The 57,036-nt window shown below is 63.3% G+C and carries 51 protein-coding genes and 1 pseudogene (1 of these 52 running past the window's edge); 22 read left to right on the forward strand and 30 right to left on the reverse strand.

Features of this window, described 5'->3' with window-relative positions; all coding sequences use genetic code 11:
* Window positions 1–574, reverse strand: partial view of a LysR family transcriptional regulator gene (locus LB524_RS14280; RefSeq protein ID WP_141906920.1) — the 5' portion only. It extends 335 nt beyond the left edge of the window; only the first 574 of its 909 coding nucleotides appear in the window; its start codon is at window positions 572–574; the stop codon falls past the left edge of the window.
* A 98-nt stretch (window positions 575–672) separates the two neighbouring features.
* On the opposite strand from LB524_RS14280, the gene LB524_RS14285 reads away from it, so the two are divergent.
* From LB524_RS14285 to LB524_RS14295, 3 genes are all read left to right on the forward strand, one after another.
* Window positions 673–1,896, forward strand: a complete 1,224-nt coding sequence (locus tag LB524_RS14285; RefSeq protein WP_224527362.1) for an MFS transporter — start codon at window positions 673–675, stop codon at window positions 1,894–1,896.
* 52 nt (window positions 1,897–1,948) lie between these two features.
* Window positions 1,949–2,641, forward strand: a complete 693-nt coding sequence (locus tag LB524_RS14290; RefSeq protein ID WP_140724925.1) for a DUF2270 domain-containing protein — start codon at window positions 1,949–1,951, stop codon at window positions 2,639–2,641.
* A 207-nt stretch (window positions 2,642–2,848) separates the two neighbouring features.
* Window positions 2,849–5,059 (forward strand): cation:proton antiporter, encoded by a 2,211-nt coding sequence (locus LB524_RS14295; RefSeq protein ID WP_411909915.1) that lies wholly within the window; start codon window positions 2,849–2,851, stop codon window positions 5,057–5,059.
* Between the two features lie 69 nt (window positions 5,060–5,128).
* Here LB524_RS14295 and LB524_RS14300 read toward each other — a convergent pair whose 3' ends face one another.
* The 3 genes from LB524_RS14300 to LB524_RS14310 all read right to left on the reverse strand — a co-directional run bounded on the left by LB524_RS14300 (window position 5,129) and on the right by LB524_RS14310 (window position 6,803).
* Complete coding sequence (locus LB524_RS14300) at window positions 5,129–5,272, reverse strand: hypothetical protein (protein ID WP_181177909.1); 144 nt, start codon at window positions 5,270–5,272, stop codon at window positions 5,129–5,131.
* Window positions 5,273–5,471: 199 nt separating this feature from the next.
* On the reverse strand, window positions 5,472–6,305 hold the full coding sequence (locus LB524_RS14305) for a methyltransferase domain-containing protein (protein WP_224527367.1): 834 nt from the start codon (window positions 6,303–6,305) through the stop codon (window positions 5,472–5,474).
* 84 nt (window positions 6,306–6,389) lie between these two features.
* On the reverse strand, window positions 6,390–6,803 hold the full coding sequence (locus LB524_RS14310) for a DOPA 4,5-dioxygenase family protein (protein ID WP_224527369.1): 414 nt from the start codon (window positions 6,801–6,803) through the stop codon (window positions 6,390–6,392).
* Between the two features lie 201 nt (window positions 6,804–7,004).
* On the opposite strand from LB524_RS14310, the gene LB524_RS14315 reads away from it, so the two are divergent.
* The 3 genes from LB524_RS14315 to LB524_RS14325 all read left to right on the forward strand — a co-directional run bounded on the left by LB524_RS14315 (window position 7,005) and on the right by LB524_RS14325 (window position 10,407).
* Entirely contained in the window at window positions 7,005–7,964 is a 960-nt protein-coding gene (locus LB524_RS14315; protein ID WP_224527373.1) for an ornithine cyclodeaminase family protein, read from the forward strand.
* 279 nt (window positions 7,965–8,243) lie between these two features.
* On the forward strand, window positions 8,244–8,510 hold the full coding sequence (locus tag LB524_RS14320) for a hypothetical protein (RefSeq protein ID WP_224527376.1): 267 nt from the start codon (window positions 8,244–8,246) through the stop codon (window positions 8,508–8,510).
* A 130-nt stretch (window positions 8,511–8,640) separates the two neighbouring features.
* Window positions 8,641–10,407: a retron Ec67 family RNA-directed DNA polymerase/endonuclease gene (locus LB524_RS14325; protein ID WP_224527379.1), complete on the forward strand. Its 1,767-nt coding sequence runs from the start codon at window positions 8,641–8,643 to the stop codon at window positions 10,405–10,407.
* Between the two features lie 188 nt (window positions 10,408–10,595).
* Here the strand turns inward: LB524_RS14325 and LB524_RS14330 are convergent, their stop codons facing one another.
* Genes LB524_RS14330 through LB524_RS14345 form a run of 4 tightly spaced genes read right to left on the reverse strand, consistent with a single transcriptional unit; the run spans window position 10,596 to window position 14,458 of the window.
* Complete coding sequence (locus LB524_RS14330; protein WP_224527382.1) at window positions 10,596–10,841, reverse strand: MoaD/ThiS family protein; 246 nt, start codon at window positions 10,839–10,841, stop codon at window positions 10,596–10,598.
* Between the two features lie 14 nt (window positions 10,842–10,855).
* The gene (locus LB524_RS14335) at window positions 10,856–13,120 is read right to left on the reverse strand and encodes a xanthine dehydrogenase family protein molybdopterin-binding subunit (protein WP_224527385.1); all 2,265 of its coding nucleotides are present in this window, start codon (window positions 13,118–13,120) and stop codon (window positions 10,856–10,858) included.
* 1 nt (window position 13,121) lies between these two features.
* Window positions 13,122–13,598 (reverse strand): (2Fe-2S)-binding protein, encoded by a 477-nt coding sequence (locus tag LB524_RS14340; protein ID WP_015316741.1) that lies wholly within the window; start codon window positions 13,596–13,598, stop codon window positions 13,122–13,124.
* A complete protein-coding gene (locus LB524_RS14345; RefSeq protein ID WP_224527386.1) occupies window positions 13,598–14,458 on the reverse strand; it encodes an FAD binding domain-containing protein in 861 nt (286 codons plus the stop codon). Before LB524_RS14345 ends, LB524_RS14340 begins: the two co-directional genes overlap by 1 nt.
* A gap of 215 nt (window positions 14,459–14,673) precedes the next feature.
* Between LB524_RS14345 and LB524_RS14350 the strand changes: the two genes are divergently transcribed.
* The 3 genes from LB524_RS14350 to LB524_RS14360 all read left to right on the forward strand — a co-directional run bounded on the left by LB524_RS14350 (window position 14,674) and on the right by LB524_RS14360 (window position 17,123).
* A complete protein-coding gene (locus LB524_RS14350) occupies window positions 14,674–15,129 on the forward strand; it encodes a hypothetical protein (protein WP_140824308.1) in 456 nt (151 codons plus the stop codon).
* Between the two features lie 97 nt (window positions 15,130–15,226).
* Entirely contained in the window at window positions 15,227–16,375 is a 1,149-nt protein-coding gene (locus LB524_RS14355; RefSeq protein ID WP_224527389.1) for an amidohydrolase, read from the forward strand.
* A 127-nt stretch (window positions 16,376–16,502) separates the two neighbouring features.
* Window positions 16,503–17,123 carry an FMN-binding negative transcriptional regulator gene (locus tag LB524_RS14360; protein ID WP_224527391.1) on the forward strand — a complete coding sequence of 207 codons (621 nt, stop codon included), beginning with the start codon at window positions 16,503–16,505 and terminating at the stop codon, window positions 17,121–17,123.
* Between the two features lie 12 nt (window positions 17,124–17,135).
* Here LB524_RS14360 and LB524_RS14365 read toward each other — a convergent pair whose 3' ends face one another.
* The gene (locus LB524_RS14365; protein ID WP_224527393.1) at window positions 17,136–18,032 is read right to left on the reverse strand and encodes a sigma-70 family RNA polymerase sigma factor; all 897 of its coding nucleotides are present in this window, start codon (window positions 18,030–18,032) and stop codon (window positions 17,136–17,138) included.
* Window positions 18,029–18,787: an SDR family NAD(P)-dependent oxidoreductase gene (locus LB524_RS14370; RefSeq protein WP_140876555.1), complete on the reverse strand. Its 759-nt coding sequence runs from the start codon at window positions 18,785–18,787 to the stop codon at window positions 18,029–18,031. The genes LB524_RS14365 and LB524_RS14370 overlap by 4 nt, the downstream gene beginning before the upstream one ends.
* Window positions 18,788–19,029: 242 nt before the next feature.
* On the opposite strand from LB524_RS14370, the gene LB524_RS14375 reads away from it, so the two are divergent.
* Window positions 19,030–20,052 (forward strand): aminopeptidase, encoded by a 1,023-nt coding sequence (locus LB524_RS14375; protein WP_224527546.1) that lies wholly within the window; start codon window positions 19,030–19,032, stop codon window positions 20,050–20,052.
* 39 nt (window positions 20,053–20,091) lie between these two features.
* Here the strand turns inward: LB524_RS14375 and LB524_RS14380 are convergent, their stop codons facing one another.
* Together LB524_RS14380 and LB524_RS14385 are read right to left on the reverse strand one after the other, a co-directional pair.
* Window positions 20,092–20,643 carry a GNAT family N-acetyltransferase gene (locus LB524_RS14380; RefSeq protein WP_224527398.1) on the reverse strand — a complete coding sequence of 184 codons (552 nt, stop codon included), beginning with the start codon at window positions 20,641–20,643 and terminating at the stop codon, window positions 20,092–20,094.
* 398 nt (window positions 20,644–21,041) lie between these two features.
* Window positions 21,042–22,100 (reverse strand): alpha-hydroxy acid oxidase, encoded by a 1,059-nt coding sequence (locus tag LB524_RS14385; RefSeq protein ID WP_140665969.1) that lies wholly within the window; start codon window positions 22,098–22,100, stop codon window positions 21,042–21,044.
* A gap of 896 nt (window positions 22,101–22,996) precedes the next feature.
* Here LB524_RS14385 and LB524_RS14390 point away from each other — a divergent pair.
* Window positions 22,997–25,111, forward strand: a complete 2,115-nt coding sequence (locus tag LB524_RS14390) for an alpha/beta fold hydrolase (RefSeq protein ID WP_224527400.1) — start codon at window positions 22,997–22,999, stop codon at window positions 25,109–25,111.
* A 374-nt stretch (window positions 25,112–25,485) separates the two neighbouring features.
* The gene (locus LB524_RS14395; protein ID WP_411909912.1) at window positions 25,486–26,769 is read left to right on the forward strand and encodes an alpha-D-ribose 1-methylphosphonate 5-triphosphate diphosphatase; all 1,284 of its coding nucleotides are present in this window, start codon (window positions 25,486–25,488) and stop codon (window positions 26,767–26,769) included.
* A 61-nt stretch (window positions 26,770–26,830) separates the two neighbouring features.
* Here the strand turns inward: LB524_RS14395 and LB524_RS14400 are convergent, their stop codons facing one another.
* Window positions 26,831–27,031: a hypothetical protein gene (locus LB524_RS14400; RefSeq protein ID WP_224527403.1), complete on the reverse strand. Its 201-nt coding sequence runs from the start codon at window positions 27,029–27,031 to the stop codon at window positions 26,831–26,833.
* Window positions 27,032–27,109: 78 nt separating this feature from the next.
* Window positions 27,110–27,340 (reverse strand): hypothetical protein, encoded by a 231-nt coding sequence (locus LB524_RS14405; RefSeq protein ID WP_140727120.1) that lies wholly within the window; start codon window positions 27,338–27,340, stop codon window positions 27,110–27,112.
* Between the two features lie 158 nt (window positions 27,341–27,498).
* Here LB524_RS14405 and LB524_RS14410 point away from each other — a divergent pair, with 158 nt between their 5' ends.
* Both LB524_RS14410 and LB524_RS14415 read left to right on the forward strand, forming a co-directional pair.
* On the forward strand, window positions 27,499–29,526 hold the full coding sequence (locus tag LB524_RS14410) for an amidase (RefSeq protein ID WP_224527406.1): 2,028 nt from the start codon (window positions 27,499–27,501) through the stop codon (window positions 29,524–29,526).
* A gap of 58 nt (window positions 29,527–29,584) precedes the next feature.
* Entirely contained in the window at window positions 29,585–30,004 is a 420-nt protein-coding gene (locus tag LB524_RS14415) for a VOC family protein (RefSeq protein WP_224527409.1), read from the forward strand.
* A 1-nt stretch (window position 30,005) separates the two neighbouring features.
* On the opposite strand, the gene LB524_RS14420 is transcribed toward LB524_RS14415, so the two are convergent.
* The gene (locus tag LB524_RS14420) at window positions 30,006–30,653 is read right to left on the reverse strand and encodes a ThuA domain-containing protein (RefSeq protein ID WP_140793207.1); all 648 of its coding nucleotides are present in this window, start codon (window positions 30,651–30,653) and stop codon (window positions 30,006–30,008) included.
* A 49-nt stretch (window positions 30,654–30,702) separates the two neighbouring features.
* On the reverse strand, window positions 30,703–31,725 hold the full coding sequence (locus tag LB524_RS14425) for an LLM class flavin-dependent oxidoreductase (RefSeq protein WP_140713849.1): 1,023 nt from the start codon (window positions 31,723–31,725) through the stop codon (window positions 30,703–30,705).
* Between the two features lie 105 nt (window positions 31,726–31,830).
* On the opposite strand from LB524_RS14425, the gene LB524_RS14430 reads away from it, so the two are divergent.
* The gene (locus LB524_RS14430) at window positions 31,831–32,913 is read left to right on the forward strand and encodes a CaiB/BaiF CoA transferase family protein (protein ID WP_224527411.1); all 1,083 of its coding nucleotides are present in this window, start codon (window positions 31,831–31,833) and stop codon (window positions 32,911–32,913) included.
* Window positions 32,914–32,923: 10 nt separating this feature from the next.
* Window positions 32,924–33,424, forward strand: a complete 501-nt coding sequence (locus LB524_RS14435; RefSeq protein ID WP_140727103.1) for a peptide deformylase — start codon at window positions 32,924–32,926, stop codon at window positions 33,422–33,424.
* Window positions 33,425–33,529: 105 nt separating this feature from the next.
* Here the strand turns inward: LB524_RS14435 and LB524_RS14440 are convergent, their stop codons facing one another.
* The 10 genes from LB524_RS14440 to LB524_RS14485 all read right to left on the reverse strand — a co-directional run bounded on the left by LB524_RS14440 (window position 33,530) and on the right by LB524_RS14485 (window position 44,174).
* The gene (locus LB524_RS14440; RefSeq protein ID WP_015316720.1) at window positions 33,530–33,805 is read right to left on the reverse strand and encodes a hypothetical protein; all 276 of its coding nucleotides are present in this window, start codon (window positions 33,803–33,805) and stop codon (window positions 33,530–33,532) included.
* Window positions 33,806–33,955: 150 nt separating this feature from the next.
* Complete coding sequence (locus LB524_RS14445; RefSeq protein ID WP_224527414.1) at window positions 33,956–35,452, reverse strand: aldehyde dehydrogenase family protein; 1,497 nt, start codon at window positions 35,450–35,452, stop codon at window positions 33,956–33,958.
* A gap of 156 nt (window positions 35,453–35,608) precedes the next feature.
* Entirely contained in the window at window positions 35,609–37,024 is a 1,416-nt protein-coding gene (locus LB524_RS14450; protein ID WP_140665936.1) for an NAD(P)/FAD-dependent oxidoreductase, read from the reverse strand.
* Window position 37,025: 1 nt separating this feature from the next.
* Window positions 37,026–37,892, reverse strand: coding sequence for a PfkB family carbohydrate kinase (locus LB524_RS14455; protein WP_224527417.1), 867 nt, complete (start codon window positions 37,890–37,892; stop codon window positions 37,026–37,028).
* Window positions 37,889–38,743: a sugar phosphate isomerase/epimerase family protein gene (locus tag LB524_RS14460; RefSeq protein ID WP_224527422.1), complete on the reverse strand. Its 855-nt coding sequence runs from the start codon at window positions 38,741–38,743 to the stop codon at window positions 37,889–37,891. The genes LB524_RS14455 and LB524_RS14460 overlap by 4 nt, the downstream gene beginning before the upstream one ends.
* A 19-nt stretch (window positions 38,744–38,762) precedes the next feature.
* Window positions 38,763–39,614, reverse strand: a complete 852-nt coding sequence (locus LB524_RS14465) for a carbohydrate ABC transporter permease (RefSeq protein ID WP_041163763.1) — start codon at window positions 39,612–39,614, stop codon at window positions 38,763–38,765.
* 5 nt (window positions 39,615–39,619) lie between these two features.
* Window positions 39,620–40,579, reverse strand: a complete 960-nt coding sequence (locus tag LB524_RS14470) for a carbohydrate ABC transporter permease (RefSeq protein WP_224527425.1) — start codon at window positions 40,577–40,579, stop codon at window positions 39,620–39,622.
* Between the two features lie 4 nt (window positions 40,580–40,583).
* Complete coding sequence (locus tag LB524_RS14475; protein ID WP_140665927.1) at window positions 40,584–41,906, reverse strand: ABC transporter substrate-binding protein; 1,323 nt, start codon at window positions 41,904–41,906, stop codon at window positions 40,584–40,586.
* Between the two features lie 37 nt (window positions 41,907–41,943).
* Entirely contained in the window at window positions 41,944–42,957 is a 1,014-nt protein-coding gene (locus tag LB524_RS14480; protein WP_140617818.1) for an SIS domain-containing protein, read from the reverse strand.
* Between the two features lie 188 nt (window positions 42,958–43,145).
* Window positions 43,146–44,174, reverse strand: coding sequence for a LacI family DNA-binding transcriptional regulator (locus tag LB524_RS14485; RefSeq protein WP_140617817.1), 1,029 nt, complete (start codon window positions 44,172–44,174; stop codon window positions 43,146–43,148).
* Between the two features lie 411 nt (window positions 44,175–44,585).
* Here LB524_RS14485 and LB524_RS14490 point away from each other — a divergent pair.
* Together LB524_RS14490 and LB524_RS14495 are read left to right on the forward strand one after the other, a co-directional pair.
* Window positions 44,586–44,839: pseudogene (locus LB524_RS14490) on the forward strand (IS481 family transposase); the annotation flags it as partial.
* 1,474 nt (window positions 44,840–46,313) lie between these two features.
* Entirely contained in the window at window positions 46,314–46,658 is a 345-nt protein-coding gene (locus tag LB524_RS14495; protein WP_224527426.1) for a hypothetical protein, read from the forward strand.
* Window positions 46,659–46,732: 74 nt separating this feature from the next.
* Here LB524_RS14495 and LB524_RS14500 read toward each other — a convergent pair whose 3' ends face one another.
* Window positions 46,733–49,108 (reverse strand): putative bifunctional diguanylate cyclase/phosphodiesterase, encoded by a 2,376-nt coding sequence (locus tag LB524_RS14500; RefSeq protein ID WP_411909913.1) that lies wholly within the window; start codon window positions 49,106–49,108, stop codon window positions 46,733–46,735.
* A 106-nt stretch (window positions 49,109–49,214) separates the two neighbouring features.
* Between LB524_RS14500 and ligD the strand changes: the two genes are divergently transcribed.
* Window positions 49,215–50,987 carry a DNA ligase D gene (gene ligD / locus LB524_RS14505; protein WP_224527429.1) on the forward strand — a complete coding sequence of 591 codons (1,773 nt, stop codon included), beginning with the start codon at window positions 49,215–49,217 and terminating at the stop codon, window positions 50,985–50,987.
* A 360-nt stretch (window positions 50,988–51,347) separates the two neighbouring features.
* On the opposite strand, the gene LB524_RS14510 is transcribed toward ligD, so the two are convergent.
* Together LB524_RS14510 and LB524_RS14515 are read right to left on the reverse strand one after the other, a co-directional pair.
* The gene (locus LB524_RS14510) at window positions 51,348–51,665 is read right to left on the reverse strand and encodes a YMGG-like glycine zipper-containing protein (RefSeq protein ID WP_015316698.1); all 318 of its coding nucleotides are present in this window, start codon (window positions 51,663–51,665) and stop codon (window positions 51,348–51,350) included.
* A 147-nt stretch (window positions 51,666–51,812) separates the two neighbouring features.
* On the reverse strand, window positions 51,813–52,154 hold the full coding sequence (locus LB524_RS14515) for a hypothetical protein (protein WP_224527432.1): 342 nt from the start codon (window positions 52,152–52,154) through the stop codon (window positions 51,813–51,815).
* Between the two features lie 415 nt (window positions 52,155–52,569).
* Between LB524_RS14515 and LB524_RS14520 the strand changes: the two genes are divergently transcribed.
* Complete coding sequence (locus tag LB524_RS14520) at window positions 52,570–52,779, forward strand: hypothetical protein (RefSeq protein WP_224527435.1); 210 nt, start codon at window positions 52,570–52,572, stop codon at window positions 52,777–52,779.
* 154 nt (window positions 52,780–52,933) lie between these two features.
* Here LB524_RS14520 and LB524_RS14525 read toward each other — a convergent pair whose 3' ends face one another.
* A complete protein-coding gene (locus tag LB524_RS14525) occupies window positions 52,934–53,755 on the reverse strand; it encodes a Ku protein (RefSeq protein ID WP_224527438.1) in 822 nt (273 codons plus the stop codon).
* 295 nt (window positions 53,756–54,050) lie between these two features.
* Here LB524_RS14525 and LB524_RS14530 point away from each other — a divergent pair, with 295 nt between their 5' ends.
* Together LB524_RS14530 and LB524_RS14535 are read left to right on the forward strand one after the other, a co-directional pair.
* Window positions 54,051–54,353 (forward strand): hypothetical protein, encoded by a 303-nt coding sequence (locus tag LB524_RS14530; RefSeq protein WP_224527441.1) that lies wholly within the window; start codon window positions 54,051–54,053, stop codon window positions 54,351–54,353.
* Between the two features lie 1,070 nt (window positions 54,354–55,423).
* A complete protein-coding gene (locus LB524_RS14535) occupies window positions 55,424–56,287 on the forward strand; it encodes a YihY/virulence factor BrkB family protein (RefSeq protein WP_141907340.1) in 864 nt (287 codons plus the stop codon).
* The last annotated feature ends 749 nt before the right edge of the window (window positions 56,288–57,036 follow it).

Consider the following 57,036-nt stretch of genomic DNA (forward strand, 5'->3'; position numbering starts at 1 on the left):
CCCAGGCAAAGCGCGATAGATCGGCAAGCTTCGCCTGCTTCGGCACGCCAAGGCCGGGAGACGCGACCAGCAGCACCGATTGTACGCCGAGATCGTCGCAGACCAGTTCGTCCGGTGGCGCCAGGCCTTCGGCGAGGCACACCGCCACCGCGTCGACCTCGCTGCGCGCCACCTGCTCGACCAGCCTTGGCGACCAGCCCGACGTGATGCGCAGCGTCAATTGCGGGAAGGCGGCGCGCAGGCCATCGAGCGGCAGCGCCAGCGCCGCATCCGAGAGATAGGGCATGATGCCCAGGCGGAATTCGCCCCTGACCTCGCCTTGCGGCGACACGCCTGCCTTCAGGTCCTCCAGCGAACGCAGCACGCGCCGGCCATGCTCATAAGCTTCGCGTCCCGAGGCGGTCGGCTTCAGCGGCTTCGACTGGCGGTCGAGCAATGCTGTCGCCAACCCATCCTCGAGGTTCTGGATGCGGCGCGTGACCCCCGGCTGGGTGAGATTGAGCCTGGCCGAGGCGCCGACGATCGAGCCAGTTTCCACCACGGCGACGAAAGCTTCGAGATCGTGGATGTTCATGCATATCTCGCATAATCATTATCAATTTGATTGAATTGTAGCATGATAAAACTTCGGCATAAAGTCCTCACGGGATATGCAACTTCATTGAGGATTTCATGCTCGATACCAATGATGGCCAATTGGCCGGACGGCTGCCGGCTCGAACCATCACCGGCCCGCAGACGCTGCTTTTTGCAGCCTCTACCGGCATTATCGTCACCAATCTGTTCGCGCCGCAGATACTGGTCGGCCTGATCGGCCCGTCGCTCGGCGCCGGCACAGCGAGCGTCGGTCTGGTCGCCATGGCGACGCTGCTCGGCTATGCCGCCGGCCTGTTCTTCTTGGTGCCGATGGCCGATCTCGGCGAAAACCGCACCCTGATCCTGCGCATGCTGGGCGCGGCGGCTCTTGCGGCCGGCATCGCCGCGCTGGCGCCCACCATCGCCTCGCTGCTGATCGTCCTGTTCGTGCTCGGCGCCGCCTGTTCGGCGATCCAGATACTGGTGCCAATCGCCGCCTCGATGGCGCCGCCCGGCGAGGCCGGCCGCGTCATCGGCGATGTGATGAGCGGACTGATGATCGGCATCCTGCTCGCACGGCCGCTGGCCAGCCTCATCGCCGATGCCTGGGGCTGGCGCGCCTTCTATGGCCTCAGCGCCGCCGCCCTGACGCTGCTCGCCATCGTGCTCGCCTTCACCCTGCCGCGACGGCGGCCGGAGGTGAAATCGTCCTATGGCGCGCTGATTGCTTCACTGTTCCATCTGCTGCGCCAAGAGCCGGTGCTGCGGCGCCGCGCCTTGACCGCGGCGCTGGTGATGGCGGCGTTCAGTCTGTTCTGGACGGCGGTGGCCCTGCGCCTGGCGCAGGCGCCTTTCGGCCTCGGGCAACGGGGCATCGCGCTTTTCGCGCTCGTCGGCGCCGGCGGTGCCGTGGTTACGCCGCTGTTCGGTCGCGCCGGCGACCGTGGCTGGACGCGGGCGGCGACGATCTTCTGCCATCTCCTGCTGATCGGCGCGCTGGTACTCGCGGCCTGGGCCGGCTCCTTTCAGTCCGGCGCGTCATGGACACCGCTCGCGCTGATGGGCGTCAGCGCCGTGCTGCTCGACATCGGCGTCACCGGCGACCAGACGCTCGGCCGCCGCGCCATCAACCTGCTGCGTCCCGAGGCGCGCGGCCGCCTCAACGGCCTGTTCGTCGGCATCTTCTTCATCGGCGGCGCAATCGGCTCCTTGCTGGCCGGCATCGGCTGGACCCTGGGCGGCTGGCCCTGTCTCAGCGCCATCGGCGCCGCCTTTGGTCTCGCTGCCCTGCTGGTCGACTGGACCGGCGGGCCCGAATGACCGCTGGCCGGAACGACATTGCCTCATAAGCGTTGTCGGCGGGGAGGAAGTCATGAACGATGCGCCGGCAACGCCCGTCGGCAGGCCGCTTTCGCCTGGCGAGCTGGTCACCGTGATGTCCCATTTCCATCGCGCCGAGATCGCCCGCATGGCGGGCTGGCGCGACCGCCTCGACCGCACCAGCAATTGGGCGATCACCGTTGTCGCGGCGATGCTGTCGGTGTCGCTGTCGACGGCCAGTGCCCATCACGGCGTGCTGCTGTTCGCCATGCTGCTGGTGCTGCTCTTGTTGTGGATCGAGGCGCGCCGCTACCGCTTCTTCGATGTCTATCGCGCCCGCGTGCGCCAGTTCGAGCGCCATTATTTCGCGCAGATCTTCTCGCCGCAGCCCGACTTTGCCTCCGACTGGCTGCTGATCCTCGGCGAGAGCCTGCGCACGCCAAAATTCCTGGTCTCGCAGCGCGTGGCGCTGGCGCGCCGCTTGCGCCGCAACTACCTGCACATGATGCTGATCCTGCTGCTCGCCTGGATCCTCAAACTGTCGACCCCGAGCCTGATTGACCAAGGCGTGCCGGTCGGCTTTGTCGGCACGATGCGCGAAGCTGTCGGCGCCGCGGCGCTCGGTCCCATTCCGGGCGTAGTCATCGTCGCCGTGGTTGCCCTCCTCTATGCCGTCCTGCTGGCAGCCGCCTTCCTGACACCGGGCGACGACGGCGAACTCTCCTTCGGCGACGTCCACGTCTGAGTTCGATACCTCGTGATGGATGGCTGCAACGCAAACCCCGGCCGCGCGTTGTGATGGTCAGTCCGCGGCGGCGTCTTGAAGGGACCCATGATCCACCCACTGGCAACAAGGTCGCACGGCACCGCGGCCGCCCTTTCGCTGGCCATCGTCGCCCTCGCCCCGGCAAGCCAGGCGCTGGCCGCGCAGCCGGCCGGCCACGCCTCGGGCATGGGCGGCTCGGCCGAAGGGCTGTTCGTCGCCGAGATCGTGCTTCTGCTTCTGGTCGGCCGTGGCCTTGGCGAAATCTTCCAGCGCTGCCGGCAGCCGGCGATCATGGGCCAGCTGATCGGCGGCATCCTGCTCGGGCCGTCGCTGTTCGGCTGGCTCTGGCCCGGCGCCCAGCATCTGATCTTCTCCACCGATCCGGCGCAGAAAAGCATGATCGATGCCGTCTCGCAGCTCGGCATCCTGCTGCTCCTGCTGCTGACCGGCATGGAGACGGATTTGCGGCTCGTGCGGCGGGTGGGTGCGGCCTGTTTTTCGATCTCGATCACCGGCGTCGTCCTGCCCTTTGCCTGCGGTTTCGCGCTGGCGCAGGTCTTGCCGGATTCGCTTCTGCCCGAGCCAAGCGAGCGCATCGTCGCCGGGCTGTTCCTCGGCACGGCGCTGTCGATCTCCTCGGTGAAAATCGTCGCCATGGTGGTGCGCGAGATGAATTTCATGCGCCGCAATCTCGGCCAGATCATCGTCTCCTCGGCAATCATCGAGGACACGATCGGCTGGCTGATCATCGCCGTCACTTTCGGCATCGCCACCAATGGCAGCCTGCAGGTGCTGCCACTGGTCCTGACGGTCGCCGAAGTGGCGCTGTTCATGGTGTTCTCCTTCACCATCGGCCGCCGCCTGGTGTTCACCCTGATCCGCTGGAGCAACGACTCCTTCCGCAGCGAATACGCCGTCATCACCGTTATCCTCATCATCATGGGCGTGATGGCGCTGATCACCAACCTGATCGGCGTCCACACGGTGCTCGGCGCCTTCGTCGCCGGCATACTGGTCGGGGAATCGCCGATCCTGTCGGACCACATCGAGGGCCAGCTGCGCGGCGTCATCACGGCGCTGTTCATGCCGGTGTTCTTCGGCATGGCCGGCCTGTCCGCGGACCTCACCGTGCTTGCCGACCCGATGCTGGCGCTGCTGACGCTGGCGCTGGTGGCGATCGCCAGCATCGGCAAATTCTCGGGCGCCTTCCTCGGCGGCCGCCTGGCCGGCATGTCCCTGAAGGAGTCCACCGCCGTCGGCAGCGCCATGAACGCGCGCGGCTCGACCGAGGTCATCGTCGCCTCGATCGGCCTGTCGATGAACATCCTTTCCCACAATCTGTTCACCATGATCGTCACCATGGCCGTCATCACCACGCTGGCCATGCCGCCGATGTTGCGCTGGGCGCTCGGCCGGCTGCCGGTCGGCGACACCGAAAGGCAGCGCGTCGACCGCGAACTGCTCGACGAGCGCGGCTTCGTCTCCAAGCTGGAGCGGCTGCTGCTGCTCGTCGATGACAGCTCGGTCGGCAAGTTCACCGCCTACCTCGCCGGTCTCGTCGGCGGTGGCAGCGGCATGCCGACCACGCTGCTCCACCTCGAGGACGGCAAACTGCCCGGCCCTGTCCGCGACAAAGGTCCCGAGCGGGCCTCCAAGCAGGTCAAGAGGGGTGCGGCCAGAAGCGCCAAGGCTGTCAGGAAGGCCGAGGATACGCCCGTCGACAAGGTCCACCTGACGGCCCGCACCGAGCTTGAAGCCACCACCGAGACGATCGCCGCGGAAGCCCGCAAGGGCTACGGCCTGCTGCTGGTCGGGCTGGACAACGCGCTGGCCGAAGGCACCTTCAGCGGCACGCTGAACGCCATCACCAGCGGCTTCGACGGCCCGCTCTGCCTGGTGCTGAATGGCGCCAAGGCCGATGGCAAGATGCCGATGCTGCGCGCCGGCGCGACCATCCTGGTTCCCGTCAACGGCACCGAGGTGGCGCGGCGCGCGGCCGATTTCGCGCTCGCCTTGGCGCGGCCGCACCGGGCGCGCGTGAAAGTCCTTTATGTCTCGCAGGCCCGCAAGGGCAGCCGGCCGAGCTCGGTTTCGCACCGCCGCGAGGAGGCCGTGCTCAAGGATGTCGCCGATCTCGCCGACCGCTATGGCGTCGCCGTCGAAACCGCGATCAGGACGCGCGCCACGCCCGACAGGGCGATCGCCAGGGAAGCAGCCAAGGGCGCCGCCATGGTGGTGATGGGCGTCACGCAGCGGCCAGGCGACGAGCTGTTCTTCGGCGACACGGCGAGCGCGGTTCTGGCCGCCGCCGCCTGCCCGGTCGTGCTTCTGGCCAGCGACCGCGTGCGCCGAACCGAAGCCGCCGCCGAGGAGGCGGCAGCCGAGACCGGCGCTTGATGCCTGTCGGCCTTGCCAGAGGACGCAAATCCCCAGGGGAAGCGCTACGCATTTTTCCTGGAATTGCTGCTACAGGCCGAGGAATTGCCGCCCGATCACGTAGCCCAGCGCCGCCGCGACGAGCGGAAACAGCGCCGGCGCGACCTTGCCGAACAAGGAGACGCTTGTGTCCTTGGGCGGCACATAGCGTCCATTGCCAAGATTCTTGGTCATTGCGTACCCCACGCCACCGGATAATTAGCAGATGCTTATTGACGCATGGCCGCATTAACGGGTTGCAAAGAAATTCGATCGAAAGCCGGCCATTCGACTGGATGACTGGCGAATGCGGCTTGGCTTGGCCTGGATCTCGGAAGCGGGTATGCCCCGGCCTCGCGCAGCCGCCGGGGCACCGGTTTGTCGCGGCCGAGCGCTAGGTCCGGCAGACCGCCACGACGAAGAACTCGCGGTAGCAGAAATCGGGATCGTCGAGCAGGCGATCCGGCCGCTGCTTGAGCTCCCGCCAATAGGCCTGGTCGGCGTCAGGCAGGGCGTAGCCCGGCGCGACGCTGGCAAAATAGGCCAGCAGGTCGCGAACATAGTCGCGCGTGAAGCGAGGCGCCGGCGCCCAGCGCTCGACCAGCCAGCCCTTGCGGCTGACGACCTCCAGGCCCGCCTGCCGCAGGCGCGCCGGAAGCGTCGAACCGCAATCGGTGCCGAGCACGCCCCGGTCGCGGAACCCCTGCAGCCTGGCGACCATGAAGCGCGCCAGCAAGGCGCGGTCCATGGGCAGGATCTGCAGGATGGTCGAATCGAAATCCTTGACCGCGAGGATGCCGCCCGGCTTCAGCACGCGCCTGGCCTCGCCGACGGCAAGCACGAACTCGGCCGGCGTCAGATACTGCATGACATTGCCGGACCAGACGCAATCGAACGATGCGTCGGCGAATGGCAGCGACAGGATGCTGCCGACATGCGTGGCGATTTCCGGCGGCTCGGGCAGCGTGCCCGCGAGCGCCTCGACCCGGCCGATGTTTTCGGGCGCGAGGTCGAGCGCGGCGATGAAGCCGGAGGGGCCGACGGCGCTCGCGATGAGCGGCAGGAAGCCGCCGCTGCCGCAACCGGCGTCGAGCACGCTCCAGCCCGGGCGGATGCCGGCGTCGAGCAAGGCCGCCTCGTATTCGGGCCGCGACGATTCGAAATGAAGATCGAGCCAGCCGGCCTCGCTCGCTTCGTGACCGGTGGACGTTTGGTTCCTGCCAGACAAATGATGACCCCCATGGCGCGGCAGGGATAGAAGCGCACCCAACGGCATCGCGCAATGCCCGCGCGGCGTGGAACCGACGCCGGTCTACGTCGGCAGGGATGGCTCGGTGTTGGGTTCCAGCGCCTCTTCCGCCTCATGGTCGTCCGGAAGCACGTCGCCATGCACCGCCAGCGGCCGGCCGATCCAGATGGGATCGACCAGATGGTCGCGCTTGGGATTGCTCGTGTTCGGGTGGACGAGGATGCTCAGCCCGCCATGGTTCAGCATCAGCCACGGAACCAGCGCGCCGAAGATCCCGGTCGCGAAGGAGACCTGGTACATGGCCTTGTCATGCGGCCCGACTTGCCTGTCGTGCCAATTGCCCAGGCGCACGCGGAAACGCTCGCCGATGCGAAGACGCAGCCATTCGGCATGCTGCCGCTCGGCCTGCCCGTCGAAATAGACATGCGCGTGATAGCTGGCGATCTCGGCAAGTGGCCGTGGACTGTCTTGGCTCATCTCGATGCCCTCCTCCTCCCGCCATTCAGCCCGAGAGCGCGGTCTTAAGCAAGGTCACCGACTGCCGCTCCACCCGCCGGGAAGATCGGCACCCGCTGGACGCGGTTCCCGCCTCCCAGGCATGCCGTCAGGCCGCCGGCCGCGAGGCTTTCGGCCCCGCGCACATCGTGTAGTCTGATCGTCCCCTTGGAAAGTGACAAGATGAACACCGCCGAAACCTTGCCCTATCTGTCATCCCAGCTGCTCGACCGCCTGTCGATCTCGACAGTCGACATGGTCGACGAGATCGAACGCCAGATCGTCGGCCAGCGGCGCGGCGAGGTCTGGTGCGCGCCGAAGGCGGTCGTGCTGCCGGGCGACGACCGCTACATCATGGCGACGCTGGGCGTCGCCTCCACGCCGCCCGTGCTGGCGACGAAATCGCTGGTCGTCAATCCGCGCAACGCCGGGCGCGGGCTGCCGACGCTCAATTCGCTGATCACGCTGCTCGACGCCGAAACCGGCCTGCCGCTTGCCCTGGTCGACGGCAATTGGGTGACGGAGAAACGCACCGCCGCCTTGAGCGCCGTCGCCGCCAGGCGCATGGCGCGCGGCGATGCGTCATCCCTGGCCTTCATCGGCTGCGGGGTGCAAGCGCGTGGCCACCTCGAAGCCTTCGCCGACCTCTTCCCCTTGCGCGAAATCCGCGCCTTCGGCCGCGGCACCGCCAACCGCGACGCGCTGTGCCAAATGGCCCGCTCGCGCGGACTGGAGGCCGTGCCCTGCGACACCGCAAGGGCCGCGATCGAAGGCGCCGACATGGTGGTGACGACGGTGACCCTGGTGCCCAAACCCGCGCCCTTCCTCGACGCCAACTGGCTGAAGCCGGGAAGCTTCGCCGTGATGACCGACCAGGCCCTGCCCTGGCTGCGAGAGACCATGCCCCGCTTCGACCGCATCATCGTGGATGATCTGGAGCAGGAGAGAAACATGGCCAAGCCGATGGTCGACCCGGCGCTGGTTGTCGGCGACCTGACGGGGCTGGTTTGTGGGGACTTTGCGGGGCGGGAGAGCGCGGGCGAGACGACGGCGTTTGTTTTTCGAGGGCTGGCCGTGGGGGATTTGGCGGTGGCGGGGCTGGTGTATATGCGCGCGCAGGCGGCTGGAGCGGTTGGGGCGTAGGGTAAGGGCGACGCCCGCCCCTCCCACTGTCGCGCCGTCGAACGCAATCATAGGTCGAATTGCCAATGCTGGAGGCGTTGTTATCAGCGCGTAGTCAACCGCGACCCGGAAGGCGGCCCTTCAACGACCAGCCAGCGCCTAACACTGAGTTGCACACCTATCAGGAGCAGCACGCGGCCGCTGTCATACATACCGTCACCGACGAGACCGAATTGGCCCTGATAGGCCCCAACCGCCACCTAGAATCGGCCCTATAAGCCCGAGACCAGAGCTGCGGTCATGCGCCAACTCGGTGGCATGTCGCCAGAAGCTATGGCGCTCGCCCGTGATACCGTCAGACTGACCGTCAAGATCGAAGATAACGACGACTATCTGACCGACGTGAAGACGGTCATCCGCGCTCTGGAGTTTGTGGAACATAGTGACCGGCTTGCGGCCCAAAACCGACACGCCGCAGTGATGCACGGCCGTAGTACCCAGGTTTTACTTACTGACCGCTTGAAGAATCAGATTCGTTCCTGTCTACAGGGCGCGGCTTGCGGATAGATTTTTCTGTGGGGGATCTTCACAGGTGAAAGCAAGACGGCCTCAGTGCTACCTGCAGAGTGCCGACAGTAACATGACGATATGGGCGATACTACGCTGAATCGCTTAGGAGTATCCGCAAGCCACCCCCATGACAGTCGTATCGCTTAAATTGGAGCTGTATCGGAAAGCGGAGGACATCACCGACCTTGCAAAGATTCTTGGTCTGAAGCCAGCCCACATCTCCTATGCGCTTTACCATCTGCCACTGGGCGACAGATACGAAGAATTCACGGTCCCTAAAAAGACAGGTGGTGTCCGGACGATCAAAGCACCCCATAGAACGCTGAAAGCGATCCAGAAGCGGCTCGCGAAGGACTTGCTAGAAATCGAACAGGCTCTGGAACAGTCGCGCGTGAAGAAGACAAATTGCATTCTCGCGCACGGCTTTAAGAAGAAGCTCTCCATCATGACAAATGGGGAGAACCATCGTAAACGACGCTATGTGTTCAATGTGGACCTGAAGGACTTTTTCCCTACCATCAATTTTGGTCGGGTGCGCGGTTTCTTTATGAAGCATAACGACTTCGAGCTGAAGCCCGCTGTCGCAACTGTGCTTGCGCAAATCGCCTGCCATGACAACGAGTTACCCCAAGGAAGTCCATGCTCGCCGGTCATTTCTAACCTCATAGCTAGCGTTATGGATATCCGGCTTAACGAATTGGCGCATCGGCATAATTGCACTTACACCCGGTACGCAGACGACATCACATTCTCGTCCAGCGAAAAGATTTTTGCGCCAGCAATTGGACGGCGGAACGTGAGCAGCATCAACTTGTGGGAAGCTGGAATCAGCCTCTCTAGGGTAATAAAAAAGGCTGGGTTCAAGGTTAATGCAGCCAAGACCCGTATGCAATTGGATTACTCTCGGCAGGAAGTAACCGGTGTCGTCGTCAATCAAAAGGTGAACGTTCCGGCGAACTACTACGCAGAAGCCGCTGCCATGTGCCATCACCTTTTTATGGATGGGGAGTGCTTCGTTAAAATCGCAGGTGTCAAGCAGCCGCTGCCGCGCCGGAAACTGCGCGGGCGGCTCGCCTATATTTACCAGGTTCGCGGTAGAGGCCCGCTCATCAAAGCGGCGCCTGAGGATCAAGAGGAAAGGCCGAAAGGTGGCAAGCTCTGGGCGAGTTCTAAACTCTTCGAGAGGTTCGTGGACTACGTCGACCTCTATGGCATCGAACGGCCGGTCGTCCTCTGCGAGGGAGTCACGGACAACATCTACATCAAATCTGCCATCCAAGCCCTTGCACCCATCTACCCCACGCTCACGAACCCAGCCGGCGAACTGAAAATCAAGTTGTTTAAGTATACGAAAACATCGGCGGCACTGCAGCAATTGAGCGGCGGGGCCGGTGAGCTGGGAAAGCTGGCTAACACATACCCAAGCCGCATCAGGAAGTTCAAAAGTGGCGGGCAACACCCACTAATTATAATCGGTGACTCCGATGACGGGTCGAAAAAGCTCTTCGCTGCTGTCGAATCCAAGACCGGGAAAAAGGTGGACGGTTCTCAGACCTGGTACCATATGGGGGCAAATCTCTACGTTGTGCCCATCCCTAAGATTGGAAATAAAGATACCGATATCGAGCGGCTTTTCGACGTTGCGCTTTTAAAGACGAACTACGACGGCAAGACGTTCGATAAGACCAATGCGGAGAAAGACGGCACCAAATTTTACGGGAAAAAGGTGTTCGCGACGAAGGTAGTCGCCGCGAATAAGGCAACTGTGAATTTTGATGGTTTCAAGCCGTTGCTCGCGACCATCGCGGAAGTCATCGATCACCATAAAACCACGGTCGTCTCGCCTACGGTCGCCGCTGTGTCGAGCTCAGCGGTGGCGGCTGGCGGACCTTAGTCGACTGAGAATAAGTAGCGCCTTGGTTATCGATATTTGGACCGACAATGAAAAGCAGCCCTAAGGCTGCTGCATGTGCTTTATGCGCGGGTGTTGGACTTCGAGCCGGTAAGTGATCCACGACCACTGACATATTGGTTGCATCGCATGCGGCGCAAAGCTGACACTTACACCTTGCGCCACTCCCCTCACCCCCCAGCCAACCGCGGCAGCAAAAAAATCTCCGCCCCCGGCGGCAGCTTCTTGCTCCACGTATCGCGATAGATCGTTCCGTCGATCGCCACGGCAATCCCCCGGTCGATCCATGGCTCCAGGCCGGGATACTGTTCAGCTAGCTTCCTGAACAGCTCCCTGATGTCCTTGGCCTCGACCTCGACCTTGCTCTGGCCTCCGGCGGTCGCAGCCAGCGCCCCCCAAAGCGTGACCTCCACCATCTCGCGCCGGGGTCCTACCCTTCCCGTTCCGCCTCGATCGCCGCCAGGATGCGCGGCGGCGACATCGGGATGTGGGTCATGCGCACGCCGGCCGCGTTCGACACCGCGTTGGCGATCGCCGCCAGCGGCGGCACGATCGAGGTTTCGCCGACGCCGCGCACGCCATAGGGGTGGTTGGGGTTGGGGATTTCCAGGATCTGCGTGTCGATCATCGGCAGGTCGGAACAGACAGGGATGCGGTAGTCGAGGAAGCCGGCGTTCTGCAGCCGGCCGTCCTTGCCGTAAATATACTCCTCGTTGAGCGCCCAGCCGATGCCTTGCGCCGCACCGCCCTGGTACTGGCCCTCGACATAGGTCGGGTGCACCGCCTTGCCGGCATCCTGCACCACCGTGTAGCGGATCACCTTGGTCGAACCCGTCTCGGGGTCGACCTCGACATCGCATATATGGGTGGCGAAGGAGACGCCGGCGCCGTCGGCGACGAGTTCGCTATGGCCGGCGATCGGCCCACCGGTGGTGCCCGATTTGGCCGCGATCTCCTTCAGCGACAGCTTGCCGAGATTGCCGTGCTTCTCGCCCTTGGCGACCGCATGGCCCTGTTCCCAGATCACGTCGTCGACCGAGATGTCCCACATCTGCGCGGCGCGCTCGCGCAGGATTTTTATCGCGTTGCGGGCGGCCGAGATGGTCGCCATCGAGGACGAGAAGGTGCCGCGGCTGCCGTCGGTCATGTCGTTGTAACCGAGGGAAGAGGTGTCGGCGACCACCGCCTTGAGCTGGGAATAGTCGATGCCGAGCTCCTCCGCCGCGACCAGCGACAGCGAGGCGCGGGAACCGCCGACGTCGACCGTGCCGACGGCCAGCGACACCGAGCCGTCCATGCCGATGTTCAAGTCCACGCAGGTCTGGCCGCCGAAATTGAACCAGAAGCCGCAGGCCATGCCCCTGCCCTGGTTCTCCTTCAGCGGCGCCTTCATGTGCGCATGGCTCTTCACCGCTTCCAGCGTCGGGCCGATGCCGATCGGGCCATAGACCGGGCCGTAGGAGGAGCGCGTGCCTTCCTGGGCGGCGTTCCTGATGCGGAATTCGACCGGATCCATGCCGAGTTCCTTGGCGAGCTCGTCGACGGCGCTTTCCACCGCGAAGGCAGCCATCGGCGCCGACGGCGCGCGATAGGCGGCGGTCTTCGGCCGGTTGACCAGCACTTCGTAGCCCACCGTCTTGACGTTATCGAGACGATAGCAGGCGAAGGCCGTCATGGCGCCGATCTCGGCCCAGGAGCCGGCATAGGGGCCGGCGCTGTAGCGCAGCGTCGCTTCCGCCGCCGTGATGGTGCCGTCCTTGCGGGCGCCGATCTTGACGTCGATCGAGGTGGCGCTGGTCGGACCCGAGGCGCGGAACACCTCGTCGCGGGTCATCACCAGCTTCACCGGGCGGCCGGCCTTGCGCGACAGAGCGAGCGCCACCGGCTCGGCCCAGACATGGGTCTTGCCGCCGAAACCGCCGCCGATCTCGGACGAGGTGACGCGCAGCTTCGAGGCTTCCATGCCAAGCAGCTGGGCGCAGTGCTGGCGATAGACGAAATGGCCCTGCGTGCAGACCCACAGGTCCGCCGTGCCGTCGGAACTGACATTGGCCACGCAGGCATGCGGCTCGATATAGCCCTGGTGGGTCTGCTCGGTCTTGAACGAGCGCTCGACGATGAAGTCGGCCTGCCCAAAACCCTGATGGACGTCGCCATGGCCGAACTGCGAGCGCTTGGTGACGTTGGAAGCCTTGACCGGTTTTTCCTCCAGCCCTTCGGTGAAGATCGTGTCGTTGATCAGCGGCGCGTGGTGCGCCATCGCCTCGTCGACATCGGTGACATGCGGCAGCACCTCGTAGTCGACCTCGATCAGCTTCAGCGCCTGCCTGGCCGTGCGCGCATCGATCGCGGCGACGGCGGCCACCGCATGGCCGTCATAGAGCGCCTTGGTGCGCGCCATGCAATTGTCGAGGATGTCGTACATGGCGGCATCGCCGTCGGTGAGGTCGGGCAGGTCGGCGGCGGTGATCACCGCCTTGACGCCCGCAAGCGCTTCCGCCTTCGAAGTGTCGATCTTGCGGATCCTGGCATGCGCGTGCGGGCTGCGCAGCACGCGGCCGACCAGCTGGCCGGCCATGTTGAAATCGGCGCCGTAGCGGGCGCGGCCGGTCACCTTGTCGACACCGTCGGGGCGGATCGGGCGCGTGCCGACGGATGCGAATTTACGCCCCGAAAAACGCGGATCGAAATTCATCTCAGGCTCCCTTCATAACGATGGCCGCGTCCTGGACGGCGCGCACGATCTTGTCGTAGCCGGTGCAGCGGCAGAGATTGCCGGCCAGGCCAAAGCGGATTTCCTCCTCGGTCGGGTCGGGGTTCTTGGCCAGGAGATCCTTGGCCGCGATCAGGAAACCTGGCGTGCAGATGCCGCATTGCAGTGCGGCGTGCTCCAGGAATTTCTGCTGCAGCGGATGCAGCCTGTCGCCATGCGCCATGCCCTCGACGGTCTCGATGCGGCGGCCTTCGGCTTCCGCGCCAAGCACCAGGCAAGAACAGACCAGCCGGTCGTCGACGATGACGCTGCAGGCGCCGCAATCGCCCGTGCCGCAGCCTTCCTTCGCGCCGGTCAGCCCCAGCCGGTCACGCAGCACGTCGAGCAGCGTCTCGTCGGGCTGGCAGAGATATTCGACATTGTCGCCGTTGATCGTGGTTGAAACCGCTACGCCAGCCATCATTTGCCTCCTGCACGTGCATAGGCGGTCTGTGCGGCCCGCCTGGCCAGCACGCCCGCAACCTTGCGCCTGAATTCGATTGTGCCTCTTTTGTCGTCGATCGGCCGGCACGCCCCGGCGCAGACCTTGGCCAGCCGCTCCAGCGCCGCTTCGTCGAGCTTGCGGCCGATCAAGGCCTCGGCCGCTTCTTCCACCAAAAGCACGGTCGGCGCGGCGGCGCCGATCGCCACACGGGCAGCCGTCACGACGCCAGCACCGTCGAGCGTCAGGTTCACGCCGGCGCTGACCACGGCGATGTCCATCTCCGTGCGCGGAATGAACCTGAGATAGGCATCGGCCGAACGCGGCGCGGGCTTGCCGAGCAGGATCGCCTCGATGATCTCGCCCTTGGCGAGCGAGGTCCGGCCCGGCGCGGTCGGCACCGTCTCGACCGCAATGGTGCGCTTGCCCGACGGGCCGACGACCACGGCCCTGGCGCCCGCAGCCACCAGCGCCGGAACGCTGTCGGCCGCCGGCGAGGCGTTGCACAGATTGCCGACAATGGTGCAGCGTCCCTGCACCTGCTTCGAGCCGATCAGCTTGGCCGCCTCGACCACGCCAGGCCAAGCCTTCTTCAGCGCGGCGTTCTCGCCCAGCACGGCGCAAGGCACGGCGGCGCCGATGCTGAAACCGTCGGCGGTTTCCCTGATGTCGCGCAAGCCGGCGATCGACTTGATGTCGATGATCAGTTCGGGTTCGACAAAGCCGCCCTTCATCCTCACCAGGAGGTCACTGCCACCGGCAAGGATGGCGGCCGGGCCGGCCGATCCGGCCAATTGGCCGACGGCGTCTTCGATTGAAAGCGGACGTATGTAGCGCATCGTCTCCCCTTGGTATCGCGATTTTCAGCGACCGTTATAAACAATCGTCTCATAATGACCATCCGTTTCCCGAGCCGAGGCGATTGGGCCAGGTGCGGCAAAATGCGGTCCACTCGACCTGGAACATGGCCGCGAAGCGTCAGCCAGTGGGGCCAATTGGGGCTTGACCGCCCCGCCTCGTGCGTCAATCCTTCCCGGCCAAGGGAGGAATTTCCATGCGACGTCTGTTGGCTGTGCTTTGCGCCGTGATGCTGGCCGCGCCGGCTGGCGCCGCGACGCTCTATTACGGCGCCCGGGTTGGAATGGAGCTTACCATCGTCAAAAAGTCGGGCATCGGCTCCACGCACGCCAGCATCCTGGCCAGGCACGACAGGCGCAAGGCCCGCCTCTACTGCCGCGAATACGGCCATGATTTCACCGAGGAGTGCATTGATGCGGAAATGAAGGCGCCCCTGCATTTCGAAATCACCGCCAACTGCAAGACCGGCGAATTCACCACTTTCTATGGCGCCGCCATGCTGTTCCAGGGCCGCAACAAGGGCACGGATGTGACGACGGATTACCGGATCACCGCCGTCGACGAAAAGGTGGTGCTGGATGGCTCCGGCGCCTCGGGCTACGATTATACGCTGGACCAGTTCAAGGCGCTCTGCCCCAACCGCGTGAAGTAGACCGATCGCGAGGCCTGGCCCGCCAAAGCCCGGAACTTGGACCGTGGTAGGCAAGGCCGTTTATCGCTAGCACAGGACCGCAGTGGAGGCGAAAAACATGACCCTGACCAATCGCGACATTGTCGAACTGACCGAGTGGCGGCGCAAGCTGCACCGGCAGCCGGAAATCTCGAACGAAGAGGAGAAGACGGCGAAAGAGGTCGTCTCCTTCCTCGCCGACACCGGGCCGGACAAGGTGCTGACCGGCCTCGGCGGCCACGGCGTCGCGGCCATCTACGACAGCGGCAAAAACGGACCAACCGTCCTGTTTCGGTCCGAACTCGATGCGCTGCCGATCGAGGAACTATCCGGCGTGCCGCATTCGTCGCAAGTGCCTGGCAAGTCGCATATGTGCGGCCATGACGGGCACACCGCCATCCTGGCCGCCCTTGGCCGCCAGTTCGGCCGCGAACGTCCCGCCAGCGGCCGCGTCGTGCTGATGTTCCAGCCGGCCGAGGAAACCGGCAATGGCGCGGCCGGCGTCGTCGCCGATCCGCGCTTTGGCGAGATCGCGCCGGATTTCGCCTTCTCGCTGCACAATCTGCCTGGCGTGCCGTTCGGCGAGGTCAGGCTCAAGCCCGGCGTGGTCAATTGCGCCTCGCGCGGCATGCGCATCGTGCTGGAAGGCAAGACCGCGCATTCCTCCATGCCCGAGACCGGAACCTCGCCCATGCCGGCGATCTCGGAGCTGATGCCGGCTCTGCCAGCGCTCGGCCGCGCGACTTTCGCTGACGATGATTTCTCCATGGTCACCGTCACCCATGCGCGGATGGGCGAAGCCGTGTTCGGCATCGCGCCCGCCCACGCCGAGGTCTGGGCAACGCTGCGCACGCGCCGCGACGAGCGCATGGCCGACCTCTGCGCCGCCGCCGAAACCCTGGTCAAGGAGATTGCCGGCCGCCACGGCCTCTCCGCCAGCTGGGACTATCACGAGATCTTCGTCGCCAGCGTCAACGCGCCGGATGCGGTCGAGCACCTGCGGCGCGCCCTCGATGAAGAGAGCGTCGCGCATGGCGAGGAAGCCTTGCCGATGCGCGCCTCGGAGGATTTCGGCCTGTTCGGCCACAGCGCCAGGTCGGCGATGTTCTTCCTCGGTGCGGGCGAGCGGCACCCTGCCCTGCACAATCCCGACTACGACTTTCCCGACGATTTGATCCCGATCGGCTCGAAGATCTTCATGAGGACCGCGCGCAACCTTCTCGGCTGATCTCAGCGGCACGCCGGCCAGCTCCGCCGCAAAGCTCTGTCAACTGGCCACCTGGATGCCTCGAACTGGATATTCCCAACGGGCCGGATTGTGTGGCATCTGTGAGGGCAACGCGAGGAGTTCGAAAATGTACACGCCGCCCGCCTTCCGCGACGACGACAAGGATAGCCTGATCGCGACGATCCGCGCCGCGCGGCTGGCCAATCTCGTCACCGCCACGGCGGACGGGCCGCTCGCCACCCCGCTGCCGCTTTTTCTCGACGAGACCGAGGGCGAGCACGGCGTCATCCATGGCCATCTGGCCAGGGCCAACCCGCAGTGGCGCGTTCCCGCGATCGGCGACGGGCTGGCCATCTTCATGGGCCCGGACGCCTATGTGACGCCGGCCTGGTACGCCACCAAGCAGGAAACCGGCAAGGTCGTGCCGACCTGGAACTACGCGGCGGTCCACGCCTACGGACCGGTCGAGTTCTTCGAGGATGCGGACAGGCTGCTGGAGGTCGTCACCCGGCTGACCAACCTGCACGAAGGCGCGCGCGCCGCGCCCTGGGCCGTGTCGGACGCGCCGCCAGACTTCATCCAGTCGCAGCTTCGCGGCATTGTCGGCCTGCGCATGCCGGTCGTCAGGCTCGAAGGCAAGCGCAAGATGAGCCAGAACCGCAACACCGCCGACCGCGCCGGCGTGGCCTCCGGGCTGGCGGCGAGCGAGCGTCCGTCCGACCGCGAGGTCTCCGCCCTCATCCCGTGAAGGTACGGCGCCTCACCTTGCCAGCACCAGGTCGGCGTCCTCGAGAACGTACCGGACATAACGGTAGTCGCGAATGAAGCTGATCCGGCCGTCGCGCCATTCCAGCCACATGAAATGACTGGGTTTCGCGTCGGCCCGGTCTTCGAACGCCGCGATCACCTCGCGGCCCTCGACCCATGCCGGCCTGAGCCACAAGCCGTCGCTCCTGGCGTAGATGGTGAAGAACATGCCGACGTCGGCGGCCCCCGCGCGCGGCTTGTGCGTGGACTGATGGAGCCTCACATCGTCGGCCAGCAGCGCGCGCAAGCCGTCCCAGTCGCGTCGGTTGAACAGATTGACGTAGCGCAGGATGGCCGCCGATGCGATGCGCGCATCGGGGAGCGGATTGGCCCCGGCGTTGATCCGCCGAAGCCGGGCGCGGCCGCGCGCCAGATGCGCCTTCACCGCATCGACCGTGATGCCGAGCAGGGCGGCGATGTCGGCCAGCGGCTCGTCGAGCACATCCCTGAGGACGACCACGCTGCGTTGCGTCACCGGAAGCTCGGCGAAGCGCGACACGGCGGTTTGCACGGCTTGCCTGCGCATCAGCACCTCCACCGGGTCGGCTTCGTCGGCTATGTCGAGCGCCGCCTCGATCGGCTCCACGGCGCGGATTGCGCGGCTACGCAACAGGTCAAGCGCGCGGTTGTGGGCGATCCGGAACAGCCACGGCCTGAGCCGAGGCACCTCACACAACTCCTCCAGGGCAACGACGACGCGCGCGAACGTGTCCTGCACGACATCCTCGCCGTCGATGACCGAGCCCATCAGGCGCGAACAATAGCGGTGCAGCTCCGGCCGCAAGGCAGTGGCAAGGGCAAGCAGCCCTTCCTGGCGGTCGCGCTCCCCCGCTGGCTTTCCGTCGTTCAAGGACCCGCGCCCTCCATGATCGTCACCCCGGCGTCGCCGCTGAGGCCGAAGACGACGCCCTCGCCATATTGCGGGTCTTCCAGCAGCGAGACCACCCTGTCGCCGAAAGCCCGGGGCGGCATCGGCGCGCCGAAGCGGGTGACGAATTGTTCCGGCGTGATGCCCATCGAGCCGGCATAGGCGCTCGCGGCCGCATCGCCGATCCCGGTGTCGAGGATCATCTGCCGTGGCACGATCGCCTGGAAGCGTATGCCGAGGCCTTTCTCCTGCGCCACGCCATTGGCGTATTTGGCCATGAACCAGAGCATCCGCTTGGCGCCGCCATAGCCGCCCGACATCTGCGACCCGGTGACGGCCGCACCGCTCGACCCGACCAGCACCCGGCTGCCCGGCCCGAGCGGCAGGTTCAGCGCCGCCTGCAGCCAGTAGAGCCCGGCCTTGACATCGGTTTCCCAGGCAATGGAGAAGTCCTCCCACTTCAACTGGTCCAGCCGCCCCATCCGGGGCGTGGCGCCGGCGTTGAGCACCAGTATGTCAGGGCGGACCTCGCCAAGAATGCGATAGGCGGCGTCCTCGTCCGTGACATCGGCGGCGATGGTGGCGACCCCAAGCCGCGCACCGACCGCCTGCAGCGCCTCGGCGCCCCGCGCGACCACGGTCACGCCGGCGCCTTGCTCGACAAGCGCTTCGACCAATCCGAGACCAAGCCCACGGCTGCCGCCGGTGACCACGATTTTCTTATCCCTGAGGCTCATTTGACCCTGCTCCAGTGTTTCACTGTAGCTAAGACGTTTGAGGATCCGGAAAAGAGTCAGCGGTGGGGGAGATTGTCGTCAGCCAGAAGCCGGGTCGACAGTCCGCGCCGCTGCTCGCTATGGATCTTGACGAAAATTGGTGCGCCGGTTTGGACATTGGGGCGCAACATGTGCTCCATGGCAGGTGACGAAGCGGTGGGGAAGAAGTGAAGCGCGTTTTTCGATTGTTTGCGGTGGCGGCCGTGGCGTCCGCACTGAGCGGCTGCACCACCGTTTCCTACTACGCGCAATCGCTGGAGGGCCATGTCCGGATCATGGCCGCGCGCCAGGACGTTGGAAAACTGATCGAGGCCCCTTCGACGCCGGAGGCATTGCGCGCCAAGCTGACGTCGGCGAGCGCCATAAGGCGGTTCGCGACGGATGAGCTGGCACTGCCCGACAACAGCAGCTATCGCAGCTATGTCGACATCCACCGGGACGCCGTGACCTGGGCCGTTTTTGCCGCCCCGCAATTCTCGCTCACGCCCAAGACATGGTGCTTTCCGGTTTTCGGCTGCGTTCCCTACCGGGGTTACTTCGATCGGAAATCCGCGACCGAAAGCGCCATGGCACTTCATCGACAGGGGCTGGACGTCTATGTCACCGGCATCACCGCCTATTCCACGCTGGGCTGGTCCAGCGACCCGCTGCTCTCGACCATGCTGCGTCAGGACGACACCTATCTGGCGAGCCTTGTCTTTCATGAACTGGCGCATCAGCGCCTCTATGTGAACGGCGATTCCGCATTCAATGAGGCTTTCGCGGTCGCCGTCGAAACCACCGGCACGAGAAAATGGCTCCGCGCCGCCGGCGATCGCGCCGGATTGCGCCGCTACGAGGCCGATCGCAAGCGCAGCGCCGATTTTCTCGCACTGGTGTCGAAAACCCGCGACGAGTTGCGGCAGGTCTATGAAAGCTCCCGGACCCCCGACGGGATGGCGGCGGCCAAGGCAGCCACGCTCGACAGGTTGCGGACGCGCTACCGGCAAATGCGCGACGGAAGCTGGGCCGGATACCGGGGATACGACGCCTGGTTCAATGCGCCGATCAACAACGCAAAGCTCGCAGCGACGTCTGTCTATGGCGAACAGGTTCCTGCGTTTATTCGCTTGTTCGAGCTGTGCTCCAGCGACTATCCGAGATTCTACGCTTCCGTTCGACGGATCGCTGACCTGCGCGAACCGGCCCGGGCCGAAGCGCTCAAGTCCGCGACCACGTGCGATTGACTTGCAGAGCACGGTGGCCTTTGGCGTGCTCGGATGGCTCTAAGCCTGGTTCGCCAGGACTAACGGTCCTATGTGCGCGTCGAGCACAAAACGCTCGCAGTGCTCGCCGTCGGACTCATCGATGAAACTGTCGACATGTTTGAAGCCGAGCTTCGCCAGGATCCGCAGCGACGCGACATTGCGCGCCGCCGCCTCGGCCGTCACCTGTGCGAGCGCCAGGGTCTCGAAGGCGTAGCGAACCACTTCGCGGGCCGCCTCGGAGCCCAGCCCCTGCCCCCAATGGGTACGCCCCAGCACAAATCCCAATGCGGCCGACCTGGCGTCGTCCGCGCCAAAGGACAGGGTTATCGTCCCGATCGCGTCCGCCACGCCTGGCTGGTCTATCGACCATTTGATCGCCCGGCCGTCGGCGAACCGCTGACGCGCAAGGGCGAGCCATCGCTCGCCCGCGCCGATGTCGTCGGCAACGGGATCGCCGGCAAGGGAGGCGGATCCGACATCGCTCGCGCGCGCGAACCACGCCGGGATATCCCGCTCGCCCGGCGCCCGAAGCACGAGCCTTGGTGTGGTGAGCCTGGGAACTGCTTTCATGGAGGGCATTTTCGACCCGGGGCAGCGCCAATGCAACGGAGCTGAGAGCCGCGGCGGCTGACCGCCAGGACAGATTCGACCGCAAGCTACGCCCAACCGCCTTCAGCCCCAGCGCCCTGCGCTATCACTCCGGGACCACCCGGCTGCCGCCGGTCATGGCGTGAGATTTGGTGATGGCGCCAGCCCACCACAGGGCGGGACTATGACAACGCGCGTTGGGGATTCGCGATGAACATAAACGGCTGTTGTGGGGCCGACAGCAGACCATCGGCTTCTCTGTCCAAATTCTCAGAATCGGCGACAATGCGACAATATAGTGGGCGCTCGGCTGGACAAAAAGCGGGACGGAGTAAAGCGTAGATCTGCAATACTGAACATGCCGAGGAATAGTTGGGGCTTCACCAGATTGCCGACCGGTCGATCTCGTCGATGCGCGCCCGGCCGGTTAGCGCCATTGCCGCCTCGAAGTCTCTGCGGAGCAGGTGGACACAATAGGCTACGCCGTCGGCACCATCCGTTGCAAGTGCGTAGACATAGGGGCGACCAATCATGACGGCGCTTGCCCCTAGGGCAATCGCCTTCAAAACGTCTGTGCCACGCCTCACGCCGCCGTCGAGGATGATGGGAATCCGCCCGGCTACCCGCTCCGAGATGGCGGGCAGGGCGTCGATGGTCGCTGGCAGGGTGTCGAGGTTGCGCGAACCGTGGTTCGAGACGACGATGGCATCGGCACCGGTTCTGATTGCCTGCTCGGCATCGTCAGGATCGAGAATGCCCTTCAGGATAAGCGGTAGGGTTGTCAGCGAACGCAGCCAGGCAATATCCGCCCAGGTCGGCATCGCCCGCCGCTGCGCAGTGCCAACTTTGAGCACGCCGGTGTTACGGTCCTTGAAGTATGGCGTTGCGAGGCTGTCGGGAATTTTGAATCCTGCCCGGAACTGCCTGTGGCGATCGCCTGGCGTTGGCAAGTCGACAGTCACGCTGATTGCCTTCGCGCCCAGTGCCGCCATGCGCGATACGAGTTCGCCATTGAAACCGCGATCGCTTTGCCAATAGAGCAGGAACCAGACTGGAGACTGGCTCACCGCCACGCAATCCTCGATCGCCGCCGTCGCCGTGGTACCCAGAGTGAACACCGCTTCCGCCACTCCGGCGCCGCGCGCCGCTGCCACCTCGCCTTCCGGATGCACCAGCCGCTGATATGCTATTGGGGCCAGGATGATCGGATGCGGCAGACTTTGTCCGAAGAGCGTGATCCCGGTATCAAGTCTTGTCACATCGCGTAGCACGCGCGGCCTTAATCTGATGCGGTCGAATGCGGCTTCATTGTCACGCTTGGTGATTTCGTCGCCAGCACCCCCAGCAATGAACTCGTAAACTGCGTGCGGCAATACCTCTCGTGCCGCCGGTTCAAGATCCGCTAGGCAGAGAAACCGGGTCTCGATGTCGAGCGGCATGGCCCACTCCGGTCAACGTGTCAAAAAAGTCGGCTAAGTCCAAAGACAACATTCGCGCATTTGGCCGCTGGCCGCAAGACGGCGGCACAGCGCTCAGGGCAACGAACGTCGATGACCGGGCGGCGGAAACGCGGCCAGAGGCAGACCAGGAGCTTTGAGGCTTGGATCTTCAAAAATGACTTTCAGGGCTTGTCGCTCGCATCGACTTGATCGGCCCCGAAATTGCCGACCAACCGAGCCTGCCTGCTCCCGGTTGTGGGAGAAGGGGTCATGGCGGGGTTCGGCCCTGTGGGTCGGAAGGTCAGTCCGTGGATAGGGCAGTATGTCACCGGTCTCGGTGCCGCGCACGATGGGCCCAGAGCCTTGCTGAATCCCGAGTGGGCCCTCGACATTCTCAAGTCAATGTCGTCGACCAACTCAAGCATTCTTCGCAGGGTCCCCGCTACGCTGCAACGGGCGCAATCGCTGGAGGAAAGCGCGTCCGACACGCGCGATCGTTACGCATGCGCGGCCCATGACGGCTGAGAGATCAAGCCGGCGAACCACTGATCCGCGGTGGGCCTTTTGCCTTTCGAGATAGTTGGCAAGCGCAATGTCGTGACACAGTGGTGCAACCGCGCCGCGCCACGCCGGATTGTGCCAAGACTCTTCATGCAAGGGATCGTCATGCCAGATGGGCCAGTCGATCGAGCTTGGGCGTTGCACGGCGTCCTCCTGAGACACGCGGAGTGAGAAACAAGGGGCTCAGTGCGGCAATCTCCTCGACAGCCGTGAGAAACGCGCAGCAACCAGCGTGATGGAATCGTGAAAAGCGCGATTCTGGCAGAATCACGGTTGAAATAGGGACGGCGACACGAAAGGATCGCCAGTGCGTGGTGGCTGTTGTGGCGGATCCGATGACCGGGCCTCATCTCTATCTACTGGGTGGTTTCGACTTTGCCGGCGTTGGGGCTGCGGTCCCCGCCTTCAGCCGCAAGGCGCGGGCGATGATGGCTTACCTCGCGCTGCAATCGGGACATGCGCAGTCGCGCGAAAAGCTCGCCGCCCTTTTGTGGGGTGGCAACAGCGAGACCCAGGCGCGGATGAACCTGCGACAAGCGGTTTCGGTTGTCAGCAAGGCTATGCAAGCTTCTGGCAGCGCTCGCTTCCTCAGGGATAGCGACAATGTCGCCCTTCATCTCGATGGCCTTGATTTCGATGTCGCGCGGTTCGAGGCGCTGGCAGCCAGCTCGGAGCCTGATAACCTCGAACAGGCGCTTGTCGTCTATCGCGGCGACCTGCTTGACGGTTTCGGCCTGAAGCAGGAGCCTTTCGAGGACTGGCTGCGGATCGAGCGCGAGCGTCTGAGGGCAACGGCTGTCGCGGCGCTGGACAGGCTGGTCGCGCATTATAGTGCAACCAAGGATCCGGCCTCCTGCGTCCGCGCTGCTACGCGCCTGCTCGCCATGGAGCCGCTGCGGGAGGACATCCACCGCGCCCTGATGCACGTCTATGCGGCGCAGGGCCGGATCAATCTGGCGCTCAAGCAATATGACAATTGCCGCGATGCGCTGCAGCGGGAGCTGAGGCTGCAGCCCGAGCCGGAGACAAGACATTTGCACGATACGCTACGGGCCCGCCGCACGACATCGCCGCGTCCGGCCTCGGCCTCCGAGCCGCCGCGCGCCGAGGCGGGCGGCGAACCCCTGCGCCCCTCCACCCACTATGTCAAATCCTCCGGGGTCAGCATCGCCTATCAGGTGACCGGCGACGGGCCGATCGACCTGATCTATGTGCCTGGATGGGTCTCCAATCTCGACCTTGCCTGGGCCTCGCCACGGCTTTCGCATGTGTTCCAGCGGCTCGGCAGCTTCTGCCGCTTGATCCGCATGGACAAGCACGGCACAGGGCTATCCGACCGCAATGTCGGTTTGCCGACCATGGAAGAGCGGATGGAGGACATGCGAGCCGTGCTGGATGCGGTCGGCTCGAAGCGCACGGTTGTGTTCGGCGGTTCCGAGGGCGGCCCCATGTGCATGCTATTCGCGGCGACCTACCCCGAGCGCACGGCGGCACTTGTGCTCAACGGAACCTATGCCAGGGGCAGATGGTCGAAGGATTACCCTTGGGCAAGGACGGCCGAGCAGGTGGAAGAAGACCTGGCCACCATTGAGAGACAGTGGGGAGAGCCGGCGGACATGGGCAATGCGGCCCCCAGCCTGATGAACGACACGTCCGAAAGAGAATGGTTCGCCGCTTACCTCAGGAATTCAGCCTCGCCCGCAGACGCGATCTCGCTCTGGCGCTGGGGAACCGAAATCGATGTTCGCGACATCCTGCCTGTCATTCATGTTCCGACACTGATCGTTCAGACGTCGGGCGACCGCTGGGTCAAACGGGAAGAAGGACGCTACCTGGCAACGCATATCGAAGGCGCCAGATATGTCGAGCTCACCGGCCGGGATCACGTGATCTGGGGCGAGAATTCCGATCGCCTCGTCGACGAGATCGAGGTTTTCGTCACCAACGCTCTCCAGGCGACACCGGGCGAACGGCTCCTGGTGTCGGTGCTGTCGCTGGAGATAAGCGACCCGCATTCTGACTCCGGCGCAGATCTGATTGAGCGACACGCAGACGAGATCAGAAGCCAATTACTTCTCGCCGAAGGCAGGCAGATCAGGCGCTCGCCAAGCCGAATGCTCGCGGTGTTCCAACGACCGACGCGGTCGATCCAGTGCGCTATCGCGATCCGCCATCGCCTGAGACAATCCGGTCTGGATGTCCGCTCCGCGGTCCACACCGGCGAATGCGAGGAGCGCGGCGATGACTTCACCGGCATCGCGATCGAGCTGTCATCGCGATTGCTCGACCATGCCCGGCCGGGCGAGATCATCGCGTCGCGGACGGTGCGCGATCTCGTGGTTGGCTCCGGCCTGACATTCGAAGATTATGGCGAGATGGAAGCGAGCGGGATGCCCGGCGTGCTCGCGTTCTTTTCCGTCAGTGGGGCGCCGTCCGGCGCTGGCGGGTGACCAGCCACGGATAGCCATTTCGGCCACGCGTTTGCACTTTGTGGTGGCTCAAAGCACGATGGGCACGGTGAGGAGTCTTGGCGCGGCCGCGACCTCCGCAGTCCTCCTTGCAATGTCTGCTATCAGGACTTGGCGAAGACAATTTATACGTCCGAAATGCGGCGCATTCCTGACGTAGGTAGCCAACGTGCGTCTCGTATCGCATCTTGCATCCACCGGTGGCAGCACGGCGGCCGAACCTGACTGTCCTACACAAAGCTGTCACCAACTGAGCTTATCCGATCCTCGGGAATGAACCATCCACATGACACGCCTTGAAACCGCCCGGCCGGAGGGCGATCGGGACATGTGGAATGCTGTTTTCGGAGACGACCATGCTTGAACGGGCGGACAGGGCCGCATCCCACCGGGATCAGCCGAAGAAACACGATCTGTGGTTGAGCGAATTCCAGATTGTGATGCGCGACCGTGTCATTGCCAATGGCGCGGTCAGGATCGAAGACGGCCGGATCGCCGAGATCCGCGACCAGCCTGTCGAGAATGCCGACTTCGTCGGCGGCGGCCGCCTGCTGCTGCCTGGTTTCATCGACATGCACGGCGACATGGTGGAACGGGAAGTGGAGCCGCGCAGCGGGGTCCACGTGCCGATGGAAATCGGCATCGCCGAGCTCGACAAGCGGCTGGCCTCCTGCGGCGTGACCACCGCCTATGCCGCGCTCTCCTTCATCGGCAACAGCGCCACAGCCGCCTTGCTGCGCTCGGAAGAACACACATCGTCCATCATCGAGACCATCGCCGGGCTGAAAGACCACCTTCTGGTCGATCACCGCATCCATGCCCGCTTCGAGGTGACGTTCAGCGCGGCTGTCGGCGTGCTGGAAAGATTGATGGATGCCGGCAAGCTGCATTTGATTTCGCTGATGGATCACACGCCCGGCCAGGGACAATACCGCGACGTCGAACTGTATATCGCCCGTCTGGCCAAGGAGCGCGGCATGTCCATTGCCGACGTATCCGAGGTCGTCGGCAAGCGCATGGCCGATCGGAACGGGCATGGCGGTGTGCTCGGCACGCTGCAGGGCCTGTCGGCGTTTGCCCGCGCGCGCGGCATCGTGCTCGCCTCGCACGATGACGACACGCTGGAAAAGGTGGAATTCGTCCACGGCCTGGGAACCGTGCTCAGCGAATTTCCGGTGACGCTGGAGGCGGCGCGGGAAGCCCGCCGGCTGGGCATGTATACGGCCATGGGCGCGCCCAATGCGCTGCGCGGAGAATCCTATTCCGGCAATCTTTCCGCTCGCCAGGCCTATGAGGCCGGGTTGCTCGACATGCTGGCCAGCGACTATCACCCGGCCTCGATCCTGCCGGCCGTCCTCGGCCTGGCGAAACTGAGCGACGGTGGCCTGGCGAAGGCGGCGGCGCTGACGAGCGCCAACCCGGCCGCCGCACTCGGGCTCACCGATCGCGGCGCCATCGAAGCTGGACTCCTGGCCGATCTCGTCGTGGCTGACCGCCAGCCGGTGCCACGTGTGCGAGCCACCTTCCGCGCCGGCCGCATGATCTACGGCGACGGTACGCTTGGACCGGCGCGGAACAGGGCGATCAAGGGAGGCCGCGACCGGCCGCTGCCAGCCGACCGAGGGCAATCCCAGGACTAGACACCTAGGCAACTAGGGCTTAGCGGTTCTCTGGGAAAGCGTGGCGCTTTCCCAGTAGTTGCTAAAGATCGAGCGCCACCATCATCCCGCGCACCTCCGCCATTTCCAGCAGCAGATCCTGCAGGTTTTCGGTGGTCAGCGGCGCACCTGATATCGCCGGCAGTTCGGCGATACTCTCCCTCATCGAAATCACGGGGACCCCGGTTTTTTCCGAAAGCAGCCGCGCGATGGCTACGCGGACAAGCGCAATCTGGTCAGGCATGATTCCCCTTTCATGCTACGATAACGGCACCATTTTCTTCATGCTCTATGCCTTGCCGCAACTTATGCGAGCATTCATTCACGCTTGCAAGTCATCTCGTTGATGTTCGTACGATCGACAGCCGCCCAACGGGGAGAGCGACGGCATCCCGCTGTCGTCGTCTTCCATGGCGCGGAGCAGGGCAAGCGGCACTTCGTGCCGGCAGAGCCCGATCAAAATCCTGCCTTGCACCGTCACCGGCAATTCGGTGTATCTGTCGAAAATGGAATACGTGCCTGTCGGCTCATTCAAAATCTCGAAACGGTCCAATGCAAACCTCAACCTTCCCCGGAACGCAGCAACGCACGCGTCCATCGGAGGTTGCCTAAAAAATCGATTTTTTCGGGGAGGCGCGAAAGAGTTCCAATTGGCCCTTGCCGAAGCCGGCGGCCTCGCTCATCCATGGCGTACAGACACTGGGGCCAATGATGACCGAGACCAGCCTTCACCTCGTCGAAGCGTCGATCGACCAATTGCGCCAAGCGCTCGACAACGGCGCCATCACCAGCGTCGAACTGGTCGCGGCCTATGTCAGGCGGATCGCGTATTTCGACCGGCACGGCATCGCGCTGAACGCCGTGCCGGTGCTCAACCCTGAAATGTTCGAGGATGCCGCCGCTTCCGACGAGCGGCGCCGGCAAGGAAAGACGCTTGGCCCGCTCGACGGCATCCCCTACACCGCCAAGGACAGCTACAAGGTCAAAGGCCTGACGGTGGCTGCCGGCTCGCCCGCCTTCGAGCATCTCGTCGCCAACGAGGACGCCTTCACCATCGCCCGGCTGCGCGCCGGCGGCGCGGTGCTGATCGGCCTCACCAACATGCCGCCCATGGCCAATGGCGGCATGCAGCGCGGCGTCTATGGCCGCGCTGAAAGCCCCTACAATGGCGACTATCTGACCGCCGCCTTCGCGTCGGGCTCCTCCAACGGCTCGGGCACCGCGACGGCGGCCAGCTTCTGCGCCTTCGGGCTCGGCGAAGAGACGTGGTCGTCCGGCCGTGCGCCGGCCACCAACAACGCGCTGGTCGCCTACACGCCCTCGCGCGGCGTCATTTCGGTGCGCGGCAACTGGCCCTTGGTGCCGACCATGGATGTCGTGGTGCCGCACACGCGCAGCGTGCCCGACATGCTGGAGCTGCTCGACATCATCGTCGCCGACGATCCGGAAACGCGAGGCGATTTCTGGCGCGCCCAGCCTTGGGTGGCGCTGCCGAAAAGCTCCGCGATGCGGCCACGACGTTATACCGACCTGACGCTTGCGGGTTCGCTGAAGGGCAAGCGGCTCGGCGTACCCAGAATGTATATCGGCCGCGACACGGAAATAGATCGCCCGATCGAAACCCGCGCCTCGGTACTTGATCTCTGGGAACAGGCGGCCGCGGATCTGCGGCGGCTCGGCGCCGAAGTCGTCGAGGTCGACTTTCCCGTCGTCTCCAACTATGAGCGCGACCGCCCAGGCGCGCGGACCATGGTCGAGCGTGGGCTGGTGCCCGGGGACTTCGCCGACCGCGAAATCTGGGATCTCTGCATCTGGGGCTGGGACGATTTCCTGCGGGCCAACGCCGACCCTGCTCTGCCCGATCTCGCCTCGGTCGACGGCCCAAAAATCTTCCCGCAGCCACCGGGCACGCTGCCCGACCGCTATGAAGGCGGCTTCGATCTGGCGCAGTATGTCGAGCGGGCAAAGCTCGGCGTCGCGCCCTTGACCCACATTCCCACGATCGCGGATGGCATCAAGGGACTCGAAGCAACAAGACGCATCGACTTCGAGGACTGGCTGGACGCACAAGGCCTCGATGCCGTGGTCCTGCCGGCCGCCGCCGATGTCGGCCCGGCCGACGCCGACGTCAACGAGGCGTCAGCCGATCTGGCCTGGCGCAACGGCACCTGGGTCGCCAACGGCAATCTGGTCTGGCGCCATTTCGGCATCCCGACCGTCACCGTGCCGATGGGCACAATGGCCGACATCGGCATGCCGGTCGGCCTGACCTTCGCAGGCAAGGCCTATGACGATGAAAGGCTGCTTTGCATGGCCGGCGATTTCGAGCGTTCCACGCAGCGCCGCACCCAGCCGCCGCGCACGCCTGAATTGCCTGATGATGTCTTTTCGCGCCAGCGTACTCAAGCCGGCAATGGCAAGGCGCCGATTGTGGAAATCGCGCTAACAGCTGAAACGCGCGCGTCCGGTGATCACGACGAGATCACGGTCACAATCTACCTGGCTGTCGAGGCAAGCGAAGCGGAGCACGCCAGCCTCAAGGTGCATGTCAACGGCCAGGCGATTGACATGCACCAAGCCGGCACGCGGCTCAGCGGGCGGGCGCTCGTCCCTGCCGTCGAGCATCGGCGCTTTCACAGCGTCTGGCGCGGCTCATACGGTTCGATCGTCACGGCGGTGGTGCGGCTACAGGATGGACGCAGCGCCGGCGCCTATGTGGTCACCGGCGGAATCGAGTGATGATGCGCCGTACGGGCCGCCTTACCATGCACAACGGGCCAAGCCACGGAACCCAGCCATGATCGAAGTCAAGCAACTCGCCCATGTCTGCATTTTCGCCAACGACCTGGAAGAAACACGGCGCTTCTACGAAAATGTCCTTGCCATGGACATACAGTTCAATTTCCTGCGCGATGGCACGGTTTTCGGCTTCTACCTCAATTGCGGTGGCCGCAGCCATGTTGAGGTCTTCCAGAAAGAGGGCGCGCGGTTCAGCGAGACGGACCAGATCAACCATTTCTGCCTGGAGGTCGAGAACATCGACGCCGCGATCGCGCACATCGCGTCCATGGGCATTGACGTCACCGCCAAGAAACGCGCCTGCGACGACACCTATCAGGCGTGGCTGCGTGACCCCAACGGCGTGAAGATCGAACTCTTCGAATACACCGGCAAAAGCGCGCAATTCACCGGCGGCGACCGCGTCGCGGACTGGTAGGCTAGTCGCGCGCGGCCCACAGCAAACCGCGCTCCGTGATTAGCGCCATTTCCGGCACCGCGAACTCGTCCGCCGTATGGCCAAGGGAACTGTAAAACACCTTGCCCGCGCCATAGCGGCGCTTCCAGACGACCGGCATGACGACGCCGTCGATCCCGGGAAAATGCGCGTCGGTAAAGGTGGTTGTCGCCAGCACCTCGTTGCCCGGGTCGACATGCATGTAATATTGCTCCGACCGGTAGGCGAAATCGCTGACGCCTGTCGTGACCGGATCGTCCGGCCGGGTGATGACGACATGGTAGTCGATGATGTTGCCGGGATGCGCGACCCACTGGCCGCCGGTCATGAACTGGTAGTCGGGCTCCGCGCGAAAACTGTCGCCCATCGTGCCGTGAAAGCCGCCGAGCCCGCTCCCTAGGCGAACCGCCTGCGTCAGGTTGTTCAGCTCTGCCTTTTCGATCGTCGACATGGTGATGACAGGCACGATGAGATCGAATGATGCAAGGTTCGGATCGGCGAACATCGCTGTCCCCTCGCCGAGCGTGACCGCGAAGCCGTTACGCTCCAGCATGTCGCGGATGATGTTGGCGCTGCGCTCTGGCGTGTGGCCTTCCCAGCCTCCCCAGGCAATCAGGGCTTTCCTGGACATGCGGCAACCTCCCTCGATCCATTAGACCGACGACCGCTCCCCGCACCGGTCAGCGCCAGCCTAGCGCCGGCGCGACATGGGTGAGGATCGCCTCGATGACATGGGCGTTGTAGTCGACGCCGAGCTGGTTGGGAACCGTGAGCAAAAGCGTGTCGGCCTCGGCGATCGCCTCGTCCTGCGCCAGCTCCTTGATCAGCACGTCCGGCTCGGCGGCGTAGCTGCGGCCGAAGATCGCCCTGGTATTTTCCTCGATAAAGCCGATCTGGTCGCGGCTCTCATTGCCGCGCCCGAAATAGGCGCGGTCGCGGTCGTCGACCAGCGCGAAGATGCTGCGGCTGACCGAGACGCGCGGTTCGCGTTCATGCCCGGCCGCCTTCCAGGCTTCGCGATAGATGCGGATCTGCTCGGCCTGCTGGACATGGAACGGCTTGCCGCTCTCGTCGAATTTCAGCGTCGAGCTCTGCAAATTCATGCCGAGCTTCGCCGCCCATTCAGAGGTGGCGTTGGTCGCCGCGCCCCACCAGATGCGCTCGCGCAAGCCCTCCGAATGCGGCTCGAGCCTGAGCAAGCCGGGCGGGTTGGGGAACATCGGCCGTGGATTGGGCTGCGCGAAGCCTTCGCCGCGCAGCGTATCGAGGAACACCTCGGCGTGATGCCGCGCCATGTCGGCGTCGCTTTTGCCTTCCTGCGGCACATAGCCGAAATAGCGCCAGCCATCGATCACCTGCTCGGGCGAGCCGCGGCTGATGCCGAGCTGCAGCCGGCCGCCGGCGATGATGTCGGCCGCACCCGCATCCTCGGCCATGTAGAGCGGATTCTCGTAGCGCATGTCGATGACGGCCGTGCCGATCTCGATGCGGCTGGTCTTGGCGCCGACGGCCGCCAGCAGCGGGAATGGCGAGGCGAGCTGGCGGGCGAAGTGATGCACGCGGAAATAGGCCCCGTCGGCGCCGAGCTGCTCGGCGGCGACGGCGAGATCGATCGATTGCAACAGCGCGTCGGATGCCGAACGCACCTGCGATTGCGAAGAGGGCGACCAGTGCCCGAATGACAGGAAACCAATTTTTTTCATGGTCCTGAAGTATATGCGGGCGGCACATGCTTCAATGGCGAAAGAACAGGGTTACACACCGTCGCCCTCCGCAATAGCTTAAACGCGCAACACCAGAGAGGATGGATGCTCAGGGGAATCCGCATCGTCGAGATCGAGGCGCTGGGACCGGCGCCCTTCGCCGGCATGCTTTTCGCCGACCTCGGCGCCGATGTCATCGTCGTCCACCGCAGGGAGCCGTCCGTGCCGGGCGCGCCCCAGCGCTCGCTGCTCGATCGCGGCAAGCGCTCCATCGCGCTCGACCTGAAGAATATGGATGACGTGGCCGTGCTGACGCGCCTCATCGCCACCGCCGACGGGCTGATCGAGGGTTTCCGGCCCGGCGTCATGGAGCGTCTCGGGCTTGGCCCGGAGGCCTGCCTCGCGGCCAATCCGCGCCTGGTCTACGGCCGCATGACCGGCTGGGGCCAGCACGGTCCGCTGGCCGCCACCGCCGGCCACGACATGAACTATATCGGCCTGTCCGGCGCGCTCTGGTACGGCTCCTTGCCGGGAGAGCCGCCCATGGCGCCACCGACGCTCGTCGGCGACGTAGGCGGCGGGGCGCTCTATCTGGTGATAGGCATGCTGGCCGCCATGATGAACGTGCGCGCCGGCGGCCAGGGCATCGTCGTCGACGCGGCGATCGTCGACGGCTCGGCCCATATGATGAACCTGCTGATGTCGCTCGCACAGTCCGGCGCGCTTGACGCAGACCGCGGCCGGAGCCTTCTCGACGGACCGCATTGGTGCCGCGTCTACCGGACATCGGATGGCGGCTTTATCAGCGTCCAGTGCGTCGAGCCTAAATTCTATGCGCTCTTCCTCGACAGGCTTGGCTTGACCGCCGATCCGCAATTCGCCAACCAGTTCGATCGCGAACTCTGGCCGCAGCTGGGCGACCGGCTGGCGGCGATCTTCGCCACGCGACCTCGCGACGCATGGGTCAAGTTGTTCGCGGGCTCGGACGCCTGTGTCGGCCCAGTCTTCAGCCCCCATGAAGCGGCCCAGCATCCGCACATGGCCGCACGCGGCACATGGCTGACGGTGGACGGCATCCTGCAGGCGGCGGCCGCGCCGCGCTTTTCCGGATGGGAACAAAAGACACCGGCCAAGAGCCCCATGCGCGGCGAACATGACGCAGAAATCCGCGCAGGCTTGCCGAGTTGAGGCGAGGTCCATGACAGTTCGGTCGATCGTAAAATTCCCCAATCCCCTCCTTCGCGCCGTGGCCGAACCCGTGGAGCTGTTCGACGACGATCTGCAGGCCTTGGCCAGCGACCTCATCGACACCATGCGCGCGGCCCCCGGAATCGGTATCACCGCCCCGCACATCGGCATTCTGAAACGCCTGGTCGTCATCCAGCTCCCTTCCGCGGCAAAACCGGCGATCTATGTAAATCCGGCCGTCGTCCAGGCCTCGACCGAAATGATCCGTCATGAGGAAGGCAGCGTTTCGATGCCCGGTGTCACCGAGGACATCGAACGGCACGCCCGCATCCGCGTTCGCTATCAGGATCTGGATGGCGGTGAGCGGTTCGAGGACGCCGAGGGCCTGCTGGCGGTTTGCCATCAGCATGAGATCGATCAGCTCGACGGGCTGTTCTGGACGCACAGGCTGACCCGCCTCAAGCGCGACCGGCTGATCAAGCGCTATGGCAAGCTGATACGAGCCTCGTAGACGCCACGGGGCGGATCGCAATGTTACGCCGGGCGCGTGGCCGCGCCGGCGGACCGTGTCACGTTCGCAACGTGATGGCCTGATCGCGGACGAAACGTCCGCCGGTCATTTTCCGCAGTGGTGATCGTTGATCTTGTTTATCGCAAAACCGTCCGGACCAGTCCGGTGGTAGGAGCAGGCTCCAGCAGCCGTTGTGAACAACTGCTGGTCGTAGTAGCGCGGGCCGCCGAAGAGGAAGTCGATGAGATCGTCATTGGCGGGAACGTAGCGCTCCTGTTCGTCCTGGTGATGACGGTGCTTGGCGCCCGCGAAAGCCAACGAGGACATGCCGAAGCCCATCGCGAGAGCAAGAGCGCAGATCGCCAACCGTTTCGTCGTCATCGCAAACACCCTTCTGTTCGGGATTCGATCATATGTCGAAAATCGCCAGATGACGAAAAGTTCCTGAACAAGGGCCTTGCTCCGGCCGATGCGCGGCAGTCGGCGACGGGCCCGGACCGCGGGCGCCCTCACCTGAACATCGCCACGCCCTCAATCCGTCTGGATCCAGACGGATTTGGTCTCCAGATACTCGTGCAGATGCTCGATGCCGCCCTCGCGGCCATGGCCGGACATCTTCATCCCGCCGAAAGGCACGGCCGGATCGATGGCATGGTACATGTTGACCCAGACCGAGCCAGCCTTGATGCGGCGGGCTAGCTTGTGCGCGGTGCCGAGGTGGGTGGTGAAGACGCCGGCTGCAAGCCCGTAGGGCGTCGCGTTGGCGCGCGCGACGGCCTCGTCCAGCGTGTCGAACGGCATCGCCGAAATAACGGGTCCGAAAATCTCCTCCCGCGCGATGGTCATGGTGTCCGACACCGCGCCGAAAACGGTCGGCGCGATGAAGTTGCCGCCATCATAGAGTTCGCCTGTCAGCCGCGCCCCGCCGACGACCAGTTGGGCGCCTTCGTCGCTGCCGGCCTTGATGTAGCCTTCCACTTTGCCGGCCTGCCTGGCATTGATGAGCGGCCCGATTTCGGTCTCCGCCTCGATGCCGTGGCCGATGCGCAGTTTTCCGGCGAACTCCGCCAGCCGGCGCACGAATTCGTCATGGATCTCGCGCGCCACGAACAGGCGCGAGCCGGCAATGCAGATCTGGCCCGAATGCACGAACACCGCCATCGCCGCGATTGGGACAGCCTTGTCGATGTCGGCGTCGCGGCAGACAATGATCGGTGACTTGCCGCCGAGCTCAAGCGAGACGCGCTTGAGGTTGGTGACAGCAGCCCGCGCGATCGCTTGACCTGTCAGCGTCGAGCCGGTGAAGACGATCTTGTTGACGTCGGGATGTTCGGCGAGCCGCGCGCCCGCTTCGGCCCCGGTACCGGTGACGATGTTGACGACGCCGTCGGGCACGCCGGCTTCCTGCATCAGCCGGCCGATCAGCAGCGGCGTCAGCGATGCCTCCTCGGACGGTTTCAGCACGATGGCACAGCCCGTGGCGAGCGCCGGCGCGATCTTCCAGATCGAGGCCGCGGTCGGCGCGTTCCAGGGAATGATCGCGCCAACGACGCCAACCGGCTCGCGCCTTGTGAAGGTGACGATCTCGCTGGGGATCGAATTGTCGATCGCCTCGCCATGCAGCGCCGTCGCCATGCCGCCATAGAAGCGCAGCATGCCGATGACGCGGCGCCGGTTGGCCAGCGTGCGCGTGATCGGCAGTCCCATGTCGAGCGTGTCGGAAACGCTGAGCTCTTCCCAATGTGTCTCGAACAGGTCGGCGATCCTGAGCAGCACGCATTGCCGCTCATAGGGCGAGAATTTCGACCAGGGTCCTTCGAAAGCCGCGCGCGCCGCCGCGACCGCTGCATCGACATCGGCGGCTCCGCCACGCGGCACCGTCGCCAGCACCTCGCCGGTCGCCGGATTCAGCGCCTGCATCACCTCGCCGGACTGCGCTGCGACCCACTTGCCGTCGATGAACATCGGCCGGAATTCGCCATGGTAGAGCGACGTGGCCTTCGCCCTCGGGTCGAAATTCACCGTCATCCCTTCCTCCTCGCGAATTTCCGGGCAACTATTACTCCCGGCGGGGGCGACCTCAACAAGGAAAGCTGAAGGGCGTTCGGATAATCGGACCGCCAGCGTCCGCGCCCGTGTTCACCAGAAAGGCGCAACAACAGGTCCTTGCGGGTTTAAAGATGCCTAGCCCCCGCCGCCCGGCGTGCGTTCCGACAGGAATCGCGTTAAAGCGCCTGGCGTCCCGTTGCGGATCTCGACGTCGTTCCGGCGCGCGATCGCGGCGCGCACAAGCTTGGCGCCGAGATAGCGGAACGGTTCCGGCGGCATCGTCTTGCGCCGATCGAGCCCCACCAGCCCACTGCCGCTCCAGCGATCCTTCCGTTCCAGAACAAGGCTGGCGAGGACGCGGCCGCCGATTGGGGTCTGGGCAATGCCGGTCCCGTTGTAGCCCATGCCAAAGAAAATGTTGGGATGACCCTTCAAGTGATCGAAGACGGGAACATGCTCCGGCACGCAGTCGATCGGGCCCGCCCAATCATAGTCGATCGGCACTCCTCGCAGTTCGGGGTAGACGCGGGCCAGTTCGCGGATATTGTCCCGTCCGTGTTCGGGGCTGCGGTTGAAGCTTTGGCCGAAATTGCCCGCATAGGCGATGTTGCCGCTGCCGCGGCCGAAGACCACCCGGCCTTTCGGGGTGCGCTGATAATAGAGGACCTGGCGCTGCGCGTCGCAGATGGAGGCTCCGTCTCGCCAGCCGATCCGGTCGAGCAAGTCAGGGATTTCCGCGGTCGCGACCACCTGGCTCGCGACCACGTAAAGATGCCGTCGCAGTTCGGGCAACGCCGACAGCCAGGCATTGGCCGCCAGCACGACCTTCTCGGCCCGCACCGCGCCTTGCGCGGTCCGGACCACACAGGTCCTGCCGGGCACGATTTCGGTGACGGGACTGCGCTCATGGACGACGACGCCGCGAGCGATCGCCAGGTCGCGCAGGCCGGTGGCCAGCTTGGCTGGATGCACGGTTCCGGCATTCGCCTCGACGACGCCGGCATAGGAGGCGGAAGACCCGGTCCGCTGCTTGATCTCCTCGCCGGTCAGCTGCCGGAAGCGGTTGGCCCCGGCTGCCTCGGTCATCGCGACAGCGCGGTTCCAGGCTCCCTCCTGGGCCGTGGAGCTGGCCGTCCACAGCCAGCCGTCAAGCCGGAGATCCATATCGATCGTGCCGTCGCGCTGAAGTTTCTCCAGCTCTGCGATGGCATCGACGCTATCGGCGCAAAGCGCCCGCCCCTCCTCCTCGCCGACGACGGCGCTGATCTGATCGAGCTCGGCGAACCAGGAATGCACCTGTCCTCCATTGCGCCCCGAAGCGCCGGAGCCGCACTGATCGGCCTCGATCACCATGACGCGGGTTTCGGGAGCCAGATCGCGGATCCGCAACGCCGTCCACAGCCCGGTATAGCCGCCGCCGACGATCACCACGTCGGCCTGCTCGCCGCCGACCAAGGGTTGGGTGGCCGGGGCAGCGGCAATGTCCTGCAGCCAGAACGACCGATCGGCTGTCGCCGCGACCGCCGGCTGTCTCATCCGTAAAGTGGCCATGTCAGACCCTCGTCTCGCGATTGATCAGGTCGGCATATTTCAGCGGCAGCCAGTCGGGGATGGGGCGCGGTTCCTGCGGGAAGCCGCCGAGATGCGTGCAGGTCCTGCTGGCGTCGAGAGAGGCTTTTTGCATGGCATCGTCGGCATCGAGACCCGCGAAGCAGAACGCGGTGATGAAGGTGGCGATAAAGCTGTCTCCCGCACCGCACGTGTCCACGACGGCGGTCGGCGACGCCTCGACATGGCGAACGCCTTGGCTGTCGCCGAAATAGGCGCCGCGGCTGCCGCAGGTGAGCACGACCTGGCGCGCCCCGGCCGACCGCAGCGCGGTCATGAGGGGCTCGACCGGCACGCTCGGCTCGTCTGGACCGGACGCGAAGACCAGAGGCACGCCCTCCAGCGGCAAGGCCAGATGCGCGGTCGAGACGTCGAGACTGAACGGCACGCGCTCGCGAACCAGGCGGCGCACGAGATCCTCGTTGGCATTGGTGCCCAGATGCACCCAATCGGCTTTCGAAATGACCTGCCAGTTGCGCGGCGCGGGCATGTAATTCTCGCCGACGCCGAAGGATTCGAACAGGAAAGTACGGTCGCCCGACTGGTCGCGCAGCAAGGTTACAGCCGTGTCGCCGGAGATCATCTCGACATCGGTGCGGGACAGCCCGGCGGTCTCGATCTCGCGGAGCGTTATCTCACCTTCAGGATCATCGCCAACGGCGCCGAAATAGCGTGCGCTCCAGCCATTGCGGCGCCATTGAACGGCAACGTTGAGGGCGTTCCCGCCCACCGTCAGGAGGTCCTTGTTGAGATAGACGTCGAGGCAGTTGTCACCGACGGCGACCAGATTGGGCGATGCTCCTCCGGTCATGCTGCTGTCGGCGCCCGCGTCATGTGAGGCTCGATCGCCTTGAGATTGCGTGTCCACGCCGCGACCGGGTCCAGAGCATAGGAGCCATTTCCGAACGGCTCGAAGGTCAGTTTCCCCCGATAGCCCGACGCGGCGAGGTCGTCGAGGTACTGGCCGATCGGAAGCTTGCCGTCGCCCCAGACAAGATGCCCCGCCGGCAGCCCGTCGACGATCTGCACATGCGCGAGGCGCGGCCCGAACAGCCTGACATAGTCGGCCACGGTATCGCCGGCAGTGGCCATGCCGACGGTGTCCAGGACCACGTCCATGGTGTCGGCGCCGATCTGGTCGAGCATTTCGCGCAGGCCCGCCGCATTGGTGACGACGTTGGTTTCGACGCGTTGCAGCGGCTCGAGCAGGCAGCGCACGCCGACCGAGGACGCATGGGCGGCGATCTCCGCGAGCGACTGGGCCGACCGTGCCCACGCCTCTTGCGGCGGGTCGTGTTCATATCCACGCCCGGACGTCAGGAACAAATATCGGGCGCCCAGTTCGGCGCATATGTCCGCCGCGCGGCAGAACCGCCTGACGCTGTCGCGGCGATATGCGCCGTCGCCCGACGCGATGTTGATCGGATAGATCACCTGCTCGGGCGTGAAGCACCAGACCGTCAGTCCGTTCTGCGCAAGTATCTCGCGAACCGATCGAACATGCGCGTCTGTCGCATGAAACAGGTCGAGATGCGGCGCGATGCCCCAAAGCTCGATCTCCTTGAAGCCGAAGCCGCGAAGGATCTCGGCAACGCGCTCGAATGCGTAATGCTGGAAAGCGAAGTTGGCCCCAATCAACTGGTCGACCTTGAATTGCGACATGGATGTCCTTCCCGGTGATTTATTTGCCGATGCCTTCGGAGAGGCCGCGGATGAAGTACCGCTGTGCGGCGAAGAAAAGCAGGACGATCGGCAGGGCCGAGATCGTCATCGCCGCGAAGACGACGCCGTAATTGGTGCCGTTCTTGGACATCAGCGAGGTGAGGCCGACGGGCAGCGTCTGCACCGCCGATCCATTGGTGAAGACCATCGCGAACAAATACTCGTTCCAGGCGAACAGCACGTGCAGGATGATGCAGGAGATGATGATCGGCTGGCACAGCGGCAGGATGATGCGCCAGAAGATCTGCCCCTCGCTGGCGCCGTCGATGCGGGCCGCCTCGTCGAGATCCTTCGGCAGCCCAAGCATGTAGGCGCGGATCAGGAAGGTGCTGAACGGAATCCGGAACGCCGTGTAGAGGATGATCAGCGCCCAGTAGGTGTTGTAGAGGCCGATGGCCTGCAGCATCCGCACCAGCGGGATCAGCGCCACGGTCGGACTGAGCATGAGGCCGCCAAGAACCAGGCCGACGATAAGCGGCTTGCCGGGCATTGGCGTTCGCGTCAGCCCGTAGGCGGTCCAGGCGCTGATCAGCACCGTGCAGATCGCTGAAGCGACGGTCACCAGCAGGCTCGAGACCAGATAGTCGCGGACGCCCCGGTTCCAGGCCTGCACATAATTGCCCCAGGTCCACCGCGACGGCAGCGCGAACGGGTCGCCGAAGATCTGCCCATTATCCTTGAAGCCGTTGAGCGCCATCCAGACCAGCGGATAAAGCACGACGATGCCGAGACAGATCAGGAACGAGTACAGAAAGGCTTTCGCAAGAGCGCTCCCGAAGGCCGGGCGCGCGGTCCGCCCGCTGGCCGCCATCACCGTCACAGCTCGACCCTCCGGCGCCTGGTGTACCAAAGCTGGGCCGCTCCGGTGATCATGGTCACGGCGAAGATCACGGCGGCGATCGCGGCGCCGTAGCCGAAATTGTTCTGGATGAAGCCCTGCTGGTAAAGCCATGTGCCAAGCACCTGGCTGCGGTTGTTGGGGCCGCCGGCGGTCATAACCATGACCTCGTTGAACACCTGGAACGCGCCGGTGATGGTGACAATGATCATCAGGCCGGTCATCTCGCGGGTCAGCGGCAGCGTCACGCTCCACAGCCTGCGCAGCGGTCCGGCTCCGTCCATGACCGCGGCATCATAGAGATCGCGCGGAATCTTCTGGATCGCGATCGCGAACAGGAGCGTCGAATAGCCGAAGCCCTGCCACTGGCTCATCGCGATGATCGCGTAGATCGCCGTGTGCTCGCCGCCGAGCCAGGGCTGGATGAGTTGTTCCAGGCCAATGCGCCTGAGCCCGGCATTCAAGAGCCCGATATCCGGCTGGTAGATGAAATAGAACAGCAGGCCGGTCACGGTGATCGAGATCGCGGACGGAATGAAATAAATCGCCCGCCAGAAGCGCCTTTGCCGCTCGCTGCCCAGCCCCTCGATCAGCGCCGCCAGCACGAAGGCGCCGCCGACCTGGAAGACGATGGAGATCAACGCGTAGAGCGTGTTGTTCCACAACGCCACCCAGACGACCGGGTCGTGCAGCAGCCGCTCATAGTTGGCGAGGCCGATATTCGTGGTCTCGCCGGTAAAAATATCCTCGTCGGTGGTGCTGACGATGAAGTTGTCGACGATCGGGTAATACACGAACCAGCCGACCAGGATCACGGCGACGGCGACCCACCGGAGCGAGCCCCAGTGGCGGAACCGGCGGCCGGCTTTCGCCGCCGGCTCGCCCTTGGCGTTGCTCAAGGCAGCGCCTTCCATTCTGGCCAGACCGGGATTCGCCATTGGCCTATTTCGATGCCGCGGCCGCCTGCTTGACCTGCTCCATGACCTGTTCCGGCGTCATCGAGCCGCCGGTGAGGGCCTGGAGGCTGGACAGCCAGGCGGAGGCCACGCGCGGCGGGTTCACCGTGTCCAGCCACGGCATCAGGTAGGAAGCGGAGGCGATCTCCTTGAGGCCGGCCACGACGGAAGGGTTCATGTTGGCTTCCGACGCCCCGCCGATGGTCGCGCTGGGCTGCCCGTAGGGCGGAGCCGAGAGCACCTGGCCATTCTGCTTGGACGTGACGAATTTCATGAAGTCGATCGCCAGCGGGATGTTGCTGGAGGCGGAACTGATCATGTAGCCTTCCGGCGCGCCTTCGATCGCTTTCGCGTCGCCCTTCGCGCCGTTCGGCACAGGCAGGGTGAAGAAGCCCAGATCGGATACTTTCAAAGCGGAATCCGCCGAAGCGCTCTGATCGAACTCGATGATTTCCTGGTAGTACATGGCCGATTTCGTGTTGCTGAAGGTCTGGATGGCCGACGAATAGGAGGTGCCGTTCACCGAGGCGCCGCCATCCGTGCAACTGTCGATGAGCTGCTTGTACTGGGTGAGCGCGGCGACATAGCCCGGGTCGCTATAGTCCGCCGTGCCGGGGTCGAAATCCTTCTCGAGTACCGCCTGCGGAACGTCGTAGGCGAGCAGCTGCCCCACATAGTGGATTGCCGGCCAGGCTTCCTTGTTGCCGAAAGAGATCGGCGTCATGCCCGATTTCCGGATCGTCTCGCAGGACGACAGGAGCTCCTCGAAGGTCTTGGGCGCGCTCAGGCCGAGTTTGGAGAACGCCTGCTTGTTGTAGCCCATGAATTTTGCGTCGAGATAGAGCGGAATGCCGTAGTATTTGCCATTGTACATGAAGGCCTGAACGGCCGCCGGCGTCAGTGTCTTGCCCCACTCGGTATCGGGCCCGATGACCGGGGTCAGGTCGACGGCGCGATGGCCGCGCACGAAATTTCCGCCCCAGCTGCCGGTCCAGGAAAAGTAGATGTCCGGGAGCGAGTTCGACGCGACCAGCGTTTTGGTCTTGTCCTTGACGCTGTCGTCGCTTTCCTGGATGAGTTCGACCTTCACGCCGGGATGAAGCTTCTCATAGTCCTGGGCGACGCCGACAAAATACGGCGCGAGCTGCTGCGCGCCGAATTTCGTCAGGACCGACAGCGTTCCCTGGTAATCGACCTTAGCGTTCGGATCGGCCTGGACCGCCTCGGCGCCGATACCCTGTCCCATTGTCAGACCCAGTGCCGATGCCGCGGCAAGCGCGGCGATTGCCGCCTGTGTTGAATATTTCATGATCAGTTCCCTTCTTCGTTTTTATGAGGTGAGGTGATCAGTATTCGACGCGCTTGTAGTAGCGGCGCGTCGTCAGCGGGTGATTGCGCAACACTTCCAGATGCGCGCTCACCCGTTCCAGCAACGTCGCAAGCACGATCGGCGAGATCAGCTTGCGGACAGCAGGCGAGATACCGGGCAGTTCGACCGACGCGGCATCGAGAACGTGCACCTTGTCGGTATATCGTTTGATGAAATTTTCGACGCGATCACCCAGCGGACGGCTGGCATCTTCCCCCTTGAAGAGGAATACGCTCACACCCGGTTCAACCAGCTCCAGCGTGCCGTGGAAGAAGTCGGCGGCATGGACCGGTCTGGTCCTGATCCACTGCATCTCTTCCAGAATGCACATGCCGTAATAGTAGGCTTGCGGCCAGACGGAGCCGGCGCCGGTGAAGATGTGATAGGTTTCGTTCTTGATCGTGTCGGCGAGTTTCGCCGCGCTGTCTTCGTAGGCCGCCTTTGCCCCAACCAGCAGTTCCGGCAGTCTCTTGAGCTCGGCCACGGTGGCGTCGAAGTCCTCGTATTCGCCTCGCTCGGCCAGCAGTGCCAGCACGATCAGCAGCGACTGCAGATAGAAGGACTCCGAAGAGGTGTCGTCCTCCGCGAAGTTCGTGAAGGTGAAATCGGCTTCCCTGGCAAGCGGCGTGTCGGAATGGCCGGTGAGCGAGAGCGTGCGCACGCCTCTCTGCTTCAGGAAGGAAAGCAGCTGCACGCTTTCCCTGGTCGTGCCCGAAAGCGACGGGATGACCACGAGCGATTTCCGGTCCAGCCCGGCGGGCGGATCAAGCACGACCTGCGCCGGATACTCTCCCCGCACCGGGAAGCTCGTACTGCGCTCGGCCAGCTCGATCGCTGGAAGGGTCAGAAGCTGCACGCCACCGGTCCCCATGAAATAGAGCCGCTCGACGCCCTCGCCGAGCAGCCGGTGCATGAGCGCCCTCGCCTCTCCGGCGAAGGAGACGGCTCCGCCCTGGATCTTGATGAAGCGGTCTTTGTCAAAGTTGAGCATGCAGGTCTTCCTCGTATTTTCGCTGCGGCAGGGCGTCCGCTCGTTGCAGGCACCGCCGGCGATCGCCGCGGCCACCATCGATCAGGCTGATTGTGAGATCGATCTCACATATTTAACGCACGCATTTCAGAGGTTGGCAAGCCCCCTCGCATGACCAATTCGCGGAAGAGCCTAGTTGGATCGGGCGATCAGCGCCCGTGCAGCCGCGAGACCGAGCCGCGAACGATGAGACGGGTCGGGAAGCGCGTGTGGCGCGCGGCCAGCTTCTTGCCGGCCAGGCGGTCGAGCAGCATTTTGGCGGCAAGCGGCCCTATTTCGGCTGTCGGCTGCGCAATGACGGTGATCTGGGGATCGGTGAAGGTGGCGAGGTTGAAATCGTCGAAGCCGACCAGCGAAACATCATGCGGGATCGCCAGTCCCATCGAGCGCAGGCCGAGCAACGCGCCTTGGGTCATCAGGCTGTCCACGGTGAACAGGGCGGTCGGACGATCGCGGCGGCTGAACAGTCGAATGGTGGCTTCGACAGCATGTTCCACGGTCGAGCGTGATACGCTGACCAGCGACGGGTCGAGGGCAATGCCATGCGCCGCAAGCGAATTCTGGTAACCGGCAAGGCGCTCCTGCGCGGTGAAGATGCGCGATTCGTCCCGCAACAGGCCGATGCGCTCATGGCCATTGGCAACCAGGTAGTCCACGGCCGCGCGCGCACCGCCTTCATTGTCGACGACGACGCTGTCGCAGTGCACTTCCTTGACGACACGGTCGATCAGCACGACCGGCGTGCCCTCACGGGCGAGCTGCACGATATGCTGGCTGTCCGTCGCCGAGGTCGGCGCGAGAATGAAGCCACGGATGCTGAGCGAACGCAGGCTTTCGAGCAGTTCCTTTTCCTGTTCGACATTCTCTTCGCTGCTGGCGATCAGAAGATTGTGGCGGTGCCTGCGCAGTTCCGCCTCGATATCATGGGCAATGCGCGCGAAGAACGGATTCTGGATGTCGCCGGGAATGAAGCCGACGATCGGCAGTTGCCCGCTGCGCAGGGCCTGCGCGACGAGGTTGGCGCGATAGCCCAGTCGCTCGGCGGCTTCCAGCACGCGCAAAGCCGTACCGTCGCCGACGTAACCATAACTGTTGAGCGCCCGCGCCGCCGTGGCGCGCGAAACGTTGGCCGCGGCGGCCACGTCTTTCAGGGTGATCCCTTTCTGCGTCACGATCATTGTGCTCCCGGGACGGTAATATCCCGTTTGGCGAACCCGCGGGCGAACTTGCCCGTACGCTATTGGTAAATAACAACAATGGTGGGCCCGGAGGGTGTGAATTTCCCCAACAAATACAATGGCTTACCGGATGGCTAGCCAACCCGTATCCTTCGTATGATCTCGTATGGTCTGGCGAACCTTCGGACCAGGAGAAGGGCTAGTGTTCAATGCAAGGCGTGTCTCTACCTTATCCTACAAAAAGAGTCGATAAAGGCTTGTTGACCAAGGGGAAGCTCGACTGGTTGGGGCCGAACGACCGTCCGCTGTTGTGTAAGGTCAGCGGATAGCTGCCATTCGGCAACCCTCCAACTTGGCGACGTTGGGACTAATGGAGCAGCCATGAAAAGGCACGCCGCAAAAAGGCTTCGCCAGGCCGAGCGGATGAACCGCACGATCAAGGACGCCGCTGTCAAGGTCTACCACGACGAAGATCTGGAAAGCCTGAGGCCCCATGCCCTGGCCTTCGTCACCGCCTAGCGCGCCAAACAGCTCAAGGCGCTGCAGTGGCGACCACCCCTCTACCAGGTCATCTGCGATGCATGGACAAACGATCCATCATCTTCAGGGTCAACCCGCACCACCTCATTCCGGGACCACGCGCCTGGTGGGGGCCAGTTGAGTGAAAAAAGGGGGAAACATTGAGCCGCATTTGGGTAACGGTCGTCGCAGGTATCTGCTTCACAATATCGACTGCTTCAGCCGGGCAGGGAGAGCAGCAAAACATCAGTTACTTGGCACGTATGGCAGACGGAAAATTGCATCGGGCTGCAACCATTTCAGGTAACATCTATGGCGTGTTGAAAAGTGCCCGGCGCTGAGACCTAGCGAAAGTGGAAAAGCTATGATGGCTGTCTCCATCCTTTTGTACCACGGGCTAGATAAGCTCTTGGCGCCTGATCGGGACAAATTCGAAAGGGCTATCCGCGTATTCGAAGGCGCTTACCGCAGGGCCGCTGTGAGGAAGGTTGATTGCCAGGCCGAGAAGGCCAAAGATCGAGATAATTACCTGTAGATGTTTCGCTGTTAGGCGCTAATCCAGATCGCGGGAACTATGAGCCGTGGCGCCGCGCGCCTTTAACACGCGTTGGCGGGCCGGTCGTTTTACCCCCCGGAAACCCGGCCACACGCTGTGAGCGCATCGATCAAGCTTGCCCACGGCAGATTCGTGCACCCGAAGTCCTTCACAGGTGCCCGCAGTTCGGGTGATGGCGCGACCCAGAAAGTTCGAAAAGCTTTCAAGAACCAAGAACCCCAGGCAGTGGCCAATTGTAGAACAGCCTATCGACCGCTTCGGGGCGAAAGCTGTCTGCTGTCGAAATCATTCAGGGTGAAGCGGACATGCCGAAGGCGGCGGGCGCCAACGTGGTATTCGCGCGCGACAATGAGGAGTAGAACATGGAGGAAAAGGTGCGGCGAAGATGCTGAGGGCGACGCCGGAAGGTGAAGCCGGCCGCGACAACCCCACGGCCCAGCGGTTGCTAGTCGACATTGGCGCCCCCCTTTAAGCTCTTGATAAAATAAAGCCTCTGCTAGTCGTAGGAGAAGGGCTAACCTTCAATGCAAGGCGTGTCTCGACCTTTCCTAAAAAGCCGGGATCGTTCCCGACGGCCACATCAACAGCGGACAACCGTCACGCCACGCCTTGCTACTTTCGCAAGCCGCGCCGCAAGCAGGCGAGCGTATCGTTATGTTGGCGCTGGTGCCGGCTACTATTCTGCCGTCAGCGCGAAACCCGTTGCCGCGCCCGACAAGGTGACGGCGATCGCGTCCTGCCGGGGGTTGCTGCGGGGCAAAGGCAAACCTCACCTATCGAAACGACCACGACGCGCGTACCGGGATATTCCCAGTTCCTAATGGAACAAACAGCGCCACGTCAGATTTGAAAAGGTCCGCTGGCTTTGGAGCCGCGGATGCTGGCCCTCCGCCACGGCCGGCGGTCTGCGCCCTGCATGGCGCAGGCTACACACCCATGAAACGTCTGCTCTATTTTCTGCTCAGCTTGGCCACTATGATCCCCACTTCCCTGCTGGGTGCTGAACAATGGGAGGGGTTTGGGATCAAGCGTCTCGGATTCGTATTCGACGTCCCCCGGGGTTTGTGCTTGCCCAGCGCTCCGATCAAGGAGCAGCCTTTGAGGGCAAAAACAAAGGATTTCTTGCGGTCTGGGGGGCGCAACTCGGCAAGGCAAGCTTTCGCACCGAGATCGAGCATCGCATCGCCGTGAACGAGAACGACGGCTGGAAGGTGATCTACAAGCGAGTGACCCCGCAATGGGCGAGCTATTCGGGACTGAAGGACGGTCAGATCCTGTATATCCGGGCTATTAAGATCTGCGGGGACAGAGCGGCATTGTTTACGGTCAACTATGCTCGCAACGAGAAGGTCCCCTATGATCCGCTTATCGTTCGCATGGTCAAATCACTGAAGGTCCAGGGCTGCTAAGCCGGCCCGGTGGATGGCCCCGTCATCCAGCCGCTGCGGATGGCAGCTTCTGTGGCTCGCCCCCGCTGGGCTTCCTAGGCCGAGGCGCGCGCTGATACGCCCCCGAAAAGCTCTTGAAGATCCCCCTTGGGCAGTGGCCTGGACAGCAGAAAGCCTTGGAGCTGGTCACAGCCGAGCTTGCGCAAGTAATCGCACTGGCTTTCGGTCTCCACCCCTTCGGCAGTAGTGCTAAGTCCGGTCGCGCGGGCCAGGTTGATAATCGCCTGAACGATGGCCTCGTCACCGTTGGAGTGACCAAAGCCCTGCACGAAGCTTCGGTCGATCTTGATCCTGTCGACTTCCAGCGTCTGCAGTCTTCCCAAGGAGGAGAAGCCGGTGCCGAAATCGTCGAGTGCAAAGCGCACCCCGATGCTGCGCAGAGCCTCGATGTTGTTTCGGCATTCGCTCCGGCGCTCCGACAGAGCACTTTCGGTAACTTCGATTTCGAGCCGCCGCGGATCCATGTGCGTCTCCAACAAGATACTGGTCACTCGCATGGCGAAACTGGGATTGTTCAGCTGCAAGGCCGACACATTCACAGCCAAGGTCTCGATGGGCCAATCCACCGCGTCAAGGCACGCCTGTCTGAGAACCAGTTCGCCAAGCTTTTCAATCAGCCCTGCTTCCTCGGACAGTGGTATGAACAAGTCCGGTGCAACCCAGCCCCGCTCCGGATCAGACCAGCGGGCCAGCGCTTCGACACCGGTCATCCTGTTTGTGTCGGCGGCGTATAGCGGCTGATAATGGACCTGGATCTGGCCGGTCGCATCCAGCGCGTTGCGCAGGTCCTGTTCCATGCCCTTGCGCATGGCCAGCGTCAGATCCATCTCGTGTCCAAAGAAGGCGTAGCTGCTGCGGCCCCCGGCTTTGGCATGATAGAGCGCCACGTCGGCTTTCCGCACCACCTCGACCGTGTCCACCCCGTCCTTGGGTGCAACCGCTACCCCGACACTTACGCCGACAAAGACTTGCACCCCGGCGACCTCGAACGGCCGACGAGCAGACTCGATCAAATGCTCGCATAGCGCCTTAACGTCATTCTCGCCGCCAACCGAGCGTCGGATGATGATGAATTCATCGCCACCAAGACGCGCCACGGTGTCGGCTTCAGTCGTCAGCCGTCTTAGCCGGTCCGCGAACTCCCTGAGCAGCTCGTCACCCGCCGGATGGCCAAAGCTGTCATTAACCTGCTTGAAGCGGTCGAGGTCGAGGTAAAGAACCGCGAGCTGCTCGTCCGTCGACGGCAGGCGCGCCAGCGCATCTGCCAAACGCTCGTTGAACTGACCGCGATTGGGCAGCGCCGTAAGGAGATCGTTGTGAGCGAGGTGGTAGATCCGGCCCTCCGTCTCGATCAGCTTCAACGTCCGCTTGCGGCCTATCAGGGCCATGATGACACCCGCCAGCACCAGACCAAACAAGGCGACGAGAACGGGCACGAGTTGCAAGAGGACAAAGGCTCCCGGGCGATATGGCCGCCAAACGAAGAAGCCGATAGGTCCAGATCGGTCGACAACGGGATACGAAGCCTCGCCGGAAGCAAGGTTACTGTCCCAGGAGAATCGGGCGCCATCGAGCAGATAGTCCTGCCGCAAGGAGGTAAGAAAACTGCCGTCGAGATAGCGGACGGCCACATGCAGGAATTCCTTGCCTGGCACCTGCGCGATGTGGCCACTGTCGGAAACCACAGGCTTGATACTGACGACTGCGGGATGGCCGGCGATAACGGCCATGTCGGACGCACCTATGGTGAGCACCTGTTCGGTAACACCTTCGGTGTCCCCTCGTGTCAGTCTCGCTCTCAACGTCTGGACGAGAGGCTCGGTGGTCGCGTGTATGGCGCGGTAGCTGCCAGGGTCAGCGGTCGACCCGTCGGTGAACGCATAGATGGGGACATCATTGGCATCGAGAATATAAACCTGGTCATGACCGAAATAGGTATGCATCCAGCTGCCGAGATTGGTATCAAGCCATTTCGCATCGCCGCTGCGAAGAGCTTTAACGGCGTCGTCCCAAACCGTTACGCTCTCCTGATCATGTGCCACTGCGCTCTCCAGCTTGGAGATAATCAGTGCAACGAGGCTTTTCTGCCGCGCCGCGGCGACGCGGTCGGTCTGGATCGTGGACCAAAGCAATAACCCGGTGGTGATCGCAGCAATGAGCAGTGTCAGCGCGATGACGGGCAAAGCCGTTCTCACCAGGAAGAGACGACGAGTCGGTTCGGCAAAATGTCGCAGCAGTTTCATGAGATCGCTATAGGCGATGAAGACTTCTGGACCGTTAAAAGGCCCTGCGCGAGAAGCCGGGTGCCTGCCCTTCTCCGGCAGCCTGGCATTCGGGGTCGCCGCATCGCGCGGAGCAGCGGCGACGAAAGTATGAAAAACCGGCGAGAGGGCAGCGAACTGCGTGGGCATCTGGGACCGCAAACCTACCATCGCGGGTATATGCAATTTCGCTAAAATTATCGGAACTCATTGCCGTCTCACGTTTTGACTCCCCATTCCAGGAGTTCGCGTGCGCATGGGTAAGACCGAAGACCGGCTGTCATTTATCGAGTTCCAATCGCCAACGTTGGTCGAGAAAGCTCCTGACGGCGGCAACTGGCTTCACGAGATCAAGTATGACGGATACCGGACCCAACTCATTGTGGAAGGCGGAACAGCGCGAGCCTTCACGCGCCGTGGTTACGATTGGTCCCGGCGGTACAAGAGAATCGTTCAGACGGCGGCGAGCCTGCGGGCAAAGTCCGCGATCATCGATGGCGAGGCTGTTGTTCTGGGCGAGACCGGCCTTCCGGATTACCAAGCGTTGGAACGGGAGCTGGGCAATCCGGGTTCGCCGAGGCTCATCTTCTATGCGTTCGACCTGCTTCACCTCAACGGCAGCGATCTTCGGCAGCAACCGCTTTTGGAACGCAAGGCCGCCTTGGAGAAGCTGCTCAAAGATTCAGCGCCGACGCTGACCTATGCAGAACATCTCGAGGTGAGCGGCAAGGACATGTTCGCGCATGCCTGCCGCATGGGCTTGGAAGGCATAGTGTCAAAGCGCGCCGATTCACCCTATCGCTCCGGCGTCCAGACAAGCTGGGTCAAGGTCAAATGCATCAAGAGCGACACCTTTCCTGTCGTGGCTTTCGTCGAGAAGCTTGGCGCTCGGCCGCGCCGGATCGCCTCGCTCTACATCGGCAGGCGCGAAGGCGACCGGCTGCTTTATGCCGGCAAAGCCCAGAGTGGCTTCAGCTTGAGCATCGCGCGACAGGTCCGGGAGCGACTGGACCCGCTGATTGTCGACAACTCGCCATTGTCGCACCCGATCGACAAGCCCAAGGCCACATGGGTCAGGCCGGACGTTCTGGCCGAGGTGCAGTTCAGCAGCGTCACCGACCGCGGCATCTTGCGCGAAGCGGTATTCAAGGGCCTTCGTGAAGATCTCGTCACGATCCCCGCAAAGCCGCCCGCCGCATCGAAGCGGCGGAACAGGGCCGAGGGACACGCAGTGCCCCGTGAGAACGTTCTTCAGCTCCTGCCGGACGCGGTCTCGCCGTCCAAGGAAGCCCTTATGCGCTACTGGGAACAGGTTGCCGAGCAAGCGCTGGTCCATCTCGGCCACCGACCACTGAAGCTGGTGCGCCACGCGAGCGGGACCACTTTCTATCACAAGGGTCCCTTGCCGGATATCCCAAGCGCCGTGCACCAGCTGCGCATCCGAAAGCGCGAGGGTGGTGAGGGTGTGCGCGTGTGGGTGGACGCTCTCGCCGGTTTGCTCGGGCTGGTCGAAATGGATGCGATCGAACTTCATCCCTGGAACGCCACCGTTGATGACATCGAGCAGACGGACCGCGTCGTGCTGGACCTCGACCCCGGGGAGGGCGTCGAGTGGGAGCAGGTGATCGAAGCGGCGCTGGCGCTTCGCGACATCCTGGAGGCTTCAGGTCTGAAGAGTTGGGCCAAGGTCACCGGCGGTAAGGGCATCCATTTGATGGCCCCTCTTGAGACCAAGATGACCCACGACAACGCGCGGCAACTCGCCAAATCGCTTGCCCGGTGCCTCGCTGACGCACATCCTGACCGCTACCTCTTGTCTGCTGCGCCGGCGGCAAGAACGGGACGTATTTTCATTGATTATCTTCGCAACGGGAGAGGCAACACGGCCGTGGGCGCGTTCTCTCCACGCGCACGCCCCGCATTTCCGATCGCCCACCCTGTGACATGGCGCCAGGTTGAGCGGGGGGTGCGTCCAGACGCCTTTACCATGGATCACCCGTTCAAGGCAGCCATCAGGAAAGCAGCCTGATTGAACGAGATGAAGCCAGTGCCGCTGTGCTGTGTCAGTGCTGTCCAATTTTGCCGCCGCTGCCGCCTTGCCGAACACCTGGCTGCGGACCTCACCTGGCGGGGACGGGCGCTGAACGGTCTCGGGCCGGCGTTCGACGTCGGAAGTTGTCTCAATTCAGTTCGATCTGGATCCTTGCGCAAATCGTAACATCGCATTGGCCCAGGACCTGATTGGCTCACAATGCCAAGCAAATCCCGCCAGATACCCAGTCAACCGCCTCGCATGTGCCCCTCCTGTACAGGCATAGCGGTGTCCCTGTTCATCCGCCACAGATGCGTGGCGCATTAACATACCATCGAGCGAGCCTACCGCGCCTTCTCAATAATTGCCGTTGTAGTACCGGTCATCGCACGGCGCGGTGTAAATTCGGCCATAGCGGTCCTGGTACCGGCAGAGCTGATCCTCACGACGCTGCGGGGTGGTGGCGGAGCCGACCACTGCTCCTAGCAACGCGCCGCCGGCCGCGCCGATCACGGTGCTCTTCGTGTTGCCGCCAATAGCCTGGCCGACCAGAGCGCCGCCGGCGCCGCCGAGCAGAGCGCCCGTAGTTGCCCGCTGCTGGCCTTCCGTCTGCGTTTCGCAGCCTGCCAGAGCTGCCGTCATCAGGACAGCCAAAACCGCTTTGTTGAGTCTCATCTGAGGAACCTCCTTGAGGCCGCGAGGGCCGACCGCGCCAAGTGCTGCGGCATTGCGGCGGAACGGCGGCGGGCTGTCTCACGAAGTGAGACATGGTTTCTCGCTGGTTGAACGTTGATCTAAAACGGGCCCTAATCAGCCAGATTGTTAGGCACGACGTTCCCGTGGCGGTGCTGACAGTTTCCCTGATTGGCGCCGGTCCGGCCATTTTCCCAGCAGCGGCGTTGTATCGCTCTCAATCACCGACGTGCCGATTATTGGGATGAGCGACGGCTCTTCAGCCTTTTTCCTACCTCCAGTTTTCAGCGCTGCGATTTCTTCATCGCGCCTTATGATCCGGCTTTCCAAGTTCGCGATGCGCTCGGTCAGAAAGTAGCGCCCTGCGACGAATCCTCCGCTCCCGAACAGCACTGAGAAAGTGGCAAACGTTATCGGGTTGCCGATGACCAATGCTGCATTCGTTTGGAAGAAGGCGATCAGGTCGTGCATTTTGTACATCCTCTTGGTTCGCGGCGGGTGGATCTTTCCGGTCGGAGGCCACCTCTTTGGGGCATAACCTGGCCGTCGCCCGAGCGCGTTTGGCGTCTTGGCATAAGCCTCTGCTTCTCATCTGTTCCAGGAATAAGGAACATATTCCTTCCCCGTCAAGGCCGTGCCCGACTGTTTGTTCTCATTTTGTTCACATTGGTCCACTGGCGATGGCGCCGAACAATGAGGTTCAGCTGGAGATCGAAGGAGCTTTCTCAAAAGAGGAGCAGCGCGCCATCGAAGCCGCCAATGAGTTTGCGGCAGCGCGCATCTCCGCAGCGGCAGCAGCTGAGATATTCGCGCTCGAAAGCTGGGACTATGCCGGGTGTCCCACTGTGATCCGCCTTGTCAGAATAGGCCGAAACTCATCATTGTCGTGGCATTCGACCGCGGCCAAGATGGCGAACTGTTCACGGGTGATGGCCAGACTGATCAGCAAAGCGAGAAGCGGGCGATCAGGACCGCCAAAACGCTCGCCTCGAAGCATGTCGGCGTGATTGCGTGGAGCCGAGACGCGGACCGTGCATTGGGCGACGACGGTCGCCACAACCATTTCGTCATCGGCGATGTTCCAGACATGGAATAGGCGCCGCCCTGACACGAGCTTTGAGTCGCACAGTCTCCACCAAGAGAGGTGGCCGAACAAGACAGCGCCGGCGGCAAACCCGGATCCGTCTGTCGCCTGCGGGTTTCGTACGGAAACAGAGCAGATACCGGGTACGCCCGACTACGCATCATCGCTATGCCGACTTTCTGCCCTTTGATTTGGTGCCGCCCTTGATGCCTTCCTTGGCAAGGCTCTTGCGAAGCACCGAGGCCAGGTCGATGACGTTCTCTTTTGGCGCGGGGGCGGGCTTGGGCGGCGCTTTGCCCTTGCGCTTGGCGTCGATCATGGCGATCAACGCGTCCTCGTATGTGTCTTCGAACTTCGACGGATCGAACTTGGTGACTTTCTTGTCGATCAACAGCCCGGCTATCTCAAGAAGGTCTTCATCGTATTTGGGGTTTTCCAAGCCATTGAACACGGTCTTTTCCGACGTCATCTCGTTGTGAGTGCGCAGCTCGGTCAGCAGCATCCCCTTCTGGAAGGGCTGGATCAGCACCTCGCGCCCGCGCTGATAGAGCACCACGCAAGAGCGCGCGGCCACGCGCTTGTTCGCCATCGCATCACGAAGAACCGAAAAGGCTTCGAGCGAAGCGCCGTCCGCCGGGATCAGATAATAGGGCTTTTCCAGATATCGGGTGTCGACGTCCTCAATTGCGACAAATGAATCCACCTCAAGCGTGTGGTTCGATGTCAGCTTGAGCTTCTTGATCTCATCCGGCTCGACCTTGATGAAATGGTCCTTGTCCACCTCGTAACCCTTGACCTGGTCCTCGCCCTCCACGATATCGCCAGTCTCTTCGTCGACATACGCGCTTTTGACGGGCAGCCCATCTTGGCGGTTCAAAATCTTGAAATGGATCTTGGAGGCCTCGCTGGTTGCACCGACAATCTTTACGCCGCACGAAACCGACCCGATCTTCAGGAAACCATTCCAAACCGCGCGGGGTGCCGCCATGACATTGCTCCTTGTCAGCCGTCAGTAAGAACACACGAAGCCGCCACCCGTTCCGTCGGCACACCAGGGCTCCACTACTCGGTCGCCGCCATCCGGAATGGTTGGGCGACAGCGGGACATCATCGGGAAATGCTGTGGACCAGTAGCCGGCCTCGTTCGAGCATGCGCGGCCGGCACCGGCGTTTGCCGGTCACGTGCCCACCGTGCGCCACATTTGACTCAGTTTGAGCCAAGGCTTAAGCCGACCTTCCCGCCCACGTCCAGGGCGCATCGACTGATCATAAGGTTTGACAAAATGGACGACAAATACGCCAATGCGCGCGAGCATTTTTTCGCGGCAGTTCGCACGCTAGCCGCCTCTTCCGATCCCATCCAAACACGATTGATCGATGCAAACCTGAACGTTTTGCATGTCACGCTCGATGAATTCGAGGGCGACCGCGAGCTCAAGTTCAAGTTCGCCAGGATTTTGGACCTTCTTGCCGCCGACCAAGACAACATTGAAACGGTCGCCATCGAGACGACCGCCCATATGACGGACTTTGAAGCCGTCAAGGTGGCGGACCTGATCTGCGATTTCTACTATGAACTGACATAGGCACCGACACCGACGAACCCGGGCGCTTGAGGTGCGGCAAGCCCAGGGCGTGCGGCTCGTTGGCTGTGACACCGACCCGCTTTGTCCCAGTCGTGTTTCTCTTGCAGCATGCGAGGAGGGCAAGCGCCTACACAGATCCGCTTCCAACTCTCTCAACGGCCGGTGGCGGAGACGTGAATTAGCCGAAACGAATTCCTCCTGCTGCATTCTTGCTCCTCCGATCGGCGGGCAGGTTGCAAATGGCAGGGTTCAGAAGTTCGATGCCGGCAATGTCTTGGCCGGCAAGGTGTTTGATTGCATCAAATGGCCGGCCTCCAGAGGGACTTGCTGCCCTCACGGCGTCCACCAGGGCCAGTGCAACGGCTCTACGATGGCATGCCCAGTGTGTCGCGGAAGCGGCCTTCAGGGCGCGGCTCGACCCCTATGCTAAGGGTCCGGCAGAATCGCGGTGGGCGAGCGCCAAGTCGTGTGCGGCCTGATTTTTCGGAGGCGCTAACATTGGTGATTCCGCTGGAGCAGCTTTCCGTGCTTGTTCGCAAACTGAAAAATAGGCCGCGGTAGCGGAGCCTCAAAATGATGGACCGCATACGCCGGGTCGGAGGAAGTTTCGAGGCCGCAATGATCTTGATCAGGGCCGTAGCAGCGGTCGGAATCGTCTTGGTGGTCACCACCGAAATTCTGTGAATTCTCAGATCTCACGGCTCCGGGGAGTGTTGGCTGATAACCCGCTCGGGGAGTTGCGTTTCCAAACCGGTGGCTCGCATCCTGATCTTGTCGGAGCCCAAACCGGCAAAATGTCGGAGCCCGGCAGCTACGCCTCGCCGTGTCACTCTGGCGGACGCGCCGACGTGACGCCCTGCATGTGGTTCTCCAGCGCCATTGAACCCGCACTGACGCTAACTCGACAGGAACAATCAACCGATCTTCTTGTTGGACGGCGATGGCGGTTGACCATCTGGCCTTTGCGCTGCCGCGGAACAAAATACATAGGTGATCGGGCCTGAGAGGGTCACCGCGCGGGGCGAAACTTCTGACCACTTAGGTTTCGTAATCGGTAGCGGGAAAAAGAGATGCTGGACAAGGCTTGGCGAATTACGAAATCGAGCGTGGCCGGCTTCATCGGCGACAGCGCTTTCAGTCATGGCGCCGCAATGGCGTTCTTCGCGGTGACCTCTCTGGGACCCATTCTGTTGTTGGTGGTGGCCGTAGCAGGCCTGGTATTTGGACAGGACGCAGCGCGCAATGCCGTCGCGGGACAACTGACAGGCCTGATGGGCAGTCAAAGCGCGAACGTCATACAAAGCGCACTGCAAAGTGCATCCAACCCATCGTCTGGTGCCATCGCTACCATTGTGGGCCTGGTGACGCTGTTGCTGACGGCATCCGGCGTGTTCGGTGAGATGCAGACGGCCTTGAATGAGATCTGGAAAGCAAAACCCCAGGGAGGCTCTGTCTCTCGCTTGATTCGTGCCCGGACGGCAAGCTTGGGACTGGTGATCGCCCTCGGTTTCCTGCTGATCGTTTCGCTTGCTGTGAGCGCCGCCATTACCGCGCTAGGGGGCACGATCAACCGGCTTTTGCCGTTCGGATCCATCTTGATCGAAGGGCTGAATGTCTTGATTTCCTACCTGCTGATAGCAGTGCTCTTCGCCACCATCTACAAGGTTCTGCCGGACCGCCATCTGGAATGGCGCGACGTGTGGTTCGGAGCGTTCGTGACAGCCGCGCTGTTCACGGTCGGCAAGAGCCTGATCGGCTTGTACCTGGGTAGCAGCGCCATGGGATCTTCATTCGGAGCCGCCAGCGCGTTGATAATTGTGCTGCTCTGGATCTACTACTCGTCGCTGATTTTTCTTCTCGGTGCCGAATTCACTCACGCCTACTCTTTTGAACACGGAAGCCGGCGACCCTTAGGTGAGGCTTCACCGGGTTGAGCGACGGCCGCAAAGCGCGCCCGATACGTGGCCAAGAACGCGATTGGCAAAAGTGCGGGATTGTCGCTCCTGGAGCGAGCACGGAGCCCAGGGCTATGAAGATCGACGTGACCACGCGCGACCTGGAACTCCACCCGTCGTTTCGCCCCCCGCGAGCGCCGGGCCGTCGTCGACTTCCTCTCGTAAAACCCACCGAGCTCGTTGCCCTGCGCCTCAGCACTCAACCTCCAGCGAAGAACTGGAACCTAAACGCACAGGGTTGGTTTGGTGGCCAGAAAGGAGACCTCCATGATACGCTTACTCGTTCAATTCGGTGCCCTCTGTCTAGCGTATAAATTCGGCAAACAAATAGGCCGTGAGCAGGGCCGTCTTTCACCAATAGGCGAACCGCGGCGCCGCTCCTTGTCGGAGGCGGGTACCCCACAAACTGGTGAGGCCAACGAACAAAGTTAGCGTTTGCAGACTGCGGTCACCTGCGATCCGCCGCGGGCCATGGAACGTCGGGCCTTCAAGCTGGACGATGAAATGCCGCGGCATGGCGCTCGAGCAAATCCAACCGGCAACTCATCGTGCTGCACTTTGCAGCTTATGGGCGTCAGCGTGACAAGGGCCGACGGTGCCTTCTCAACCTGAGAATCGCAGAGTGTCCGACCGTGATTATACCCCCGCAGTCAATCCGCACTGTCAACTTGTCGGCTTTGTGATCGACGCGAATGATGTCGCCGACGAGAACGACCTCATCTCCAGCG

It is taken from the genome of Mesorhizobium sp. ESP6-5, from assembly GCF_020164695.1.
GTDB lineage: Bacteria > Pseudomonadota > Alphaproteobacteria > Rhizobiales > Rhizobiaceae > Mesorhizobium > Mesorhizobium australicum.

Bases quoted from the DNA above. Each gene is read 5' to 3' on its own strand.
- LB524_RS14295 (WP_411909915.1), top strand. From the start codon at position 2,849: ATGGGCGGCTCGGCCGAAGGGCTGTTCGTCGCCGAGATCGTGCTTCTG.
- LB524_RS14345 (WP_224527386.1), bottom strand. From the start codon at position 14,458: ATGCGCTACATACGTCCGCTTTCAATCGAAGACGCCGTCGGCCAATTG.
- LB524_RS14410 (WP_224527406.1), top strand. From the start codon at position 27,499: ATGACCGAGACCAGCCTTCACCTCGTCGAAGCGTCGATCGACCAATTG.
- LB524_RS14355 (WP_224527389.1), top strand. From the start codon at position 15,227: ATGACCCTGACCAATCGCGACATTGTCGAACTGACCGAGTGGCGGCGC.
- LB524_RS14470 (WP_224527425.1), bottom strand. From the start codon at position 40,579: ATGGCGAATCCCGGTCTGGCCAGAATGGAAGGCGCTGCCTTGAGCAAC.
- LB524_RS14500 (WP_411909913.1), bottom strand. From the start codon at position 49,108: ATGCCCACGCAGTTCGCTGCCCTCTCGCCGGTTTTTCATACTTTCGTC.
- LB524_RS14320 (WP_224527376.1), top strand. From the start codon at position 8,244: ATGCGCCAACTCGGTGGCATGTCGCCAGAAGCTATGGCGCTCGCCCGT.
- LB524_RS14390 (WP_224527400.1), top strand. From the start codon at position 22,997: ATGACCGGGCCTCATCTCTATCTACTGGGTGGTTTCGACTTTGCCGGC.
- LB524_RS14370 (WP_140876555.1), bottom strand. From the start codon at position 18,787: ATGAGCCTCAGGGATAAGAAAATCGTGGTCACCGGCGGCAGCCGTGGG.
- LB524_RS14315 (WP_224527373.1), top strand. From the start codon at position 7,005: ATGAACACCGCCGAAACCTTGCCCTATCTGTCATCCCAGCTGCTCGAC.
- LB524_RS14385 (WP_140665969.1), bottom strand. From the start codon at position 22,100: ATGCCGCTCGACATCGAGACCCGGTTTCTCTGCCTAGCGGATCTTGAA.
- LB524_RS14475 (WP_140665927.1), bottom strand. From the start codon at position 41,906: ATGAAATATTCAACACAGGCGGCAATCGCCGCGCTTGCCGCGGCATCG.
- LB524_RS14455 (WP_224527417.1), bottom strand. From the start codon at position 37,892: ATGACCGGAGGAGCATCGCCCAATCTGGTCGCCGTCGGTGACAACTGC.
- LB524_RS14290 (WP_140724925.1), top strand. From the start codon at position 1,949: ATGAACGATGCGCCGGCAACGCCCGTCGGCAGGCCGCTTTCGCCTGGC.
- LB524_RS14430 (WP_224527411.1), top strand. From the start codon at position 31,831: ATGCTCAGGGGAATCCGCATCGTCGAGATCGAGGCGCTGGGACCGGCG.
- LB524_RS14510 (WP_015316698.1), bottom strand. From the start codon at position 51,665: ATGAGACTCAACAAAGCGGTTTTGGCTGTCCTGATGACGGCAGCTCTG.
- LB524_RS14380 (WP_224527398.1), bottom strand. From the start codon at position 20,643: ATGAAAGCAGTTCCCAGGCTCACCACACCAAGGCTCGTGCTTCGGGCG.
- LB524_RS14300 (WP_181177909.1), bottom strand. From the start codon at position 5,272: ATGACCAAGAATCTTGGCAATGGACGCTATGTGCCGCCCAAGGACACA.
- LB524_RS14330 (WP_224527382.1), bottom strand. From the start codon at position 10,841: ATGGTGGAGGTCACGCTTTGGGGGGCGCTGGCTGCGACCGCCGGAGGC.
- LB524_RS14400 (WP_224527403.1), bottom strand. From the start codon at position 27,031: ATGCCTGACCAGATTGCGCTTGTCCGCGTAGCCATCGCGCGGCTGCTT.
- LB524_RS14360 (WP_224527391.1), top strand. From the start codon at position 16,503: ATGTACACGCCGCCCGCCTTCCGCGACGACGACAAGGATAGCCTGATC.
- LB524_RS14535 (WP_141907340.1), top strand. From the start codon at position 55,424: ATGCTGGACAAGGCTTGGCGAATTACGAAATCGAGCGTGGCCGGCTTC.
- LB524_RS14335 (WP_224527385.1), bottom strand. From the start codon at position 13,120: ATGAATTTCGATCCGCGTTTTTCGGGGCGTAAATTCGCATCCGTCGGC.
- LB524_RS14465 (WP_041163763.1), bottom strand. From the start codon at position 39,614: ATGGCGGCCAGCGGGCGGACCGCGCGCCCGGCCTTCGGGAGCGCTCTT.
- LB524_RS14420 (WP_140793207.1), bottom strand. From the start codon at position 30,653: ATGTCCAGGAAAGCCCTGATTGCCTGGGGAGGCTGGGAAGGCCACACG.
- LB524_RS14325 (WP_224527379.1), top strand. From the start codon at position 8,641: ATGACAGTCGTATCGCTTAAATTGGAGCTGTATCGGAAAGCGGAGGAC.
- LB524_RS14425 (WP_140713849.1), bottom strand. From the start codon at position 31,725: ATGAAAAAAATTGGTTTCCTGTCATTCGGGCACTGGTCGCCCTCTTCG.
- LB524_RS14310 (WP_224527369.1), bottom strand. From the start codon at position 6,803: ATGAGCCAAGACAGTCCACGGCCACTTGCCGAGATCGCCAGCTATCAC.
- LB524_RS14515 (WP_224527432.1), bottom strand. From the start codon at position 52,154: ATGCACGACCTGATCGCCTTCTTCCAAACGAATGCAGCATTGGTCATC.
- LB524_RS14395 (WP_411909912.1), top strand. From the start codon at position 25,486: ATGCTTGAACGGGCGGACAGGGCCGCATCCCACCGGGATCAGCCGAAG.
- LB524_RS14460 (WP_224527422.1), bottom strand. From the start codon at position 38,743: ATGTCGCAATTCAAGGTCGACCAGTTGATTGGGGCCAACTTCGCTTTC.
- LB524_RS14530 (WP_224527441.1), top strand. From the start codon at position 54,051: ATGGACGACAAATACGCCAATGCGCGCGAGCATTTTTTCGCGGCAGTT.
- LB524_RS14340 (WP_015316741.1), bottom strand. From the start codon at position 13,598: ATGGCTGGCGTAGCGGTTTCAACCACGATCAACGGCGACAATGTCGAA.
- ligD (WP_224527429.1), top strand. From the start codon at position 49,215: ATGGGTAAGACCGAAGACCGGCTGTCATTTATCGAGTTCCAATCGCCA.
- LB524_RS14480 (WP_140617818.1), bottom strand. From the start codon at position 42,957: ATGCTCAACTTTGACAAAGACCGCTTCATCAAGATCCAGGGCGGAGCC.
- LB524_RS14485 (WP_140617817.1), bottom strand. From the start codon at position 44,174: ATGATCGTGACGCAGAAAGGGATCACCCTGAAAGACGTGGCCGCCGCG.
- LB524_RS14440 (WP_015316720.1), bottom strand. From the start codon at position 33,805: ATGACGACGAAACGGTTGGCGATCTGCGCTCTTGCTCTCGCGATGGGC.
- LB524_RS14285 (WP_224527362.1), top strand. From the start codon at position 673: ATGCTCGATACCAATGATGGCCAATTGGCCGGACGGCTGCCGGCTCGA.
- LB524_RS14350 (WP_140824308.1), top strand. From the start codon at position 14,674: ATGCGACGTCTGTTGGCTGTGCTTTGCGCCGTGATGCTGGCCGCGCCG.
- LB524_RS14435 (WP_140727103.1), top strand. From the start codon at position 32,924: ATGACAGTTCGGTCGATCGTAAAATTCCCCAATCCCCTCCTTCGCGCC.
- LB524_RS14445 (WP_224527414.1), bottom strand. From the start codon at position 35,452: ATGACGGTGAATTTCGACCCGAGGGCGAAGGCCACGTCGCTCTACCAT.
- LB524_RS14415 (WP_224527409.1), top strand. From the start codon at position 29,585: ATGATCGAAGTCAAGCAACTCGCCCATGTCTGCATTTTCGCCAACGAC.
- LB524_RS14525 (WP_224527438.1), bottom strand. From the start codon at position 53,755: ATGGCGGCACCCCGCGCGGTTTGGAATGGTTTCCTGAAGATCGGGTCG.
- LB524_RS14450 (WP_140665936.1), bottom strand. From the start codon at position 37,024: ATGGCCACTTTACGGATGAGACAGCCGGCGGTCGCGGCGACAGCCGAT.